General features: G+C 61.4%; 53 protein-coding genes, 5 pseudogenes and 1 riboswitch. Of the genes and pseudogenes, 26 read left to right on the forward strand and 32 right to left on the reverse strand.

Annotation, left to right across the window (positions count from 1 at the left end; translation table 11 throughout):
* Positions 1 to 222, reverse strand: a pseudogene (locus tag ACXJKO_RS08290) (hypothetical protein); the annotation flags it as partial.
* Positions 223 to 787: 565 nt separating this feature from the next.
* Between ACXJKO_RS08290 and ACXJKO_RS08295 the strand changes: the two are divergent.
* A complete protein-coding gene (locus ACXJKO_RS08295; protein ID WP_457090615.1) occupies positions 788 to 997 on the forward strand; it encodes a cold-shock protein in 210 nt (69 codons plus the stop codon).
* Here ACXJKO_RS08295 and ACXJKO_RS08300 read toward each other — a convergent pair whose 3' ends face one another.
* From ACXJKO_RS08300 to ACXJKO_RS08310, 3 genes and pseudogenes are all read right to left on the reverse strand, one after another.
* Positions 998 to 1,540, reverse strand: a complete 543-nt coding sequence (locus ACXJKO_RS08300; RefSeq protein ID WP_457090616.1) for a hypothetical protein — start codon at positions 1,538 to 1,540, stop codon at positions 998 to 1,000.
* A 112-nt stretch (positions 1,541 to 1,652) separates the two neighbouring features.
* Positions 1,653 to 1,850: a hypothetical protein gene (locus ACXJKO_RS08305; RefSeq protein ID WP_457090617.1), complete on the reverse strand. Its 198-nt coding sequence runs from the start codon at positions 1,848 to 1,850 to the stop codon at positions 1,653 to 1,655.
* A 142-nt stretch (positions 1,851 to 1,992) separates the two neighbouring features.
* A pseudogene (locus tag ACXJKO_RS08310) lies at positions 1,993 to 2,701 on the reverse strand (IS6 family transposase).
* Between the two features lie 255 nt (positions 2,702 to 2,956).
* Here ACXJKO_RS08310 and ACXJKO_RS08315 point away from each other — a divergent pair.
* From ACXJKO_RS08315 to ACXJKO_RS08325, 3 genes are all read left to right on the forward strand, one after another.
* The gene (locus tag ACXJKO_RS08315; protein WP_457090618.1) at positions 2,957 to 3,115 is read left to right on the forward strand and encodes a DUF1127 domain-containing protein; all 159 of its coding nucleotides are present in this window, start codon (positions 2,957 to 2,959) and stop codon (positions 3,113 to 3,115) included.
* A gap of 262 nt (positions 3,116 to 3,377) precedes the next feature.
* Positions 3,378 to 4,712 (forward strand): replication-associated recombination protein A, encoded by a 1,335-nt coding sequence (locus ACXJKO_RS08320; RefSeq protein ID WP_457090619.1) that lies wholly within the window; start codon positions 3,378 to 3,380, stop codon positions 4,710 to 4,712.
* Positions 4,713 to 4,781: 69 nt separating this feature from the next.
* On the forward strand, positions 4,782 to 5,246 hold the full coding sequence (locus ACXJKO_RS08325; protein WP_457090620.1) for a hypothetical protein: 465 nt from the start codon (positions 4,782 to 4,784) through the stop codon (positions 5,244 to 5,246).
* On the opposite strand, the gene ACXJKO_RS08330 is transcribed toward ACXJKO_RS08325, so the two are convergent.
* Positions 5,243 to 5,578: a hypothetical protein gene (locus ACXJKO_RS08330; RefSeq protein WP_457090621.1), complete on the reverse strand. Its 336-nt coding sequence runs from the start codon at positions 5,576 to 5,578 to the stop codon at positions 5,243 to 5,245. The two genes, ACXJKO_RS08325 and ACXJKO_RS08330, sit on opposite strands and share 4 nt — an antisense overlap.
* 265 nt (positions 5,579 to 5,843) lie before the next feature.
* Here ACXJKO_RS08330 and ACXJKO_RS08335 point away from each other — a divergent pair, with 265 nt between their 5' ends.
* Positions 5,844 to 6,545, forward strand: a complete 702-nt coding sequence (locus ACXJKO_RS08335; protein WP_457090622.1) for an IS6 family transposase — start codon at positions 5,844 to 5,846, stop codon at positions 6,543 to 6,545.
* Between the two features lie 181 nt (positions 6,546 to 6,726).
* Here the strand turns inward: ACXJKO_RS08335 and ACXJKO_RS08340 are convergent, their stop codons facing one another.
* The 7 genes from ACXJKO_RS08340 to ACXJKO_RS08370 form a co-directional block, all read right to left on the reverse strand.
* The gene (locus ACXJKO_RS08340; protein WP_457090623.1) at positions 6,727 to 6,966 is read right to left on the reverse strand and encodes a DUF551 domain-containing protein; all 240 of its coding nucleotides are present in this window, start codon (positions 6,964 to 6,966) and stop codon (positions 6,727 to 6,729) included.
* Positions 6,967 to 7,669: 703 nt separating this feature from the next.
* Positions 7,670 to 7,993 (reverse strand): EthD family reductase, encoded by a 324-nt coding sequence (locus ACXJKO_RS08345; RefSeq protein WP_457090624.1) that lies wholly within the window; start codon positions 7,991 to 7,993, stop codon positions 7,670 to 7,672.
* A gap of 14 nt (positions 7,994 to 8,007) precedes the next feature.
* Positions 8,008 to 8,943: a 2-hydroxyacid dehydrogenase gene (locus ACXJKO_RS08350; RefSeq protein ID WP_457090625.1), complete on the reverse strand. Its 936-nt coding sequence runs from the start codon at positions 8,941 to 8,943 to the stop codon at positions 8,008 to 8,010.
* 19 nt (positions 8,944 to 8,962) lie between these two features.
* Positions 8,963 to 9,676 (reverse strand): amino acid ABC transporter ATP-binding protein, encoded by a 714-nt coding sequence (locus ACXJKO_RS08355; RefSeq protein ID WP_457090663.1) that lies wholly within the window; start codon positions 9,674 to 9,676, stop codon positions 8,963 to 8,965.
* Positions 9,677 to 9,774: 98 nt separating this feature from the next.
* Positions 9,775 to 10,578: a transporter substrate-binding domain-containing protein gene (locus ACXJKO_RS08360; RefSeq protein ID WP_457090626.1), complete on the reverse strand. Its 804-nt coding sequence runs from the start codon at positions 10,576 to 10,578 to the stop codon at positions 9,775 to 9,777.
* A 51-nt stretch (positions 10,579 to 10,629) separates the two neighbouring features.
* Positions 10,630 to 11,286, reverse strand: a complete 657-nt coding sequence (locus ACXJKO_RS08365) for an amino acid ABC transporter permease (RefSeq protein WP_457090664.1) — start codon at positions 11,284 to 11,286, stop codon at positions 10,630 to 10,632.
* 17 nt (positions 11,287 to 11,303) lie between these two features.
* Positions 11,304 to 11,972 carry an amino acid ABC transporter permease gene (locus tag ACXJKO_RS08370; RefSeq protein ID WP_457090627.1) on the reverse strand — a complete coding sequence of 223 codons (669 nt, stop codon included), beginning with the start codon at positions 11,970 to 11,972 and terminating at the stop codon, positions 11,304 to 11,306.
* Positions 11,973 to 12,481: 509 nt separating this feature from the next.
* Here ACXJKO_RS08370 and ACXJKO_RS08375 point away from each other — a divergent pair.
* The 7 genes and pseudogenes from ACXJKO_RS08375 (at position 12,482) to ACXJKO_RS08405 (ending at position 20,890) form a co-directional block, all read left to right on the forward strand.
* Complete coding sequence (locus tag ACXJKO_RS08375) at positions 12,482 to 13,516, forward strand: LacI family DNA-binding transcriptional regulator (protein WP_457090628.1); 1,035 nt, start codon at positions 12,482 to 12,484, stop codon at positions 13,514 to 13,516.
* 113 nt (positions 13,517 to 13,629) lie between these two features.
* Positions 13,630 to 15,240 (forward strand): acyl CoA:acetate/3-ketoacid CoA transferase, encoded by a 1,611-nt coding sequence (locus ACXJKO_RS08380; protein ID WP_457090629.1) that lies wholly within the window; start codon positions 13,630 to 13,632, stop codon positions 15,238 to 15,240.
* Positions 15,237 to 16,016 (forward strand): enoyl-CoA hydratase/isomerase family protein, encoded by a 780-nt coding sequence (locus ACXJKO_RS08385; protein ID WP_457090630.1) that lies wholly within the window; start codon positions 15,237 to 15,239, stop codon positions 16,014 to 16,016. The genes ACXJKO_RS08380 and ACXJKO_RS08385 overlap by 4 nt, the downstream gene beginning before the upstream one ends.
* 75 nt (positions 16,017 to 16,091) lie before the next feature.
* On the forward strand, positions 16,092 to 18,179 hold the full coding sequence (locus tag ACXJKO_RS08390) for an FAD-binding protein (RefSeq protein ID WP_457090631.1): 2,088 nt from the start codon (positions 16,092 to 16,094) through the stop codon (positions 18,177 to 18,179).
* Positions 18,180 to 18,444: 265 nt separating this feature from the next.
* Positions 18,445 to 19,581, forward strand: coding sequence for an acyl-CoA dehydrogenase family protein (locus tag ACXJKO_RS08395; protein WP_457090665.1), 1,137 nt, complete (start codon positions 18,445 to 18,447; stop codon positions 19,579 to 19,581).
* Between the two features lie 489 nt (positions 19,582 to 20,070).
* A pseudogene (locus ACXJKO_RS08400) lies at positions 20,071 to 20,358 on the forward strand (ATP-dependent helicase); the annotation flags it as partial.
* Between the two features lie 181 nt (positions 20,359 to 20,539).
* Positions 20,540 to 20,890, forward strand: a complete 351-nt coding sequence (locus ACXJKO_RS08405; protein ID WP_457090632.1) for a hypothetical protein — start codon at positions 20,540 to 20,542, stop codon at positions 20,888 to 20,890.
* A 675-nt stretch (positions 20,891 to 21,565) separates the two neighbouring features.
* On the opposite strand, the gene ACXJKO_RS08410 is transcribed toward ACXJKO_RS08405, so the two are convergent.
* Entirely contained in the window at positions 21,566 to 22,495 is a 930-nt protein-coding gene (locus ACXJKO_RS08410; protein ID WP_457090633.1) for a LysR family transcriptional regulator, read from the reverse strand.
* 112 nt (positions 22,496 to 22,607) lie between these two features.
* On the opposite strand from ACXJKO_RS08410, the gene ACXJKO_RS08415 reads away from it, so the two are divergent.
* Positions 22,608 to 23,768, forward strand: coding sequence for a mandelate racemase/muconate lactonizing enzyme family protein (locus tag ACXJKO_RS08415; RefSeq protein WP_457090634.1), 1,161 nt, complete (start codon positions 22,608 to 22,610; stop codon positions 23,766 to 23,768).
* Between the two features lie 151 nt (positions 23,769 to 23,919).
* Positions 23,920 to 24,876: pseudogene (locus tag ACXJKO_RS08420) on the forward strand (tripartite tricarboxylate transporter substrate-binding protein); the annotation flags it as partial.
* A gap of 820 nt (positions 24,877 to 25,696) precedes the next feature.
* On the opposite strand, the gene ACXJKO_RS08425 reads toward ACXJKO_RS08420, so the two are convergent.
* From ACXJKO_RS08425 to ACXJKO_RS08445, 5 genes and pseudogenes are all read right to left on the reverse strand, one after another.
* Positions 25,697 to 26,230: a hypothetical protein gene (locus tag ACXJKO_RS08425; protein WP_457090635.1), complete on the reverse strand. Its 534-nt coding sequence runs from the start codon at positions 26,228 to 26,230 to the stop codon at positions 25,697 to 25,699.
* Positions 26,194 to 26,580 carry a hypothetical protein gene (locus tag ACXJKO_RS08430; RefSeq protein WP_457090666.1) on the reverse strand — a complete coding sequence of 129 codons (387 nt, stop codon included), beginning with the start codon at positions 26,578 to 26,580 and terminating at the stop codon, positions 26,194 to 26,196. The genes ACXJKO_RS08425 and ACXJKO_RS08430 overlap by 37 nt, the downstream gene beginning before the upstream one ends.
* A 4-nt stretch (positions 26,581 to 26,584) precedes the next feature.
* A pseudogene (locus ACXJKO_RS08435) lies at positions 26,585 to 26,737 on the reverse strand (GIY-YIG nuclease family protein); the annotation flags it as partial.
* 50 nt (positions 26,738 to 26,787) lie between these two features.
* Positions 26,788 to 27,726 (reverse strand): hypothetical protein, encoded by a 939-nt coding sequence (locus ACXJKO_RS08440; RefSeq protein ID WP_457090636.1) that lies wholly within the window; start codon positions 27,724 to 27,726, stop codon positions 26,788 to 26,790.
* A complete protein-coding gene (locus ACXJKO_RS08445; RefSeq protein WP_457090637.1) occupies positions 27,719 to 28,384 on the reverse strand; it encodes a TauD/TfdA family dioxygenase in 666 nt (221 codons plus the stop codon). The genes ACXJKO_RS08440 and ACXJKO_RS08445 overlap by 8 nt, the downstream gene beginning before the upstream one ends.
* On the opposite strand from ACXJKO_RS08445, the gene ACXJKO_RS08450 reads away from it, so the two are divergent.
* Positions 28,356 to 28,589: an ankyrin repeat domain-containing protein gene (locus ACXJKO_RS08450; protein WP_457090638.1), complete on the forward strand. Its 234-nt coding sequence runs from the start codon at positions 28,356 to 28,358 to the stop codon at positions 28,587 to 28,589. The two genes, ACXJKO_RS08445 and ACXJKO_RS08450, sit on opposite strands and share 29 nt — an antisense overlap.
* 329 nt (positions 28,590 to 28,918) lie before the next feature.
* Here ACXJKO_RS08450 and ctaD read toward each other — a convergent pair whose 3' ends face one another.
* Together ctaD and coxB are read right to left on the reverse strand one after the other, a co-directional pair.
* Positions 28,919 to 30,538 (reverse strand): cytochrome c oxidase subunit I, encoded by a 1,620-nt coding sequence (gene ctaD / locus ACXJKO_RS08455; RefSeq protein ID WP_457090639.1) that lies wholly within the window; start codon positions 30,536 to 30,538, stop codon positions 28,919 to 28,921.
* A 30-nt stretch (positions 30,539 to 30,568) separates the two neighbouring features.
* Positions 30,569 to 31,423, reverse strand: a complete 855-nt coding sequence (coxB, locus tag ACXJKO_RS08460) for a cytochrome c oxidase subunit II (protein ID WP_457090640.1) — start codon at positions 31,421 to 31,423, stop codon at positions 30,569 to 30,571.
* Positions 31,424 to 31,733: 310 nt separating this feature from the next.
* Between coxB and ACXJKO_RS08465 the strand changes: the two genes are divergently transcribed.
* Together ACXJKO_RS08465 and ACXJKO_RS08470 are read left to right on the forward strand one after the other, a co-directional pair.
* A complete protein-coding gene (locus ACXJKO_RS08465) occupies positions 31,734 to 32,264 on the forward strand; it encodes an invasion associated locus B family protein (protein WP_457090641.1) in 531 nt (176 codons plus the stop codon).
* 37 nt (positions 32,265 to 32,301) lie between these two features.
* Complete coding sequence (locus ACXJKO_RS08470; RefSeq protein ID WP_457090642.1) at positions 32,302 to 32,886, forward strand: hypothetical protein; 585 nt, start codon at positions 32,302 to 32,304, stop codon at positions 32,884 to 32,886.
* Between the two features lie 20 nt (positions 32,887 to 32,906).
* Here the strand turns inward: ACXJKO_RS08470 and ACXJKO_RS08475 are convergent, their stop codons facing one another.
* The gene (locus tag ACXJKO_RS08475) at positions 32,907 to 34,211 is read right to left on the reverse strand and encodes a hemolysin family protein (protein WP_457090643.1); all 1,305 of its coding nucleotides are present in this window, start codon (positions 34,209 to 34,211) and stop codon (positions 32,907 to 32,909) included.
* 169 nt (positions 34,212 to 34,380) lie between these two features.
* Positions 34,381 to 34,471: riboswitch (glycine riboswitch) on the forward strand.
* Positions 34,472 to 34,630: 159 nt separating this feature from the next.
* Between ACXJKO_RS08475 and gcvT the strand changes: the two genes are divergently transcribed.
* The 5 genes from gcvT to gcvPB are packed head-to-tail and all read left to right on the forward strand — an operon-like array spanning position 34,631 to position 39,594.
* On the forward strand, positions 34,631 to 35,779 hold the full coding sequence (gene gcvT, locus ACXJKO_RS08480) for a glycine cleavage system aminomethyltransferase GcvT (RefSeq protein WP_457090644.1): 1,149 nt from the start codon (positions 34,631 to 34,633) through the stop codon (positions 35,777 to 35,779).
* Positions 35,780 to 35,797: 18 nt separating this feature from the next.
* A complete protein-coding gene (gene gcvH / locus ACXJKO_RS08485) occupies positions 35,798 to 36,172 on the forward strand; it encodes a glycine cleavage system protein GcvH (RefSeq protein ID WP_457090645.1) in 375 nt (124 codons plus the stop codon).
* Positions 36,173 to 36,187: 15 nt separating this feature from the next.
* A complete protein-coding gene (locus tag ACXJKO_RS08490; protein ID WP_457090646.1) occupies positions 36,188 to 36,664 on the forward strand; it encodes an OsmC family protein in 477 nt (158 codons plus the stop codon).
* Positions 36,665 to 36,685: 21 nt separating this feature from the next.
* Complete coding sequence (gene gcvPA, locus ACXJKO_RS08495) at positions 36,686 to 38,026, forward strand: aminomethyl-transferring glycine dehydrogenase subunit GcvPA (protein ID WP_457090647.1); 1,341 nt, start codon at positions 36,686 to 36,688, stop codon at positions 38,024 to 38,026.
* The gene (gcvPB, locus tag ACXJKO_RS08500; protein ID WP_457090648.1) at positions 38,026 to 39,594 is read left to right on the forward strand and encodes an aminomethyl-transferring glycine dehydrogenase subunit GcvPB; all 1,569 of its coding nucleotides are present in this window, start codon (positions 38,026 to 38,028) and stop codon (positions 39,592 to 39,594) included. The genes gcvPA and gcvPB overlap by 1 nt, the downstream gene beginning before the upstream one ends.
* Positions 39,595 to 39,810: 216 nt before the next feature.
* On the opposite strand, the gene ACXJKO_RS08505 is transcribed toward gcvPB, so the two are convergent.
* The 9 genes from ACXJKO_RS08505 to ACXJKO_RS08545 all read right to left on the reverse strand — a co-directional run bounded on the left by ACXJKO_RS08505 (position 39,811) and on the right by ACXJKO_RS08545 (position 48,070).
* Entirely contained in the window at positions 39,811 to 40,464 is a 654-nt protein-coding gene (locus ACXJKO_RS08505) for an HAD family hydrolase (protein ID WP_457090649.1), read from the reverse strand.
* Between the two features lie 65 nt (positions 40,465 to 40,529).
* Entirely contained in the window at positions 40,530 to 41,015 is a 486-nt protein-coding gene (locus ACXJKO_RS08510) for a F0F1 ATP synthase subunit B family protein (RefSeq protein ID WP_457090650.1), read from the reverse strand.
* A gap of 13 nt (positions 41,016 to 41,028) precedes the next feature.
* Positions 41,029 to 41,577 carry a F0F1 ATP synthase subunit B family protein gene (locus tag ACXJKO_RS08515; protein ID WP_457090651.1) on the reverse strand — a complete coding sequence of 183 codons (549 nt, stop codon included), beginning with the start codon at positions 41,575 to 41,577 and terminating at the stop codon, positions 41,029 to 41,031.
* A 119-nt stretch (positions 41,578 to 41,696) separates the two neighbouring features.
* A complete protein-coding gene (locus ACXJKO_RS08520) occupies positions 41,697 to 41,921 on the reverse strand; it encodes a F0F1 ATP synthase subunit C (RefSeq protein WP_099508815.1) in 225 nt (74 codons plus the stop codon).
* Positions 41,922 to 41,977: 56 nt separating this feature from the next.
* Positions 41,978 to 42,706, reverse strand: a complete 729-nt coding sequence (locus ACXJKO_RS08525; RefSeq protein WP_457090652.1) for a F0F1 ATP synthase subunit A — start codon at positions 42,704 to 42,706, stop codon at positions 41,978 to 41,980.
* Between the two features lie 59 nt (positions 42,707 to 42,765).
* Complete coding sequence (locus ACXJKO_RS08530; RefSeq protein WP_457090653.1) at positions 42,766 to 43,137, reverse strand: AtpZ/AtpI family protein; 372 nt, start codon at positions 43,135 to 43,137, stop codon at positions 42,766 to 42,768.
* A 205-nt stretch (positions 43,138 to 43,342) separates the two neighbouring features.
* On the reverse strand, positions 43,343 to 46,804 hold the full coding sequence (locus ACXJKO_RS08535) for a chromosome segregation SMC family protein (protein WP_457090654.1): 3,462 nt from the start codon (positions 46,802 to 46,804) through the stop codon (positions 43,343 to 43,345).
* Between the two features lie 45 nt (positions 46,805 to 46,849).
* A complete protein-coding gene (locus ACXJKO_RS08540; RefSeq protein WP_457090655.1) occupies positions 46,850 to 47,488 on the reverse strand; it encodes a DsbA family protein in 639 nt (212 codons plus the stop codon).
* Positions 47,489 to 47,560: 72 nt separating this feature from the next.
* A complete protein-coding gene (locus tag ACXJKO_RS08545; protein WP_457090656.1) occupies positions 47,561 to 48,070 on the reverse strand; it encodes a DUF721 domain-containing protein in 510 nt (169 codons plus the stop codon).
* A 57-nt stretch (positions 48,071 to 48,127) separates the two neighbouring features.
* Between ACXJKO_RS08545 and mutY the strand changes: the two genes are divergently transcribed.
* From mutY to ACXJKO_RS08565, 4 genes are all read left to right on the forward strand, one after another.
* Positions 48,128 to 49,255, forward strand: a complete 1,128-nt coding sequence (gene mutY / locus ACXJKO_RS08550; RefSeq protein ID WP_457090657.1) for an A/G-specific adenine glycosylase — start codon at positions 48,128 to 48,130, stop codon at positions 49,253 to 49,255.
* 90 nt (positions 49,256 to 49,345) lie between these two features.
* On the forward strand, positions 49,346 to 50,005 hold the full coding sequence (locus ACXJKO_RS08555; RefSeq protein WP_457090658.1) for a CDP-alcohol phosphatidyltransferase family protein: 660 nt from the start codon (positions 49,346 to 49,348) through the stop codon (positions 50,003 to 50,005).
* Positions 50,002 to 50,622 carry a lysophospholipid acyltransferase family protein gene (locus tag ACXJKO_RS08560; protein ID WP_457090659.1) on the forward strand — a complete coding sequence of 207 codons (621 nt, stop codon included), beginning with the start codon at positions 50,002 to 50,004 and terminating at the stop codon, positions 50,620 to 50,622. Before ACXJKO_RS08555 ends, ACXJKO_RS08560 begins: the two co-directional genes overlap by 4 nt.
* Entirely contained in the window at positions 50,623 to 51,567 is a 945-nt protein-coding gene (locus ACXJKO_RS08565; RefSeq protein ID WP_457090660.1) for a phosphatidate cytidylyltransferase, read from the forward strand.
* A 4-nt stretch (positions 51,568 to 51,571) separates the two neighbouring features.
* Here the strand turns inward: ACXJKO_RS08565 and ACXJKO_RS08570 are convergent, their stop codons facing one another.
* Positions 51,572 to 52,477: a LysR family transcriptional regulator gene (locus tag ACXJKO_RS08570; RefSeq protein ID WP_457090661.1), complete on the reverse strand. Its 906-nt coding sequence runs from the start codon at positions 52,475 to 52,477 to the stop codon at positions 51,572 to 51,574.
* 157 nt (positions 52,478 to 52,634) lie between these two features.
* Positions 52,635 to 53,974 (reverse strand): ABC transporter permease (locus ACXJKO_RS08575; protein WP_457090662.1); only part of this gene is annotated, 1,340 nt, incomplete at its 5' end.

The following is a 53,974-nucleotide window of genomic DNA, read 5'->3' on the forward strand; positions in this document are numbered from 1 at the left end:
CCAGTACGAACTCACCCCAGTGCTGTAGTTCATGTTCACCAGAAGGTTCTTGCAGCCCTCGATCACAAGTCCTGCATGAACCAGCTTGGTACACTCGCCGGCGACAGTGACCATCTGGACGTTCTTGTTGGGTTCGGCTTTCTTCTTCGACTTCGCCTGAGGAGCGGCTTCCACGCTGATCGTGGCTGCAAAGAAGAGTGCAATCGCGAGAGACAGCTTCATAGCATGCCTCCATCATAGCTCGGGTTTGACTATAAACCTGCCGCCCCAGCGTTGTCGATCGAACTCGCGCTATACTCGCCTTCAGGTCAGATTTTGAGACTCTCCTCCCCTTGAAGAACGCCTGCATTGCCCGCGTAAGCGGACATCGGAGCTTCTTCCGTGATGTGCCCGTAAATCGCGGCGTGAGATTGCAAACCCGCCAAATTTCGCCGAACAAACATTTTGACAAGAAGTCTGTGAAAGGCAGGCTGAGTACGGCCGCATGCTGTACTTGGTGGCGGCATTGCCTCGGCAGTACAACATGAAGCATCGCCCCTCGGTCGGCGATCAGGTCAGATACCCCCTTCCCAAGATCCCACCACGACGGCTCCAGTGGGATCGGCTCAATTCCACCATGAAGCTCTTTATACGGCGAAATGCCTTCGGAATAACTTGAGGAATATCGTGTCGACGATGCTTGCCAACTCTTGGTACCGCAACTAGCCTTCCTCCGCTGGGGACAGGGCGACAACGGCAGAATGGCAAAACGATACCATTCGCCAATGGAGAGGGAGTCCAGACGACAATGGCAACGGGTACTGTGAAATGGTTCAACGAGACCAAAGGTTACGGCTTCATCCAGCCGGACACCGGCGGCAAAGACGTTTTCGTGCACATCAGCGCGGTTGAACGAGCAGGTCTGCGTGGCCTTGCTGAAGGTCAGAAGGTCTCCTATGAGGTTGAGGCGGACCGCCGCTCCGGTAAAGAATCGGCCGTGGATCTGAAGACGGCCTAATCAGAGCCGCATACCCTCAATCAGGCCGCTCCGTGGAGGGCCGACTGCCCCACAGCAGAGTTGAGCGCTCGTCGGGCCCTCCGGTGCTGACGGTAGCTCGGCCAGTGCCATGGAGCGGCTTTGAAAAGCAGGGTCTGCCGTGACCTCCGGGCCAAACCAGGCCAGCGGCTGAAACGTTCGCGCTGTCGTGTCGTGCTGGAACGCAATGCTGATCAGATCAAGCGGCGCCGGGGCGATGAAGCGCTGGAGGGTCGTGGTGTGAGCGCCAATATTCACGCTGATGCTCAGATGCTCAGTCCGCCCGATGGTCAGTTCCAGCAGAGCCTCGGCCTGAGAGCGGGGGATGGGCGTGGCCTGCTCGACAGGGCCATTCGGGTGGTGAGTGACCAGAATAAGCTGACCTGTCTCACCCTCCACCTGCACACGGGCGCCCCGCTCCGGGCGGTCCGGGAAGTAGCCCTGCCGGACAAGGTGACCTCCCCTCTCCCTCTCGATCAACCGAGCCAGGACGGGGGCAAGCAGAAAGACACGGGTGGTGCTCATCGCGTGTTGGCCTTCCACAATAGGTGATGCTGGTGTGAGCCAGCCCCTCTCAAGCTAGGGTGTAAGGACGAGCCAGGGAAGAGAGTTCGGCACCATTCCTGCAAACATTGGCTCATTGGCTCTGATCGAGTGGACAGATCCTGACGGTTAGGCCGCCATTGCCGGCGCAAGAAGCCATTTTACTTGGGCGCCAGGGTTCTCCATCCGGCCCCACGAGCCCCTCCGCCTGTAGCTTCAGCAGATGCGCAACCACGTTCCGTTCGGCCGCACGCCTGAGCCAGGGACGCGTCTTCGAGTAGAGCCGATCCACCAGGGATGCGTCGCAAATTTGGAGCTGGGACGCGAAGACGGCTGAGGTCTCGTCTAAGTTCAGCCAACGAGCAGAGCGAACTGTTCTGCAGACACCGTCAATTTAACGAGCTGAAGGCAAAGCGCCTCACTCGGGCGGCAGTTCAGAAGCCCACTGCAATGCACGTCACCTCGGCCCAAGCCGTGAAGGCTCGGGCGCGGGACTGGCGCTGATCAGTGGCGGTGGTGTTGGCAGGACGGCGGAAGTGATTGGCAACTTGGTCATGAACCGAAAGAAAACGTTGAGCCTGCCCGGCTGACTTAAACTTTTTCATGATGCGCTCACGTCGTCGGGTCGGCTGATGAGAGTTCTCCGCTCGATTGTTGAGCCCTTTATGTTGCCAGTGCTCGACGCTGGGCATCACGGCCCTCTTCGCGGCAGCATAGCTGGCCAGTTTGTCCGTGATCATCACCCGAGGTGGACGGCACTGACGTTTCAGAAGCTTTCTAAGCAGACGCTTGGCGGCTTTCGCATTGCGGCGGCTCTGAACCAAGATGTCGAGCACGTTCCCATGTTGATCCACGGCGCGCCAGAGCCAATGTTTCCGGCCCGCAGCTCATGACAACCTCATCGAGGTGCCACTTGTCTCCCGGTGCCGGAAGACGCCTGCGGATCTGGTTCGCAAAGCCCTGGCCGAACTTCATCGCCCATTGCCGCACGATCTCATGACTGACCTCGATGCCGCGGGCTGCCAGCATCTCCTCCACCATGCGCAGGCTCAAAGGGAAACGGAAGTACAGCCACACGGCATAGCTGATCACCTCAGCCGGAAAGCGATGGCGGGCATAGCGAGGATCACGTGTCGGTTTCATCCCTCACGTATGGCTCCATGTGGTCACCGCCGCGCTAACCAGACGATGCCCTCTGTGTGCCACTTGAAAGGGGGCCGGAGCGAGGTCAGTTGGTCGCTGCCCATGGCGATACGGCTACGGTCGGCATGCGCACAAAGCATAACTCCCTTACATTAGAACCACTCCCGAATAAGGGGCTGAATATCCATATAAGTTCCATCACAGACAACCAGAAATTCCTCGATAGTCGAGGCAGTTAGCACCTAAAGGCATGGCATGTTCGTAACTTACATCCTCTCCCAAATCCGCGCGTATCTGCGTTATCGCGAGACGGTTCGTGAGCTGTCGCAGCTCAATGATCGTGAGCTCAGCGATCTTGGCATTGTGCGGTCCGACATTCACACCGTCGCGCGCGCTTCTGCTGCTGCAGCCTAACTCGCTTCAGCTTCGCAGAAGATGCTCAGCCCGCCCTTCGGCGGGCTTTCGCATGTCTTGGACTCGCGAAAAAGAACAGAACGCTGAAGCTTTGTTCCGGCAAATTCATGTGTGTGCAATTCGCTACCCTAAACCCGTTCGACTCTCGTGTGCCCTCCGCTGGTCTTCACGTGCTAAAGAAGCCCAGAAACGCTCATTCGGGCTTCTCTGAACCCTTCTCCGCTCAAGTACCCAAGTCCCTGATCATTCAAAGCCTCGATCCATGATGAAAGCCGACCTCTTCTCCAAGGCCCAGGAGCAGCGTCCCAAGCCGCTCGCCGCCGAGATCCGCCCGCAAACGCTCGACGAGCTCATTGGGCAGCAGCACATCCTGGGGCCGAACGGGCCCTTGCGGCGGCGCGTCCGGGCCGGTCGTCTCGGCACAGTCATTCTCTTCGGGCCTCCAGGTGTTGGTAAAACCACGATTGCCCGCGCTATCGGCCTGGAGATGAAGAAGGAGTTTCGATCGCTTCACCCGGCCAACAGCAACGTCTCTGACATCAAGGCTGTGGCTCAGGAGGCTCAGGCCAAGGACATTCTGGTATTCATTGACGAGATCCACCGCTTCAGCAGTGCGCAACAGGACTATCTCCTCGATCTCACCGAAACCGGCACCTTCGATCTGATTGCTGCAACAACCGGAAATCCCTATCACGTTCTCACCCCGGCTCTTGTCTCCCGCGCATCCATTTTCCAGCTGGAGCCGCACTCACTAGACGACTTGCGGCAGGTCGTGGAGCGCGCGGTCGCCTTTCTCATGAGCCACAAGGATTTGAACGTCAGCCTTGATGACGATGCCATGAAGCAGCTCATCGGACGGGCAGGAGGTGACGCCCGCCGTGTCTTGAACGCCCTTGAGACACTGGTGCTCGGCTCCGAACCCAGTTCAGCTATCTCGATCACGGGAGCCCTGGTGGATGAGGTCTACCAAGCCTCGCCCCTGCCGTTTGATCGTAAAGGCGACTATCACTACGACACGATCTCCGCCTTCATCAAATCGATGCGCGGCTCGGATCCGGACGCCACCCTCTATTGGCTGGCCCGCCTGATCCATTCCGGTGAGGATCCTCGCTTCATCGCCCGTCGCATTCTCATCCATGCTTCCGAGGATGTGGGCCTTGCTGACAACACAGCCCTTCAGACCGCAGCCGCGGCTCTTACAGCCGTGCAGCATGTCGGCTACCCGGAAGCCCAGATCGTTCTGGCGCATGCAGCCTTGCACATCGCCCGGGCACCGAAATCCAACTCGGTCTGCCGCGGCATCGGTGCGGCAATGGCTTATGTCAAATCGCAGCCCATGATCCCGGTGCCCCCGCACCTGCGGGACGGGCATTATGCCGGAGCGGCCAAACTGGGACACGTCGGCTACCGGTTTCCCCATGATGATCCGCGTGGCTGGGTTGAGCAGACCTACGCACCCGGGATCCAGCCCGGCCAGTTCTACCAGAGCGATGGCCGCGGCAGTCAATCGTTCGAGGCACGAGCTGATGCCTGGTGGGAGCGCGTTACCGGTCAGCTGCAGCCACAGCAATGGCAGGAAGTGCCCGGCAGCAGTTGAGGGGAAAGTCGGAATGGAGCCACTTCCGCCCCTGCATGGGAGGAGGATACGATCCACAGGCGGAAAGTAATGAACACTGCACCGTTTGAAATCATTCCGGCCTGGCGGATCGCACGGTTGAGGACGGCCTTGCGCGATGCGGAACAGCGTGGCGCAAACCCGGATGATGAAGGTCACGATCTCCCCCACCGCGCCCTGCAGCGTCGCTTTGCTCTGGCCCGGGGACGCACGAAACGTCAGCCGGAACGGGCCTCCAAGCCAAAGACCACGCGAAAAGGCCGCAGCTTTCCGCACCTGAAACTGGTCATCATCTGGCGCGCTATCCTGAGCTGTCGCTCCTCGGCTTGGAGGCAGGGCGATGCGGCGCCGTTTGGCAGCATTCGCAAGGCGCACGATCAGGCTGTTGCTGCGTGCCGCGCCGCCGGCCTTGCACCACCGCGCTATCGCACCGTCTATGTCCTGTGGCATCGCGGCGTACCATCGGCGGACGTCGTTGCCGCGTTGCGAGGCGAACGTCAAAATTCGACGGGTTAACAAACGGGCGGCTTGTGCCGGTCCCGAGACCGCTCGCCGTGCACCACTCGTTCGATCTCCTCACCGCCAGCGCCGACTGCTCCCGCAGGATCGATCGGTGTTTCCAGTTTCTCCGGAGCGACCGCGAACAGTGGGCTGTTGCGCTTTGATGGGAGAGCAAAGTGCGCCAGCAGCGCGAGTGGGGCCATGCTGGGCATCACCGTTGCAAGCGCCGTCAAGGGATCGCGGAGGAGCAGAGCTGCAACGGCGGTTCCAGAGAGTCCAACGCCCATCTGCAGAAAGCCGGCCAGAGCCGAGGCCGCCCTCCCCGCGAGTTCATGAGTGGCGAACACGCACTGGCACGAACCGGTTCCCGTGACAGAAATCGTAGCAACCCGAGCGCTCAATTCGAATGAGGTCAACTGATTGCTCGGCTGTCAGTCCTTCAACGGCTGGAACCTAAAGCCAAGCCTCACGTTCAGATCCTTATCTGACACTACCGGACGCGGGGATCCCAACCGATGCAACGCTGGCCTGAGCGCCTCTGGATCGTCCGCCATGGCGAGGGTGTTGTCACATTAACCCGAGTGTGAGAGCGAGGCATGTAGATGGACCGGCATGATCAAGTCCGTCAGCTACAAACGCCACCGCTTTCCACCCGAGATTATTGCCCATGCGGTCTGGCTCTACTTCAGGTTCCCATTGAGCCTGCGGCTGGTCGAGGAGATGTTGCTCGAGCGCGGCGTCGTTGTCTCCTACGAGACCGTCCGCCGATGGGCGCTGAAGTTCGGGCCGGCGTACGCTCGCCGCCTCAGGCGCAAGACGCCAAGCCGTCGCGACGTGTGGCACTTGGATGAGGTCGTGGTCACGATCTCTGGCCAGAAGCACTGGTTGTGGCGGGCGCTGGATCAGGACGGCTATGTGCTCGATGAGATTGTCCAGGGCCGCCGCAACACCAAGGCGGCCAAGCGCTTGCTGAAGCGTCTCTTGCGCAAGCAGGGCTGCCCACCCCGGCGGATGATCACCGACAAGCTCGGCTCTTATGCTGCCGCCCGGCGTCAGGTCATGCCGTCGGTCGAACACCGCTCACACAAGGGGCTTAACAACCGAGCGGAAAATTCGCATCTGCCGTTCCGCCGACGAGAGCGGGTGATGCAAGGCTTTCGATCGCCCAGGTACCTGCAGCGGTTCGTCAATGCATTCTCGGCCGTCCGCAATCTTTTCGTTCCACCCCGCTCCCACCGCTCCGCCCCTGCCACCCATCTCCACCGCCTCAACGCCATGGCGGAATGGAAGTCTGCGGCCAGCGTCGCCGCTTGAAGCTGCCATGCGGCCGAAATTGTCTCAATGCGCCCGATGCTGGTTAACGTGACAACACCGATCGCGCTCGATCATCAGCGAGTAGAAGCGCCGGATCCCCTGCTCCGGGGTGATCCGGTGCAGGACGAGGTGGTGCTTGATCGGGGAGCGCAGTTCGTCAGGCACCAGCGATTCCGTTCCCTCACTGGGAGACGAGCGTCAGCGGAGGTGGAGGCAATGGCATCCAGTGCGTCGCCTCACAGGGAACTCCGCCAGCAGTCCGCCATCCGGTGTCATCCCAGTAGCCCTCAAAGACATCGCTGGAGGCGATCGGAGGCTCTTCAGGGACGCTGGCAGAGGGGTGCGGAGCCTTGGGCTGATCGTCCGTGGATCTCTCATCTTCTGCGGTGATCCCTAGCTCATCTCTGTCTGGCGAACTCATCGCCTCTGGTTCTCCCGCGACGTTGATGCCATCTCGGCAAACTGATCGATCACGTTCTTGATCAACTGCTGGGCGAACACCTCGGGGGGCATAAGCCCAATCAGCACATCATACATGACCTAGCCCCGCCTCTTCGCGAGCTTGATCATCCGTCCGACGGCGCGATCGTTCAAATCCAGGAGGAGCCGGCCTGTTTCGCATGGCGCGGTGGCAATGTCCTGCCAGCCTGTCATTGAACCCTCTGGATCGTCCAATCACTGCGTCGTGTTGGGCAATTAGGGCATCGTCACCGCCGGGCGATGACGACCTCACGACTTCCGGCGTAATGTGGCCTTCACTGCCCGGTATTGCGCAGGATCCGAGCCGCACCTGGCGAGCGGCTTGCTGCAGCACCAGGACAAGGAGCTAGTGGACGAGAATTACAATCTCGCCAGCAGCCTGGAAGTTGCTGACGTGTTTGGTGGCTGGATCGACACTATCGCAGGGGTCTGAGGCAGGAAACGCAAGGGAGTTCCACTGCCTGTTCAAAATGTCCGCAATGCCCCCGTAAACCCGACCAAGGCCTCAGGTCCGGAAAGTGCCATTTTCTGACCTTTGGGAGTTAGTGGCGTTGACGCCTCAAATACTTGTCCGGTCTTGATAATGCTACTGGATCGGCAATCTTCGGATCGATGTCGGAGTGTTGCCAGTGACTGTAAGGAGGTCAGCTAGGCGCGAGCTCAAGGACGTGGTGATGGATACGGCCATCGAACATCGCGAGTAGACCTTTGGTAACTTCACGGCTTTCATAACGCACTGGTGACTCAAGTGCGGTGGCCAGGGCCTCGCGGCTTTCGTACATCGTGGAGAGCACCATGGCATATGGCGGCGCGCCAGCGTCGCGTTCGAGGGCGTATAGCACCCGCACTTCCTTAACGCCGGGAAACTGGCGCCACATTGGCATCAGTTTTTCGGCGACATAATGCCTGAAGGCTTCTTCTCTTCCGGTATGGATTGTTCCCTCGAAGAGAGCTTGCCGGATAATCATGGCTCACGCCTTTCTCAGTTCACTGTGGTCGGCGGCTTGGTGCCGGCGAAATGTGCAGCCACATTGGTGAGTACAAGCTCGCCCATGGCGATGCGGGTCTCCATCGTGGCACTCGCCTGATGCGGCATCAGCACTGTGTTTGGTGCGGTGAAGAACTCTCGACGAATGTGCGGTTCGTTGACGAACACGTCGAGCCCGGCGCCAGCGATCGTGCCATCTTTCAACGCCGCGAGCAGCGAATCCTCATCGACCACCGAGCCGCGGGCGACGTTAATTAGATAGCCGGTCTTGCCGAGCGCCTTCAGCACGTCCGCGTTGACGATGTTCTGGGTGGCAGCACTCGCCGCAACGGTCAGCACCAATATGTCGCTGTCTTCTGCGAGTGCCACCGGCGACGCACAGCATTTCCAGCTTACGTCGGTGATCGGCGAGCGGTTCCAGTAGCGAGGGATCATACCCAAGGCCTCGGCTCGCCGGCCAAACGCCTTTCCGATCTGGCCGAGCCCAAGAATGCCGACCCGTTTACCCTTGGGGCTGGTCCCGAGAGGGAATGGCTCCCTGCCCCACCTGTCCTCGCGCACGAAGGTATTCCCCTTAGCGACGTGTCGCAGTAGGGCAAGTGTCAGGGCGATCCCGAGGTCCGCGACGTCGTCAGTTAGGACTCCCGGGGTCGTCGTGACGTCGATACCATGGCTGCGGGCGAAACTAAGATCGACCTTGTCCGTACCGACTCCGTTGATGGCGATGACGCCGAGCGACGGTAACTTTTCCATCCATTCGTTGGAAAGCCCCGTTCCGCCGCCGGTTATGACCGCACGGATGTTCGGCAACGCTGCCTCCAGTTCAGCCTTACCGGCGGGATCGTACAGCCGGTGCACCGTGTAGGCGGCATCCAGCCGATCCTCGATCAGTTTTATCAGGGGCTCGACGAGAAGGACTTGAGCTTGCACAATGGACCTCCATAGATTTTTAAGAGATCTGCCCGAGGAACGTCTTCAGGCGATCGTTGCGAGGATTTCCGAAGAATTCGGTCGGGGTGCCCGTTTCCAAGATTTCACCGCGGTCCATGAAGATCACCCGGTCGGCAACCTGGCGTGCAAAGCCCATTTCGTGCGTCACGCAGAGCATGGTCATGCCTTCCTTGGCGAGATCGATCATCGTGTCGAGGACTTCCTTCACCATTTCCGGATCGAGAGCCGAAGTCGGCTCATCAAACAACATGATCTTCGGGTTCATGCAGAGCGCCCGGGCGATGGCAACACGCTGCTGCTGACCACCGGAAAGCTGGGCCGGATACTTGCCTGCCTGTTCGGGGATATGGACCCGCTCGAGATACCTGCGTGCAGTCTTCTCGGCCTCTGCTTTAGCGATGCCCCGCACCTTCATCGGTGCGAGTGTGCAGTTCTCAAGCACAGTCATATGGGGAAACAGGTTAAACTGCTGGAAGACCATCCCCGTCTCCTGCCGGATTAGTTCGACATTCTTGCCGCCGGCGGTGAGATCATGGCCATCGACGACGATCTTACCTTTCTGGATGGTCTCGAGTTGGTTGATGCACCGGATCATCGTGGATTTTCCTGATCCGGACGGGCCACAAATCACGATCCGCTCGCCACGGGTGACTGAGAGGTTGATATCTTTGAGAGCATGGAAGGAGCTGTACCATTTGTTGACGTCTTCCATTCTGACTATCAGGTCAGAAGCTCCCCGCACTCCTGTTGCAGATGCGCTTGCGTTGGTCCCATTCATGCGGAGAACTCCCTTTTCTGCATCTTCTGACGTTAATTCTTGGCTTCTTTCACGAACTGCGGAAGCGGCGAACCAAGCCACTTCTGGTGAATCGCCTCAAGCTGGCCGTCGGCCATGTGCTTGGTGATGAAGGCGTTGAGGGCTGCTTGAAGCTCGGGCGTGTTTTTGCGGATCGCGATGCCCTGCAGTTGCTGATTGAAGATGAACTTCTGGTCGTACCGTCCCGGCGCTGCCTTCTCGATCTGTGAAAAGACGACGTTGGACACACCCATCAGCTCGACCTGTCCTGACAGGAGAGCCTGAACAGCACTGGCGTCGTCATCGAAGCGCTGGATCGCCGTGTTGGGCGGCGCAATCTTCGTCATGGCAGTATCCTGGGTGCTGGCGCGTGCGACAGCGACCCTCTTGCCAGCAAGGTCTTCAGCCTTCGTGACATTGACTCCCTTCGCGCCGAACACGCCAATCGCAATGCCAGCATAGGGCTGGGAATAGTCGACGGTCTTCTTCCGTTCTTCCGTGATACCGAGGCCAGCAATGAGGATGTCGACTTGGCCGCTTTGGAGATACGGGATGCGGTTCGGGCCACTGACCGGAACGATCTGCACCTTCACGCCCCACTCCTTGCCGAGAAGCTTGGCAACGTCGGCGTCATAGCCGTCCGGCTCGTTGTTGGCATTCATGAGACCGAAGGGCGGGAAATCGACCAGCATGCCGACCTTAATCGTCCCAGCTTTCTTGATATCGTCGACTGTTTGCGCTGCAGCCGATGAGGCCATCGCGCCAACCATCAGTCCTGCCCCAATCGCGGCCATCATCATGCGTCTCGAGATATTCATGTTCCTACCCTTTCAGTTATGCCGGGTTATCTCCCTCCGGCGCGGGTCCGATCAACGTGCTGTTGCTCGGGAGAATTGCCGTTCCAAGCGTCCCGCGAGCAGAGAGAGCGGCCAGCAGAGAACGAAGTAGACCGCAGCCACCGTGGTGAAGACCAGGAATGGGCTGAAGGTTGCGTTATTGATGATCTGCCCCTGGCGGGTCAGCTCGGTAAATCCAATGATTGCAGCAAGTGAAGTGCCCTTTATCAACTGTACGAAGAAACCGACCGTCGGCGCGACAGCGATCTTCGAGGCTTGCGGCAGGATCACATAGCGCATGCGGTTATAATATCGCAGCCCAAGCGCTGTTGCGGCCTCGCGCTGTCCGGACGGTACAGCTTCGATACAGCCGCGCCAGATTTCACCGAGAAACGCACTAGCGTGGAGGGTGAAGGCGATTGCGGCGGCGAACCATGGATTGATGCCGAAGCCAAGGATGTTCAGACCGAAGAAGACCAGAAAGAGCTGCATCAGGAGAGGGGTTCCTTGAAACAGACGAATGAAGCCTTTCGCGATCATTCGCGGGATCTTCGTGTCCGAAACCCGGACGAGGGCGATGAGAAGGCCGCCTACCCCGCCGCAAGCCAAGGCGATCGCAGACAGCGCGATCGTCCACTGCGCCGCGAGCACGATAGTCCAGAATTCGGGGAAGCCGAAGGGTCTGATCATGGGCATGGTCGGTTTCCTTATCGGCTAAGCGGGTATTTGAACGCGGCCTTCTCGATCACCGAGAAGATTGCAGAGAAACCTATCGACATCGCGAGATAGATGAGGGTCACGATGGTATAGGTTTCGAAGCTTGCGAACGTCGACGACTGCAGGTCGTTGCCCGCTGCGGCGAGGTCGTCGGCCGAGATGGCCGAGACCACGCTCGAAGTCAGCATCAGGTAGATAAACTGGCTGGTCAGGGCCGGGTACACGGTCCGCAATGCGGGCTTCATAATGATATATCTGAAGACCTGAAGCTTGGAGAGACCCAGCGCCGTTCCTGCTTCAACCTGCCCCTTGTGGATAGCTTCAATGCCGGCACGTATGATTTCCGTGCCGTAGGCGCCGAAATTCACAACCAACGCAAGGAGCGCCGCGCCATTCGGCGTTAGTCGAAGCCCCAGGGAAGGCAGGCCAAAGAAGATAAAGAAGATCTGAACGAGAAACGGCGTGTTTCTTATTATCTCGATGTAGGCGTTTATTGCCCATCGAAGCGGGACGACATTAGAGGTCTTCGCGGCTGCGCAAATGATGGAAACGATGAGACCGAGAAGCATCGCCGCGCACGAAAGCTGGATGGTCAGCCAGGCTCCGTAGAGCAGCTTCTCGAGGCCCGCAAACACAGGCTCGAAGTTCAATACGTACAATGTACCCTCCCGGCCTTATTCGCCAGCGTCGTGCTCGCTCAAAATAAGCCAGGCCCGCGCCAGACGTTACAGTTTCGCTTCTACTAGAGTAAAAGCTGCGATCAATCCTCGGGCGGCACTTCCCCACCGGCGCTGGAACCGAGCGGATCCCGAGTATCGGGATGTCAACTAGCGGCGCTATTCGCCTGCTAAAACGGCATGCCTCCAGTAAAGACCCTTGCAACTTCCTCCAAATCGCCACCGAATTAATAATTTGGAACGTTCTAAATGACAAGCGGGAATTTTGGGAGGCTCTCTTTTTCTCAGAAGATTGCTCGACGAGTTGATCCAGGATCCAACCCATTGTTTAATAAGGCGAATATTTAAAAAAAGGGTGAAGGTTTTTGACTTCAATACCGTAAGATCAGTACCGTAAGATCAGTACCGTAAGAGTGATCCGCCTTATGAACTCTCTTGACAAAATTGGATCGTTCCAACAATTTCAGCGTGAGGTTGGGAAGGAGGACACAATGACAAGGTCACGAGTGACCGTCGTGGACATCGCGAAAGCTGCGGGCGTGTCCAAATCGACGGTATCACTGGTACTGCAGGGATCCCCTCTCGTTAAAACAGCCACTCGTGCCAAGGTTACCGAGGCGATGAACGAGCTTGGGTATGTCTATAACCGCGGGGCGGCAAACCTCCGTCAGACGACAACCCGATCCGGCATCATCGGCGTAGTCGTCAACGATCTTACAAACAGTTTCTACGCAGAACTTGCCGTAGGCGTAGATATGGTGATTCAGTCTGCGGGTTTTGTGCAATTCCTTTCAAATACAAGCGAGAGTATTGACCGCCAACGTGAAGTCGTGGCCTCGATGCGCGAGCATGGAATATCGGGTTTACTCGTCTCCCCCGCCCGAGCGACGGACCCAGCAGACTTCAAGCCATTGATCGCTGCTGGAATACCCGTCGTCGTCGTTGTGCGGAGTTTGCCTGGCGCGAAAGTCTCATCAATCGTTGCCGATAACTCGAACGGCGTCGCGGAAGCCGTCCGCCATTTAATATCACTCGGGCATAGCCGTATCGCGTTCCTCGGCGGCTTTCCGGATACCGCTGTGTTCTATGAGCGACTAACGGGATACAAGGCGGCGGTCACATCCAAGGGGCTCCCTTATGATGAGGAACTTATCTTTCCCGGGGCACCCTCGCGAGCAGGCGGTTTCGAGGCGATAGGCCGGGCTCTATCGGTCAGCAATCGCCCAACGGCTGCGGTATGCTTCAACGACGCCGTGGCATTTGGCGTGTGTGATGGACTACGGGTACGGCGCCTTGAACCGGGGCAGGATTTCGCAGTCGTTGGCTTCGATGATGTTATCGAGGCCCGAACAGCAGTTCCCGCACTCACAACGATCTCAGTTGATCCACAAGCCATGGGACGACGGGCTGCGCAACTGCTGCTGAAGCAGATCAGCGCGGGGAAGCCCGAAGCCGAGAATGTTGTGACTTCAGTCCGGCTCGTAGTTCGCGAGAGCTGCGGAGCAAAGCAAATAGTCTGGGCATAGACCCACCAGATTTCCCCCGCGCGACAGATCGGGATCCCGTCCCACCGGCTGGTCCCGAATGATCCGCGCTGGATATCCAACCAACCTGAATTTTATGACAGGACGTTACGGAAATGAGCAAGCACATTACGCCGGCGGAAGCCGCCAAACTGATCCCGGATGGAGCGATTGTTTCGGTGTCCTCATCGAGTGGCCTCGGTTGCCCCGATCTCATGCTCAAAGCGATTGGCGATAGGTTCGACGCTACCGGGCATCCGCAGAACATCACCACCCTGCATCCTATCGCAGCTGGCGACATGAGTGGGATCAAAGGGGTCGACTACATCGCCAAAAAGGGCTTGCTGAGCAAGATCATGGGTGGATCCTACCCGTCTGGCCCGTCCAGCGCGGAACCTCCCCTAATCTGGCAAATGATCACTGCCAACGAAATCCCGGCCTACAACATACCCTCAGGGATTCTTTTCGACATGCATCGCGAGGCCGCAGCGAAGCGGCCGGGCGTCATCACGAAGGTAGGCATCGACACGTTTGCCGACCCGACGCGGCAGGGCTGCGCGATGAATGAAGCGGCTTCTGCGGAGCCTGTGGTCAAGAGGATCTCGTTCGAGGGCGAAAACTACCTCTATTTCCCTGCGATTGCCCCTCAGGTGGCCATCGTCCGCGCCACCACGGCGGACGAGCGCGGCAACCTGACCTATGAGCACGAAGGGGCCTATTTGGGCGGATTGGATCAAGCCCTGGCCGCGAGGAACAATGGTGGGATCGTTATCGCGCAGGTAAAACGCATCACTAAGCAAGGCAGCCTCAAACCCCATGACGTGCGTATTCCCGGTATGCTGGTCGACTACATCATCGTCGATCCCGACCAGAAGCAGACCACGCAGACCCTGTACGATCCAGCCATCTCCGGCGAGATCTTCCGGCCGATCGATACTTTCCGAGTCCCGGAATTCAACATCCAGAAGGTCATTGCCCGCCGCGTCGCCCAGGAGCTTCAGGCCGGAAGCTGTGTGAATCTCGGCTTCGGCATCTCCGCCAACGTGCCTCGCATTCTCCTCGAAGAGGGCTTGCACGGCGCCGTGACATGGGTAATTGAGCAAGGTGCCGTTGGTGGGGTGCCGCTCCTCGATTTCGCGTTCGGCTGCGCCTCCAATGCGGACGCCTTCATGCCGTCTCCATATCAGTTCACCTACTTCCAGGGCGCTGGCTTCGACGCCTCCCTGCTGTCTTTCCTCGAAATTGGAAGAGACGGCTCAGTCAACGTCTCCAAATTGTCGTTCCGTCCTCACGTGACAGCTGGCGCCGGCGGTTTCGTCGATATCACAGCCCACGCCAGGAAAATCGTCTTCTCGGGCATGTTCAATGCCGGAGCTAAGCTGGGTATCGCCGACGGCAAGCTCGTCATCGAGATGGAAGGCAAGCTCAAGAAGCTGGTCAACGAAGTCGAGCACGTAACGTTCTCGGGCAAGCGCGCTGTGGAGCAGGGGCAGGATATCACCTATGTCACTGAGCGATGCGTCATGAATCTGACTCCGAAAGGCATCGTGCTCACAGAGATTGCCCCTGGCGTGGATCTCAAGACGCACATCCTGGATCAATCCGAGTTCCCTCTCATCGTCGCGGATGATCTGAAGGAAATGGACGCAAAGCTCTTCAAGGAGCCGAACATTGGCCTGTCACTGCCCGAGAGAGGCATCCGAATTCTGAAGGGAGCGAACCAATGACCAGCGGAACTGTAAAGATCGATGTCGACCGGCACGTCGCCACGATGACTGTGGCGCGACCAGAGAAATTGAACGCTCTCGATCTTGGCATGCTCAAGGCTCTCGAAGATGCAGCCGATGCCGTTGAGGCCAATCCTGATGTGCGGGTCGCGATACTAACCGGAGAAGGAAAGGGCTTCTCCGCGGGTGGCGACATCAAGGCTTGGGCTGGCATGCAGCCGCAGGAGTTCGGTCACGCCTGGGTGCGGCACGGCCATCGCGTCTTCGAGAGATTGGCAACTCTCCGCGTTCCCCTGATCGCCGCTCTTAACGGGCATGCGCTCGGCGGGGGGCTCGAACTGGCGGGAGTCGCCGACCTTCGGATTGCCGAACAGCACATCAAGATCGGATTGCCGGAAACTGGCCTTGGCATGGTTCCCGGGTGGTCGGGCACCCAGCGGCTCGTTAAGCGCTTCGGTGCACAGGCGGTCCGCAGGATGGCGCTCGGAGGCGAGATCTTCAGCGCCGAGGAAGCCATGCGGCTCGGGATCATCGATGCGGTAACTCCAACCGGCAATTCCGTCGCTGCAGCGAAGGAGTACGCAGCTCGGGTAGCAACGAGAGGCCCTGCGGCGATCGAGATTGTGAAGCTGATGATAGCGTCGGCGAGTGGCGAGGACAACGGGACAGCCGTCGAAGCACTTGGGTCGATCCTCGCCGCGAAGACGGGTGACCTCAAGGAAGGGGTAAACTCGTTCATAGAGAAACGACCCGCTAAGTTCGAAGGTACTTGGTAAGCGCCGTTTCATCATATCGCCGGGGCGGCGATGACCAATCGCACGGTACCGCCTTCTCATAGGATTTGAGATCTCATGACTATCGATGTTCCGCAACACATTCTGGACGCTCTGACGGATGTGGACATGCCCAAGCTGTCTCCTGAAGTCGTGTCGTCGGAAATAGTCCGGCTAGCAGGTATTGATGTGCCGCTCTACAGAGCTGGTTGCATAGTCGTAGGCTCCGGAGCTGCTGGCCTGCGAGCCGCCGTGGAGATGAAGCGCCGAGGCGATGACGTCGTCATCATGAGCCAGAGTGCGTGGGGTGGAACATCCGCCTGCTCGGGTTCGGACAAGCAGACACTGCATACGGCAAACACCGCCGACCAGGGCGACAATTTCAAGGCGATGGCTAGGGCGATCCGGGCAGGCGGCGCTATGGATGAGGACACGGCCTACGTCGAGGCCGTGGGATCCGCGCGCATGATGGCCTCACTGCAGTTCCTTGGTTTGCCGCTTCCCCAGGATTCGCTTGGGGGCACGCTGAGATACCAGACCGACCATGACGAGGTCGGACGCGCTACGAGTTGCGGTCCGCGCACGTCGCGCCTGATGGTCAAGGTGTTGGCCGAAGAAGCGATCCGTCTCGACATCCCATTCTACAACCAGACGACCGCTGTGAAGATCCTGACAGATGGCGAAGGTGATGGCCGTCGCGTTGTCGGCGTCATTGCGATGCGCGCGAACGACCGGACCGACGCAAACTCCCTGGGGATCGTCCTGTTCGCTTGTTCGGTGATCGTACTCGCGGCGGGCGGACCCGGTGAACTTTACCGCGACAGCGTGTATCCATATGGCTGCTTTGGATCCCTAGGCTTGGCCCTTGAGGCGGGGGTCGAACTGGTAAATCTCACCGAAAGCCAGTTCGGCATCGGGACACGCCGCGAGGGCTTCCCGTGGAATTTGTCCGGCACCTACGTTCAGGCCATCCCACATCTCTATTCCATCGACGCAGACGGGACCGAGCACCACTTCCTCGCCCAGTATTACAGGACGACGCAGGAGGTGGCCTCGAACATCTTCCGTAAAGGCTACCAGTGGCCCTTCCACTCCACACGAATGCTGAATTTCGGTTCAAGCCTCGTCGACCTCGCGATCTATCGTGAGAATGCCCAAGGTCGTCGCGTATACATGGACTTCAACCGCAATCCGCTGCCCGTGCCTGGTGACCAGCCCTTCAGCCTTGCGCGCTTAGATGATGACGTGAAGCGATACCTGAGAAACGCCGGCGCAGGTCAAGAAATGCCGATCCAGCGTCTTCGGCACATGAACCCGCTCGCGATCGAGCTCTACCGTCGATACAAGATCGATATTGCAGCGGAGCCGCTGGAGTTCGCCGTAAACAACCAACATATGAATGGCGGCATTAGGGTCGACACCTGGGGACGTAGCAATCTCGCGGGATGCTACGCGATCGGGGAAGCTGCGGGGACCCATGGCGTGACGCGGCCAGGGGGAGCAGCCCTCAATGCTGGCCAAGTATTCGGGACGCGCGTTGGAGAGCATATTGCAGCAAGCGGGAGGGCTAAAACCGTTCCGGCTGGCGCCATTAAGACCGAAGCCGAGCGTGCTGTCATCGAATTGCTTAGAGTATTGAGGCCTGATAGCCCCCTAACTGTGAAGTCGGTTCGGTCTGATGTCCAGGCTCGGATGAGCGACAAGGCGGGTCTGATCTGCGATGGCAAGAGTGTGACCGAAGCGCTTTCCGAGGCGCGTCGACTAAATGATCAGATAAGGCAGACAGGGATCGCCTATGAACGTGCCGCGGAGGCAGGGCGTGCAATCCAGTGGCAACAAATGGCACTGGCATCCGAAGCGGTGCTTTCCGCGCTGGACTACTTCATTCAGAATGGTGGGGGAAGTCGCGGCGCGCGCGCCATATGTGATCCTGCTGGAGAATCGTTGCCCGTGACGAGAACTGGTCCGCTTGAAGAATATCGCTTCCGGAAGGAGCGAGATGACCATAGAAACGAGCAGATTGTCGTCAAATTGGAGAGTACCGCGATGAGGATCTCAACCTGCCCAAATCGGAAGTTTGACGAGAGCGCCAAGTCATTTTTCGAGCGGGACTGGCCTGCGTGGCTTACCGGAAGCATCTTTGACTTTCCTGCTTCCAGGTCTTGAGCAAACATTATGAAGATCACCGCAGAAGGATTTTGCAATTGGCGAAGCGATGCTGGAGTTGGCGCCAATTGGTGACCACCTTTATCGTCAAGGCTTTGCAGGTGATACGTTCAATACGGTACGGTCGCCGATCCGTTCTACCTTAGCGCCCGATCGGAAGCAGATCTTGCGTTCAACCCAATGGAGCGCGGTTTCAAGCTTACATCGAGACACATGGCATCACAGGCCATAAAGGGACACTCATGCTTMCAATACCCAAAACGATCTGGAAACGTACCAGCAAATCCAAACCATGGCGCGAAAATTCGCTGATGACGTCATCCGTCCGGTTGCTGAAAAGCTTGACTACGATGAAAGCTTTCCCAGCGACATCTACCAACAGATGGGCGAGCTTGGTCTTTTCGGTATCACCGTCCCTGATTCTCTTGGGGGAGTAGGTTTAGACAGCTACGCCTACGCCATCGTTATGGAAGAGCTCTCGCGAGGCTACGCATCGATTGCAGATCAATGCGGATTGGTAGAGTTAATCGGGACGCTCCTGACGCGGTATGGCACTCCGGAACAGCAAAAATCCTGGATCCCTGATGTCGTCTCGGCTCGTAAGAAAGTGGCCTATTGCATTACTGAGGCTGAGGCTGGCTCGGACGTCTCCGGTATCAAGACAACGGCTATCCGGCACGGCCAGGGTTGGAAACTCAATGGTGGAAAGATTTGGATCCACAATGCCCCAGTGGCCGACGTAGGCTTTGTTCTTGCTCGAACAGATCCTGGTGCGGGAAAGCGTGGTATGTCGATATTCATCGTTCCGCTCGACGCACCGGGGATTAGTCGAGGTCCGAAGGAACACAAGATGGGCCAGCGCGCGAGTCAGGTTGGTGCGTTACAATTCGATGACGTTGACTTGCCCCAAGATTCTCTCCTGGGCCAGGAGGGCCGCGGCTTTCACATGATGATGAGCGTACTCGAAAAGGGCCGAGTTGGTATAGGTGCCCTCGCTGTCGGCATTGCACAAGCTGGGCTTGAAGCTGCCCTTGAGTATGCGCAGACTCGCAAGCAGTTCGGTCAGGAGATCGCTGCCAATCAAGGTGTCCAGTGGATGCTGGCCGATATGGCCAAAGAGATTACGGCAGCCCGTGGACTTGTTCATCGCGCTGCTATCATGATTGATAATGGAGAGCCAGCGAATGCTGCCTGCTCAATGGCGAAGTGTTTTGCGGGTGACATGGCGGTTACGCAGACCGCGAACGCTGTGCAAATATTCGGGGGAAGCGGCTACATCCGAGGCTTCGAGGTAGAACGCCTCTATCGCGATGCCAAAATCTGCCAAATCTATGAGGGAACACAGCAGATCCAGCGCACTGTTATTGCGCGTGAACTCTTGAAGCATGGGGCCCGCATATGAATGGGTTTTCGGCAGTAGACCGGGGTTCCAGCTCTCGTTGTCAGGACTGCGGGCGGTGACCACTTGGTTCATGGAATCGCGCTGTATGGCAGGCGCGAGGCCGAGCTCTCAGCCATCAAGGCGGTGGCGGCTGCCTGAGGAGGGATGTCAGGCAGGGACGGATATGACCTTGACGGCCGCCGCTTGGGAGCCGCTGGCATCATCCCCGCGATCGGGATTGTGCTGTTCACGAACCATCCGACCTAGATCGGCGAGAGTCTGCACCGGGTCAAATTATAACGTAGAGTGACCTCAATGAAGGTCTGCTGATGCCGCTGATGCGGAAATCCCGATAAGGTCCGCCTCGTGCCGATACTGTTGAAAAAGTCCTCGTGATTGGCGGCGGATCGTGATTCCCTGATGAGGCATTCTCAGCGGAGGATCGCGGCATGATGGGCGAGCGTCTCGTGATGCAGGAGAGCCTGTTCTACGAGTTCCGGCTTGAGGATCACGTTCCCTCCGATCACCTGGGAGCGCCGGCTGCTGTACGTGGCCATGACCCGGGCCAAGGACCACCTTCATCTCATCGTGCCGCAGCGGTTCTTCACGCATCAGCAATCCGCCACGGGCGATCGCCATGTTTATGCCGCCCGCACCCGCTTCATCCCCAGTGCGCTCCTGAAGCTGTTCGAGCGGGTGTCATGGCCCGTGGCTGTGTCGGATCCGGCAAGTTCACCTGCCACGACAAAAGGCGTTCGCGTTGATGTCGGCGCGAAGATGCGCGGTATGTGGCGATAGCCAGGGCTGCCGAGGTGTATCCTCGCATAGCCGCCCGGGCACTCATGAGACAAACGGCAACGCCCGTGGACAGGCGACAGTCATCACCGTCCAAGATAGCAGATCGATTTTCTGCTTCAGATCGCGATCCACTCTGCTATCTTTGGCGCGGAGGCTAACGCTGACCGAGCGGAGGAATTTGATGCAAGTGCCGGCAATCGTGCTGATGGGCATTGTCCTGTCAGGCTGCGTTTCGTCACGCGAGCCGCCGTCCCAGCCCGTTCCGCCAGCCAATCTCGGGGCAACACAGCCAGCACCCCCCGTGTCCCCGGCCCCTCTCCCGGCCGGCCTTCCGCCAGGATACACCCGGCATATCACCTACAGGGATGGCAGGTTCACCCTGCCGGATGGCTCGACCGTGCCTGCCGCTTTTAATGGCGGATTCACGATCTCGACCGGGGCCTATATCCCACCCGACGGAGCAGGCGGGATCATCCTCCCCAATGGAGCGCGATGCATTTCGGACAGTGCACGGGGCTACTTCTGCCCCTGAGGCACTCCTCTTCGGTCGGTTGTTGCCTCCAAACCAGATGCCTAGATGAGCGCGTGCAGGAGCCCGTTCATCCACCGTCGATACTCCTTGGAACGGGGGAGGCTTCGCCGACGCCATTTGGCGTCAGAGTTGGTTCAGCAGTTCACCCTTCGATTAGCCGCTGGCTAGCCCGCATGGTTCTTCCGCCTTGAAGCGGGCCAGCCATTTTGCTCCCGATGCGCTCTCTGACACCAAAGCCGCCCCCCGCCTCTCGAACAGATTGGCCTTCTTCCAAGATGGGGTCGATCATTTCTGCCCGACCACCGGAATGTCGCCTCAGGGTCAAAGAGTAACGAACGGCAAAATGGAATGAAGGTCCGCTTACCGCCTCGAGCCTGTGTGAAAACGCTGACGGGCAGCTCCATGACGCAATTTTGTGTCCCGCAAGCTGCAGGAGGCCGTGAAATCCCCGGCTTTCAAGGGCGAACTTGTACAAATAGTTCGCCATGAGCCGCGCGGTTTGAGTTTTCACACAGGCTCCGCCTCAAAAGCTGACCAACGCGTTTCTTCCGAGATGTGTTGTTTGAAGACAGTCCGGGTACATGGGACCGCCGCCAGCCATCAAAGTCCGTTGTCTACGGCGACGGTCCCGAGGTGCGCCTCTGGCCTGTGCCAGCGTCCACCGATGGCATGGCCTCAGGTGGGAGAGGATTTCTCCAAAACGTTGACACCGCCCGTGATGGATTTCCAGAAGGCTTCCGCTGTCGGGCCCTGCCGGCGCAAGGGTCGGATCAATCGGATCTCGACTTCAATCGCGTAATTGCCTTGGCCCGGATCAACGAGACGGCTGGCTGCGATGTCGTCGTGGGCGAGGGTTTGGGGAAGCCATGCAATCCCATCTCCCTGACGCGCCATGGTCAGCAGCGTCGCCGCCAACTGGGCCGTGAGCATCCTCTGGAGTGAAAGCATCGGCCAGTTCCTTTCCAGGACGGCGGTCACGATCCGCCCGAGACCGGACTGCGGCCTGTACGATAGCTGGCGCGACGGAGACGAAGGATCCCCGGGCAGCGGCCATTGCGGCATGCCGTCTTCGAGGGGAGCACAGAGCGGCAGCAGCACATCGCGGCCAACCACGACGCTCGTGAACTGGCTGGCCTCGAGGCGAGGCATAGCATCACGATGGTAGTGGCACAGCATGAAGTTGGCATCGCCCCTCGCCATGATCTGTTCGCACGCCTCCATGGTGTCCGAGATCAGGTTGAGGGGGCCGAGGGTGGCGAACTGGGGATGGCTCCTGATCCAGTCGGGGAAGAAGACAAACGAAAGCGCATGCGTGGCGGCGATGGAGATGACGGAGGCCTCCCGGCCCGCAATTTCAAGCGTCTCTTGGCGCAACCGGTAGATGTTGCGGGTCAGGTCTTCGGCATGGGCCCGCAGGAAGACGCCGGCGGGCGTCAACGTAGTCCCTTGTGGTGATCGCATGAACAGGCGCGTTCCCATCCAATCCTCCAGGGACTGGATGCGACGGCTGAAGGCCGGCTGCGTCACATGCCGGGTCTCGGCGGCCCGGGCAAAGGTCTTGTGCTCGGCAAGCGCCAGAAAATCTTCCAGCCAGTTCAGATCCATGGGCGATGCCGATCGTGCATGTCGATCCTCGGTCTTGGCATTGGGCGGCTGCTGATGGGATGTCTATACGACGTACCCAACCTGGCTCAATCCAGCAACAGGAGACCAAGTCATGAAAATCGTCGAGATCCGTGAAGTCACCGCTCCGATCGCCTCATCGATCGCCAACGCCTACATCGACTTCTCCAAGATGACGCTGTCGCTCGTCGCCGTCGTCACCGACGTGGTCCGGGACGGACGTCGGATTGTGGGTTACGGGTTCAACTCGAATGGCCGCTACGGCCAGGGTGGCCTGATCCGCGAGCGCTTCGCGCCTCGTATCCTCGAGGCGGCGCCCGAGTCCCTCCTCGACGATACGGGAGAGAACCTCGATCCGGACCGCATCTGGGCGACCATGATGAAGAACGAGAAGCCCGGTGGTCATGGCGAGCGCTCGGTCGCGGTCGGCACCATCGACATGGCGGTCTGGGACGCGGTGGCCAAGATCGCCGGCGAGCCCCTGTTCCGGCTGCTGGCCAAACGATACGGCCGCGAGGCCAATCCGCGGGTCTTCGTTTATGCCGCGGGCGGCTACTACTACCCGGGCAAGGGCCTCGACGAGCTGCGAGCCGAGATGCGGAGCTACCTCGATCGCGGATACAATGTCGTCAAGATGAAGATCGGCAACAGCATCGCCGAGGACCAGCCCCGGATCGAGGCCGTGCTGAAGGAGCTGGATGGCAAGGCCCAACTCGCTGTCGATGCGAACGGGCGGCTGACGCTCGAGCAGGGCATCGCCTACGCCAAGATGCTGCGCGAGTATCCGCTGTTCTGGTACGAGGAGGTCGGCGATCCCCTGGACTTCGCGCTGCAAGCGGCGTTGGCCGAGTTCTATCCGGGACCGATGGCGACAGGCGAGAACCTGTTCAGCCACCAGGACGCCCGCAACCTGCTGCGGTATGGCGGCATGCGCCCGGACCGCGACTGGCTCCAGTTCGACTGCGCCCTCTCATACGGTCTCTGCGAGTACCTTCGGACGCTGGAGGTGCTGAAGGTCGCCGGGTGGTCGCCCAGCCGCTGCATCCCGCATGGCGGCCATCAGATGTCGTTGAACATCGCAGCCGGTCTCGGACTGGGCGGCAATGAAAGCTACCCGGACCTGTTCCAGCCCTACGGCGGCTTCCCCGACGGCGTTCGGGTCGAGGACGGCCACATCGTCATGCCGGACCTGCCCGGCATCGGGTTCGAGGGCAAGTCGGACCTGATCAAGGTGATGCGGGAGCTGGCCGAGTAATCGGGCCCGACACAAGGCTCCCGCCCCGGCGGGATGCCTGCATCCAGGAAATGCAGACATCCCGCGAGACCAACAACAACGACGGGATCCGGAACAAGAGGCGCTGCCTCTCGGGAATGCAACCAGACTAACGGTTCACAGGAGGAAACTGATGAAGAAGGTAACGCTTGTTCTTGCCGCGCTCGCAGGTGTCATCACCACAACTGCCCAGGCCCAGACCTATCCCACCCGCCCGATCACCATGATCGTGCCCTTTGCGGCCGGCGGCCCGACTGACGTGATCGCCCGCATCGTAGGCGAGCACATGTCCCGCACGCTGGGTCAGCAGATCGTGGTCGAGAACGTGGCGGGAGCCGGAGGCACCACCGGCATCACCCGCGGCGCCCAGTCTACGCCGGACGGCTACACCATCATGATGGGCCACATGGGCACCCACGGAGCCGCCCCAGCCCTTTACCCGAAACTCAAGTACGATCCGACCAAGGATTTCGCCCCCATTGGTATGGCCGGTGGAACCCCGATCGTGATCGTGGCCAAGAAGGATTTCCCGGCCAATGACCTGAAGGCACTGGTGGACCACGTGAAGGCCAGCGGCGAGAAGGTGAACATGGCCCATGCGGGCGTGGGCTCCGTCTCGCACGCGAGCGGGACCTTCTTCAGCTCGGTGATCAAGGCGAAGCCCACCATGGTGGCCTACCGCGGCACGGGTCCGGCCCTGAACGATCTCATGGCTGGTACTGTCGACTTCATGACGGACCAGATCATCAACGTGGCGCCGCAGATCCAGGGCGGCAACATCAAGGCCTTTGCCATCGCGACGCCCGAGCGCTCGCCCGCCCTGCCGGACGTGCCCACCACCAAGGAGGCCGGGCTTGAGGGTTATCAGGTCAGCCCCTGGAATGCGATCTTCGCCCCCAAGGGCACCCCGCCCGAGATCGTCAAGAAGCTCAACGATGCCCTCCTGAAGGCGCTCGATGACGAGAACACCAAGAAGCGCCTCCTCGACCTGGGCGGCGTGCTGCCGACCTCTTCCGAGCGCACCCCGGAAGGATTGCAGAAGCTCGTCGAGAGTGAGGTGGCCCGCTGGACCCCGGTTCTTAAGGCGGCTGGTGTCACGGCCGAGYAGTCTTGGCCCTCGCAATTGGAATGGCGGGCTCATGCCCGCCATTCCGTTACACCTCAGGCACGCAGAGGGTTCATTCTCGCGTTAGCGATAAGTTGTCGCCAACAGGACACTGGAGCATCGTTTGAAGATGGCGTGAGGCCGTCTCGGAAAGATGTCGTAGACTTACTGAAGGGCCGCTTAGGGTCAAGCAGTGAAGTCCGTTCACTTTTCGGAATGTCTGGTCTTGAGAGGATTACTGCCCTCGGACTAGCGTCCCAGGTGTGCCAGAAGCGGCTGTTCTGGAATAACCGCAATGGGCCGGAAAGAGACCGTCCGGTTTCGGTCCGAATTTGGCGGTAAGCTGCCATTCCCCTAGAGGCTCGATTACGGCGTGGTCGAGGCTACACCTCGGAGGATTGGAAGTACCATCGCGATGAGGCGATGCTACCGCAGCCGACGAAAATGACGTGCTTGATGGTCTCGTACGAAGCATCTGGTCTTGCAGATGAGCGAACCGTATCGACATCGTCACGGACGTTTGTCTGGCAGGGACGGTAGACGGCAACAATGCCATGCAGAAATCGATCATAAGTCTTGAGAGCGGATTTCTATTTCCGGGTCGGGGATTGGCTCTGTCGTCGCCGGCTCCGCTACTGCTTGCAGCATCTTCCTCCATTGTCCCGGTATTCGAGGGAAGCCATTGTCTCGCCTTCCTCGACGCCTGTTCCATGCCGCGTGTCGATCGCTGGAAAAGCTGGGTAAGTCGAGGTGACAGGTGCCGCATAGTTGCTATTGATAGCTGCGGTCCTGAAATTTGATGATACTACGCGGCCAATTGCCCGTGTCGTTCGAGGAGCCGCATCAAGACCGCGTTTGCATGCGTGAAATTGGCGAGCTGGTCCTTGAGATGGTATGCCCATTTCTCGCCGTGAAAGAGGTTGTTGCGGAAGCGCCAGACGATCATCAGAACGGTGAGCAGCCGATCACGCGGATCGTTGTTGCTACCATCGAGAACCGACTGGACAACAGCGGGTTGGTCTGCAGGCCGCAGGTTCAGGTGCGGAAAATGGTCGGTGAAGGCGCCGTTGGCAAAATAGCGCTGCCGGAAATAGGCCAGTTCCGGGGCGTACTCGTCAGCATCGAGCGTTCCGGCGTTACGCCACTCGTCGACCTTCGAGCAGATCAGGTCGGCGCGCGCGAAGTTGCCCATGACCTGAGCCTCGAACAGGCTCCATAGGAAGGTGAAGTTGAAGATCGCTGCGCGATCCGCTTCGGGTAATGCCTGAAATCCTGGCGCTTTCGCCAATAGCCATTGCATGCTCATCTTGTTGCCACCGCTTCTTGCTGGTTGTTGCACCGATCACTCGTCAGGCCGGTCGAGGTCATCCGGGACAAGTCCGAGAAGTCGGTGAGCGTGTCGCACTGGATGCAGTAGTACATCTGCGATGTCTCCTGAAAATGCATGCCGCATAGGCATCCGCAGAAGGGGCAGCATTCGTCAATTTCGAGATCAGCCCATTCACAAACGCCCAGACATTCGGGAACCGCATCGCCGTCGTAGCCGATGATCTGGAAGGCGTCGGCGTTTTTGGCGACGAATCCCTGCTGGCTGGCACGAGCCAGGTGAGGCAACACATCGGCGGTTCGATCTCGAACCCTCGCCGCAGGTACGAAGATGGGAGAACCGCTGATGGAGGTCCCGTTCAAGCTGCAAGTCGTCTTCTGACACGATCCAGCTGAGAAGCCGAAGCTCAACGGGATTGCCGGTCTGCAAGGCGCGCTTGCGGCGCGCGATATCCGTCGCGACACTGATCTTTATTGGCGAGCAGCCATTTTCATCCTCGCCCAGGAAATAGACTGGCAATCCATCACCTGATGTCGTTCAAACCGGACGCCTGAGTTTCATGCTTCGATTCAGTCATTGCCATAGTCAGGCTCGTACTCCATCTCGCGTTCCTGCTGGTCCTCATGGATGTAGTTCAGGCCAGACGCCTCGATCTCGTCGCTTCCCATAAGCGTCAAATCGCAGATCGGGCACCGAAACTCTTCGCCAACGAATTCGCGATCAACGATTTCCCAGATCGCATCCTCGTCACGCTCTTCGCTGATATCCTCGCCTGTCTGCTGGCCGGTCATAAAGGAGCGGCACTTGCAGGCGGGACATGTCTCTATCCAGATTTCGTCATACGTGCCCTTGAATATCCCACCCTGATGCAGCGGCTCCCGAGTCTCGGCCTCGGCTGCTAGTCGCTCTCGTTCCGCCTTCTTCAGTGCCGCGAACTGGTCGTGGGCCGCTTGAACGCGAAGCTTCACTGCCGCCTCGAGGGCGTTCGCGGCCTCGTCGAGCAATTGGCGGGGAGCCGCCGCATCGGCCGCGCCCAGCCAGTTTTCGAGCGACGATCCCATCTGGTGGAGGATCGTGTCGCAGGCATGCCAGTAGCGCGCTTCCCACGCCTCGAGCTTCATCGCCTTGAACGGCAGGTCGTCCGAGTGTAGCTCGGCGTTCCGACGTTCCGCGATTTCCTGGCAAAACTTCTGAACGGTCTTGTCGAAGCGTGGAATCAAGTGCGCCAATCGCTCGAACAACGTCTTTGCGGCGATCGTCTTTACGTCGGTGGTGACGTTGATCCCGGCAGCGACGAACATTGATTGCCAATGGGTTGGATCGACCACGAGGCTCGGGTGCTTGCGCGCAAGGGCCGCCTTGCCGAGCAGTTCAAGCGCCAACGATGACCAGAGTTGGTACTCGTCGAGATCCCCGTCCGCCTTCCTGGCCAGAGCGCGGCCGATGTACACCTTCGACTTCGCATGAAGGGCATCGCCGCTGATCGCGATGAATACGTTTTCAGGCATCTATGAGTATCCTCGCGAGACGGCGTCCGGAGCCTCGGTCCGAAGGCGCACGCCCATGAAGGACGCGCCAGTTGTCGATGACTACGATATCGCCGCGGCGCCATTGGTGAACTTCCGGTTGGCCTGCAGCTAGGCGCCGATGGACAACGTCCAGGGCGGCGCGGCCGCGTTCGTCGACGGCCTCAAGGCAGCCCGGATCGTAACGGAGGAAGGCAGGGTTGGGCGGCAGGAGCGTTAAGTAGAATGATCGTCGACCGCTGCGAACGAGGGCTGGCGCGCTTTCTAGGAGATTAATTTCATCTGACAAAAGGCCAAGTGTTCGCCAATCGATCAGCATCGTGGCGGCGCTGGGCGAGCCCGGGTCGAGACATCCCAGCAGAAGATAGCGGCATGGGCGCGGTCGATGGCTGAGCTCGACGTGAAAGGGCAAAGCGCCAAGGCCGAACTGGGCGCTCAGCGATCGTGGATGTGCCTCGCCGGTCGCTTGTGGCTCAATCACTTCCTCTAAAGCGGTGCCGCGGCCTGCTACGGGCGTGCCAAGCATGCACCCAAGCCTTTTGAGTTCACATGCGACCGGCTCCGCGTCGCCACCGAGTTCGGTGTGCACCGCCCATCCGCGGTGGGCGAGCGTGGTCATCAATGTCGACGAGGAAGCCATCAACAACCTGGGTTGGACCGCCCTGATTGAGGCGGTGATCCTCGGGGATGGCGCGTCCCGTCACACGCAAACCGTGCGGGCCCTCGTCGAAGCCGGCGCCGATCCCCGGATCGTTGACCGGAACGGCATGACGTCCCTGCAGCATGCAGAGGCGCGAGGCTATGACAGTATCGCATCGATCCTGCGCCAGGTGGCGGGGCGCTAGGAGCGTTCGGACACTGCAGCTTTCCTGCAGTCAAATCCCAAGCTCATACGTTTGTACGCGGCTGCGACACCCACCAGAATTCTTCCTCAACCGAGGCGAGCCTTCCCTGGCATGTGGTCTCAGGGAAAGAACGTCCACCGTCACCTCTCGGCTCTGTGGCTGGAGAAGCCGATGCCGGACGCAAGGGTTCCGAGATTTCCGAACACTGGAGGCGCGGCGCCCTCATCGACGAGCTAGCCCACAAGGCGGAATATGACCGCACGATCCGAAACCCGCAGGCGTTCTGGAGTGAGAATGCCAGGATGCTCCAGTGGTTTGCCGCAACCCGCTTAGTGTCCGGTATCCACGATGCGCGGCAGGGTCTCGAACTGGTGGAACGGAGGCGGGGAGGACAGGGTCCATTCCAGCGTCGTCGCACCTTCCCCCCACGGATTGCCGGCTGCCTTTTCCTTGCGGATGAAGGCGTAGATCACGCCGCCGATGAAGATGAAGATACCGGCGAAGAAGATGTAAGAACCGATCGAGGAGACCAGGTTCCAGCCAGCAAACGCATCCGGATAATCCGCATAGCGGCGCGGCATGCCGGAGAGGCCGAGGAAGTGCATCGGGAAGAACAGCACGTTGGCGCCGATGAACGCGACCCAGAAGTGCAGTTTTCCGATCCAGTCGGGCATCACGTAGCCGGTCATCTTCGGGAACCAGTAGTACATGGCGGCGAAAATCACGAACACGGCGCCCAGCGACAGCACGTAGTGGAAGTGCGCCACGACGTAATAGGTGTCGTGCATGTAGCGGTCGATGGGAGCGTTCGCGAGCACGACGCCGGTGACGCCGCCGACCGTGAACAGGAATACGAAGCCCATAGCCCACTGCATCGCTGCCGTGAAGCGGATGGAGCCGCCCCACATGGTGGCGATCCACGAGAAGATCTTCACGCCGGTGGGAACCGCGATCACCATGGTGGCGAACACGAAGTAAGCCTGCGTCTGCAGCGAGAGGCCGACCGTGTACATGTGGTGAGCCCACACGACGAAGCCGACGACGCCGATCGCCACCATGGCGTAGGCCATGCCGAGATAGCCGAAGATCGGCTTCTTCGAGAAGGTGGAGATGATGTGCGAGACGATGCCGAAGGCCGGCAGGATCATGATGTACACTTCGGGGTGGCCGAAGAACCAGAACAGGTGCTGGTACAGGACCGGATCACCACCGCCCGACGGATCGAAGAAGGTGGTGCCGAAGTTACGGTCCGTGAGCAGCATCGTGATCGCGCCCGCGAGAACCGGCAGCGACAGGAGCAGCAGGAACGCGGTGACCAGCATGGACCAGGCAAACAGCGGCATCTTGTGCAGCGTCATGCCCGGAGCGCGCATGTTCAGGATCGTGGTGATGAAGTTGATCGCACCGAGGATCGAGGCCGCACCGGCAAGGTGCAGGGCCAGGATGCCGAAGTCGAGCGCGGGACCGGGGTGGCCCGTGACYGAAAGCGGAGGATAGACCGTCCAGCCGCCGCCGAAGCCGTGCGAGCCCGGAGCGCCTTCGACGAAGAGCGAGCAGAGCATCAGGGCGAAGGCGGAAACGGTGAGCCAGTACGAGATGTTGTTCATCCGCGGGAAGGCCATGTCCGGCGCGCCGATCATGATCGGGATGAACCAGTTGCCGAAGCCGCCRATSAGSGTGGGCATCACCATGAAGAACACCATGATGAGGCCGTGGCCCGTCACGAAGACGTTGAACGCCTGCGGGTTGGAGAAGAACTGCAGGCCGGGCTCCTGAAGCTCCATGCGCATTGCGATGGACAGAAGGCCGCCGACGATGCCGGCCGTGAAGCCGAAGATGAGGTAGAGCGTGCCGATATCCTTGTGGTTCGTGGAATAGAACCACCGGCGCCAGAAACCTGGAAGGTGATCGTGGTGATCCGCGTGAGCGGCATCAGCTGCGTGTGCCATAATGAGACCTCTATGGTCCTTCGATTACAATTACTGAGCGGTCGCGAACTTGAGCGGAGCCTGGGTTTCGGTCGAAGCATACTTCTGCTTCGCCTCGGCCAGCCATGCGGCATAATCCTGCTCGCTCACGACGCGGATTTCGATCGGCATATAAGGATGGCCGTTGCCGCAGAGTTCCGAGCACTGGCCGTAATAGACGCCAACCTTGTCGGCCTTGAACCAGGTCTCGTTCAGGCGGCCGGGAACGGCATCGACCTTGATGTAGAAGGACGGCAGGGCGAAGGCGTGGATCACGTCGGCCGAAGTTACCTGAACGTGCACGACCTTGCCGACGGGAACCACCATGGCGTTGTCGGCGCCGAGCAGACGCGGCTGGTCGGACTTCCGGGCCGCATCCTCGGGGATCATGTTCGAGTCGAACTTGAAGCCGGCCTGCTCGCCTGCGTACTCGTAGCCCCAGTACCAGGAATAGCCCGTCGCCTTCACGACCACATCCGCCTGAGGTGGAATCAGCTGCTGGCGCAGCAGGCGGAAGGAAGGGATGGCAATCGCCACGAGGATCAGCACTGGAACGATGGTCCAGGCGACCTCAAGCAGGGTGTGGTGAGTGGTCTTGGAGGGAACCGGATTCTTCCGCTCGTTGAAGCGAGCGACGATAATAAGAAGAAGCGCCAGCACGAAAAGGCAGATCACGGTGATCAGCCAAACAAGGTAAGTGTGGAAGTTGGACACGCTCTGTCCCAACTCGGTCACCATCTCCTGCATGCCGACTTCCCATGGGGAAGGTCGGCCTGCGGCAGCGAATGCCTCACTTATGCCCAACACAAGTGCGACCGCTGCCGTGGAGAGGGCGGTCACCGATCGACGTCCAGTCTCGATCCGCATCGGCGTTCCAAAGCTCCTAAAGATGTGGCGGCCCGGAGGCCACGAAAGCATAAAGTGACGACGTAGGCGTGCGAGTATCGGCGCCCAGTTTGCGCCATCACTTTAGATTTGTGCCAAAGACCACAGGACGCGCTGAAGCGCAACGGTTCAGTGGACGCAATTTATGCGTCATAACCGCCAAAAAGCGCCTTAGTGCCACAATTGGCTTCCCTCGCTTGACATCGCGGCCCCTGCCATGGTCCGAACGGGCAACATTGATCCGAGCGGCCGGGCCGCTGCCCCATGTGGGGTTCGAGAGAAGGAGAGGCCTATGGGCGCGTCACGCTGGGTTCGCTTTGGGGCGAAGGCGTTTATGGGGGCAGGGGCTTTCATGGGCCTCATGGCCTTGTCGTCCGTCGACGGGGCCATGGCCCAGGGCATGGTCAAGAACACCTTCGGCGACTGGCAGATGCGCTGCGAGAAACCGGCGGGCGCCACCGCCGAGCAATGCGCTCTGGTGCAGAACGTGGTGGCCGAGGATCGGCCGAATGTGACCCTTGTCATTATTGTGTTGAAAACCGCGGATGCCAAAAGCCGGCTTCTCCGCGTGGTCGCGCCCCTCGGTATCCTCCTGCCGTCGGGCCTGGGGCTGAAGATCGACCAGACCGATATCGGCCGGGCGGGATTCGTGCGCTGCCTCGCTACGGGTTGCGTTGCCGAGGTGGTCATGGAAGATAATCTCATCAACCAGATGAAGACCGGCCAGGCCGCAACCTTCATCGTCTTCCAGACGCCCGAGGAGGGCATCGGCATTCCCGTGTCGCTGAACGGCTTCGCGCAAGGATACGATACTCTGCCATAAGGCGGGCGGGACTTTAAGAACGTTGGGGGTGACTTCCATGAATAACGGATCTGGCAGGAAGGCCGGTTTTGCTCTTGTCGTGCTCGGCCTCGCAGGCTTGGCCGGCTGCTCCTCTTCGGGAGAGGGCTCCATCGGCGTCGGCGAAATGCTGCTGACGGGCGGCGCGACGCGGCCGCCTCCGCAGAGGGTCGCCATCGAGGACGTCTACTGCCCGACCGTGAGCATCATTGACGGCGGCTCCGCCATCCAGGTCTATGCCGGCGGCCGGGCTGGCGACGCCAGTGCCCTGCGTAGCCAGGTTTCCATCAACAATTTGGCCCGCGAATGCGTGGGCCAGCCCGACGGCTCGACTCTTGTGAAGGTCGGCGTCGAAGGCCGGGCGCTTCTGGGCGTCGGCGGCGGCGCAGGCCGCTTCAATGTCCCCGTACAAATCGTCGTGAAGGGCGGACAGGGCGTGATCGCGAACCGCTCGCGCCAGACGTCCGTGGCGATCCCGGCCGGTGACACCCAGGCGAGCTTCACCGTGATCGAGAACGGCATCGTGGTCCCGGCGGCCTATGCCAACAGCTTCGAGATCGATGTGGGGCTGGGCAGCCGCCCGGCCGCTGGCCGTCGCGGTTAAGTTTATGAAAGCCAGCCCCCTTAAGGCAGGGCGGCGGCTCCGGCTCTTTGGGTCAGGGGAATCGCCAGCACCTTGTCGATGCGGCGCTCGTCCAGATCGATCACCTCGAAGCGCCAGCCGAGCGTATCCACATGCTCGCCAGTGCTGGGGAGGTGCTGGAGCTCGCTGATCACGAGGCCACCCACCGTGTGGTAGCTGCGCCCGTCGGGCAGTGGAACACCCAGGGTCTCGGCCATTTCATCGACCGGCATGGAGCCTGCGAGCAGCCACGATCCGTCGTCGCGCCGAACGGCATCGGGCTCGGGCTCCACGGTGTCTGAGCGGAAGGCGCCGACGATCGCTTCCAGTGCGTCGGCCGGCGTCACCACGCCTTCGAAATGCCCGTACTCGTCATGGACGAGGGCCATCGGCACCTCCGAATCGCGCAAGGTCGCCAGCGCGTCGAGGGCGTAGAGCGTATCCGGAATTACGGGCGCGGATTGCACATAGGCGCGGATGTCGAGCGTCTCTCCTGCCAGCAGGGACGCCAGAAGCTCACGCGACTGCACCACGCCGATCATGTTGTCCGGCTTGCCGTCGCTCACGGGCAGGCGGGAATGGGGCGTCTCGATCAGGAGTTCGCGGATCGTTTCGGGTGTATCCGACAGGTCGATCCAGTCCACATCCGTGCGGGGGGTCATGAGGCCCCGGACCGTGCGGTCGCCGAGGCGCAGGACGCCCGAGATCATGCGACGCTCCTCCTCCTCGATCACGCCCGCGCTCTCGGCCTCGCCGACGAGCATTTTGATCTCTTCTTCGGTCACGGTCGAGTTGTCGTCGGAGGAGGATCCGAAGAGGCCGAAGATGAAGCGGGTGGAGGCATTGAGCAGCCACACGGCCGGGGCCGCGGCCTTGGAGAGCACCAGCATCATCGGGGCGACCGCGCAGGCGATGCCCTCCGGGTTGCGCAGGGCCAATTGCTTGGGCACCAGCTCGCCGATAACGATGGACAGATAGGTGATGATGCTGATGACGATGCCGAAGCCGAGCGGCTCGGCCGCGCCTTCGGGCATGCCATGGCCCAAGAAGAAATGCGTGAGCCTGTCGCCCAGAGCCGCGCCGGAGAAGGCGCCCGCCAGGATGCCGACGAGGGTGATGCCGATCTGGACCGTGGACAGGRAGCGGCCCGAATCCTCCATGAGGGCGAGGGCGACATTGGCCCCGGTGCGGCCTTGCTCGGCCATGGCCTTCAGGCGCGGGCGGCGGGCGGAAACGATGGCAAGTTCAGAGAGAGCGAAGACGCCGTTCAAGGCGACGAGAACGATAACGATGACCAGTTCGAACAACGGTGCCAGGAGCAGCCGACCGGTTCAGGCCGCGTTCTCCCCTTCTGTGGATGATGGCCCTAACATGGAGTGTCCGGGGCCTGCCGTCAATTAAAGCGGGGAGATGACGAATGCGGCAGCCTGCTTTGTTGACAGGATAGGTTTTCCTCTTCAGAGCTAAGGGCAGCCGATGATCCCCGCGGAAGAGACCGGGCCAAGAGCCCGGCGCCGAAGGCGCAACCGCCCCGGAAACGCTCAGGCCAAAGGACCGCGCGGGAGCTGGCACTCTGGAAAGCGGCGACGTTTAATCAACGTCGCCCACCGACGGGCGTAACCCGAGCGTTCAGGCGCAAGGGGAAATCTCTCAGGTCTCGTGACAGAGGGGGCGCACAGCAACGGGCCGTGAGGCCCGATGAAACGCGCACCTTTGAGGGATCACGATGGCCGAGCCTGCGAATAGCGACCAGCCGCTTCTGCAAACCCCGCTTCACGCCCAGCACGTCGCGCTTGGCGCCCGCATGGTGCCCTTCGCCGGCTACGACATGCCGGTGCAGTACCCCACCGGCATCATGACCGAGCACAACTGGACCCGCGAGCATGCGGGCCTGTTCGATGTGTCCCATATGGGCCAGGCCTTCCTCGTCGCCGAGGACAAGAGCCACGAGACCGTGGCGAAGGCCATTGAGGCACTGATTCCCGCCGATGTGCTGAACCTGAAGCCCAACCAGCAGCGCTATTCGCAGCTGCTTAGCGACGATGGCGGCATTCTCGACGACCTCATGGTCACGCGAGTCGGCGCGCCCGGCCACGAGGGCTGGCTCTATCTCGTCGTGAACGCCTCCATGAAGGAGCAGGATTACGCGCATATCCAGGCGCGCCTCCCTGAAGGCGTCAGCCTGAATCGCAAGGACGGCCTTGGCCTCATGGCCTTGCAGGGCCCTTCCGCCGAAGCCGTGCTCGCCAAGCTCTCTCCCGAGGCAGCAAGCCTTGCCTTCATGATGTCCGCCGACGTGCAGATCGACGGCATCTGGTGCCACGTGTCCCGCTCCGGCTACACGGGCGAGGACGGTTATGAAATTTCCTGCCACTCCGAAGATGCGGCGAAGCTTTGGGACAAGCTGCTCGAAAACCCGGAAGTGAAGGCCATCGGCCTCGGCGCGCGTGATTCGCTGCGGCTCGAAGCGGGGCTTTGCCTTTACGGCCATGACATCGACACCAACACATCGCCCATTGAGGCCGGCCTGATCTGGTCGATCCAGAAGCGCCGTCGCGAGGAGGGAGGCTTTCCCGGTGCCGCGCGCGTGCAGCGCGAGATCAAGGACGGCCCCGCCCGCGTTCGCGTCGGCATTAAGCCCGAGGGCCGCGCGCCGGCCCGCGAGGGCGCCGTCATCACTACTCCCGACGGGCGCGAAGTGGGCATCGTGACCTCCGGCGGCTTCGGCCCCACCGTCAACGGCCCCGTTGCCATGGGCTATGTGTCGAAGGACGTGTCCGTTGCGGGCACGGACCTTCATCTCGTCGTTCGCGGCAAGCCGCTGCCGGCCAAGGTCGCGGCCATGCCTTTCGCTCCGCATCGCTACAAGCGCTAAAACTAAGAGGGAACCACCATGACCACGCGCTACACCAAGGATCACGAATACATCCGCATCGAAGGCGATACCGGCACCGTCGGCATTTCCGATTATGCGCAGGCCCAGCTCGGCGACGTCGTGTTCGTCGAACTGCCGAGCGTCGGCAAGACGCTCGCGAAGGGTTCCGAAGCCGCCGTCGTCGAGAGCGTGAAGGCCGCGAGCGAAGTCTATGCTCCGGTGTCCGGCGAAGTGCTCGAGGTCAACAGCGATCTCGAAGCCACTCCTGGAACGGTGAACGAAGACCCCGCCGGCCGCGGCTGGTTCCTGAAGCTGCGGGTCACGAATCCGAGCGAGCTCGATGGCCTTCTGACCGAAGAGCAGTACCAGGAATTCGTGAAGTCGATTTCTTAAAAGAACGACCCGGCAATGGCACACGAATACACGGCCACTGTGGTTTGGAAGCGCGGGGAGGGCGAGGCCTTCTCCGACAACAAATACAGCCGTGGCCACCAATGGTCGTTCGACGGCGGCATCACGGTGCCGGGATCGTCGTCGCCTTCTGTCGTGCCGTTGCCGCTTTCGCGTGAGGATGCCGTCGATCCCGAAGAGGCTTTTGTGGCGGCAATCTCCAGCTGCCACATGCTCACCTTTCTCGGCATCGCCGCGAAGAAGCGCTTCGTCGTCGATCTTTATGAAGACATGGCGCTCGGCGTCATGACGCCAAACGACAAAGGCAAGCTCTTCGTTTCGAAGGTCACGCTCGATCCGGTCATCGAATTCTCCGGCGAGAAGCGTCCGACACCGGAGCAGATCGCCGACATGCATCACCTCGCTCACAAGGAATGCTTCATCGCCAATTCCGTGCTCACGGAGATTGTCGTGAAGGGCATCCCCTCGCACTAACGAAACCAAGGTTTTTAGCCGATGCGTTATTTGCCTCTTTCCGACACCGACCGCGGCGAAATGCTCGCGCGCATCGGCGTCAAAACGGTGGACGAGCTGTTCGCCGATGTGCCGAAAAATCTTCTTCTGAAAGATCCGGTGGATCTGCCGCGCCGCAAGGGCGAATTGGAGGTGGAGCGCATCCTCTCCCGCATGTCCGCGAAGAACGTGTCGGCGTCCTCCGTGCCGTTCTTCGTGGGCGCGGGCGCCTACAAGCACCATGTGCCGGCAACCGTCGATCACCTGATCCAGCGCTCCGAATTCCTCACGAGCTACACGCCGTATCAGCCCGAGATAGCGCAGGGCACGCTGCAATATCTGTTCGAGTTCCAGACGCAGGTGGCCGCGCTCACCGGCATGGAAGTGGCGAACGCCTCCATGTATGACGGCTCCACCGGCACGGGCGAAGCGGTGCTCATGGCGCACCGCGTCACCAAGCGCCGCAAGGCCGTGCTCTCCGGCGGCCTGCACCCGCATTATGCAGATGTGGTGCGCACGCTCTCCGATATGGCGAGCGACCAAGTCGTCACCATGAAGCCGGATGTGGCAGGCTCCGAGGACATTCTTTCACAGATCGACGATACGACGTCCTGCATCGTCGTGCAGTCGCCGGACGTGTTCGGCAATTTGCGCGACCTGAAGCCGATTGCCGAGAAGGCGCACAAGCACGGCGCGCTTTTGATCGCGGTGTTCACCGAAGTCGTGTCGCTCGGCCTTGTCGCTTCTCCCGGCAGCCAGGGCGCCGACATCGTGGTGGGCGAGGGCCAGTCGATCGGCAATGCGCTGAACTTCGGCGGGCCTTATGTGGGCCTCTTCGCGACGCAGTCGAAATTCATGCGCCAGATGCCGGGCCGTCTCTGCGGCGAGACCGTGGATGCCGACGGCAGCCGCGGCTTCGTGCTCACGCTCTCCACCCGCGAGCAGCATATCCGCCGCGACAAGGCGACCTCGAATATCTGCACCAATTCGGGGCTTTGCGCGCTGGCCTTCACCATTCACATGACGCTGCTCGGCGAGACGGGCCTCAAGCGCCTCGCCCGCGTCAATCATGCGAATGCGATCAAGCTTGCCGATCAGCTGGCTGGTGTGAAGGGCGTCGAGGTTCTCAACAAGACCTTCTTCAACGAGTTCACCGTGAAGCTGTCGAAGCCTGCAGCGGAAGTGGTTGAGGCACTCGCAAAGAAGGGCGTGCTCGCGGGCGTTCCCGCCTCGCGCCTGTTGCCGGGAGCCGGCCTCGACAACCTGCTGCTCGTGGCCTCCACCGAAGTGAACACCGATGATGATCGCGCGGCCTTATGTGCCGCCTTGAAGGAGGTTCTGTGATGTTGAACCGCCAGGGACGTCCCACCACCGCCGGTGAAGCCGGCAGCAATCCGCATCCGACCTTCACCGGCAACAAGGCGCTGGCGCAGGTCGAGCCGCTCCTGTTCGAGATCGGGCGCTACGACACGACCGGCGTCGATATCGACGAGCCAGAGAATTTCCAGCCGCGCCTCGGCGGTCTGGAGCGCAAGGAGGCCATCGGCCTTCCCGGCCTCTCCGAGCCCGAGACCATGCGCCATTACGTGCGCCTGTCTCAGATGAACTACGGCATCGATACGGGCCTGTTCCCGCTCGGCTCCTGCACCATGAAGCACAATGCGCGTCTCAACGAGCGCGTGGCGCGTCTGCCGGGCTTCTCCGATGTGCATCCGCTGCAGCCGGTTTCTACCGTGCAGGGCGCACTCGAACTCATGAACGAGCTCGGTCGCTATCTCGTGACGCTTACGAACATGACCTCCGTCGCGCTCTCACCGAAGGCCGGCGCGCATGGCGAACTCTGCGGCATGATGGCGATCAAGGCCGCCATTGAAGCCAAGGGCGAGGGCAAGACCCGCAACGTCGTGCTGGTGCCCGATTCAGCGCACGGTACGAACCCAGCGACTGCAGCTCTCATCGGCTTCATCGTGAAGCCGGTTCCGGCCCGCGAGGACGGTTGGGTGCATGTGGAGGACGTGAAGGAACGTCTCGGTCCGGATGTCGCCGCGATTATGCTCACGAACCCCAACACATGCGGTCTCTTCGAGCCGCAGGTCGTTGAGATCGCCAAGGCGATCCACGATGCAGGTGCCTACTTCTACTGCGACGGCGCCAACTTCAACGCCATCGTGGGCAAGGCGAAGCCGGGCGACCTCGGCGTGGATGCCATGCACATCAACCTGCACAAGACCTTCTCGACGCCTCACGGCGGCGGCGGCCCGGGCTCCGGCCCAGTGGTGCTCTCCGAGCGTCTCGCGCCTTTCGCGCCGGTTCCGTTCGTGCGCGTGGGCAAGGATGGCTTCGAGCTGGTGGAGCAGGAGGCCGATGCAGCCGAGAGGCCCTTTGGCCGCATGACCGCCTTCCATGGCCAGATGGGCATGTATGTGCGCGCCCTGTCCTACATGCTCTCGCATGGCTCGGACGGCATGAAGCAGGCATCCGAAGACGCCGTGCTGAACGCCAACTACATCCGCGCCGGTCTCTCGGACCTCATGTCGCTGCCCTTCGGCGACAAGCCGTGCATGCATGAGGTGCTGTTCGACGATGCCTGGCTCAAGGACACGGGCGTGACCACCCTCGATGTGGCGAAAGCCATGATCGACGAGGGCTACCACCCGATGACCATGTACTTCCCGCTGGTGGTGCATGGCGCGATGCTGATCGAGCCGACCGAATCCGAATCGAAGTCGTCCCTCGACCTCTTCGTCGCGACGCTCCGCGACCTCGCCATGGCAGCCAAGAACGGCGACAAGGAGCGCTTCACCGGCGCTCCCTATCACGCTCCGCGCCGCCGCCTCGACGAAACCCGCGCCGCCCGCAACCCGGTGCTAAAGTGGACACCACCTTCGCCAGTGGCCGAAGCGGCTGAGTAAGGTTTTTGGAAACGCAAATGCCCGGCAATTCGCGGGGCATTTTTCTTTGGTGGCTTACACGGCCATCCCGGACGGCGCAGCCGATCCGGGGTGGTTGGACAAGTAGAGTGCTGGAACCTCCCACTGTCATTCCCGCGAAGGGGGAACCCAGAATGACACCGCTCTATCCTGCGTATGACCCCGGATCTTCGCTGCGTTTCGTCTGGGACGACGGTGTCATGACTCCGACGCGTGCACGGCTGTTGGTAGCTCCGTCATCTTCGCAATGATCACTGCTGCTCCCGCCTGCCGCAGCCGATCCACATGGTCTGGCCCGCAATGTCCTCCACCGGTGAAACCGATCACGCGCATGCCGGCCGCGATCGCAGCTTGAACTCCGGCCGGCGAGTCTTCAATGACGAGGCAGTCTTCCGGACGTGCTCCCATCTGTTGCGCTGCATGAAGAAACAGATCCGGCGCAGGCTTCCCGCGCGCGACCTGCGTCGCGCTGAAGATGTTATCGAAGATATCGGCGAGACCGGTCACGCGCAGCGACAAGGCGATTCGCTCTGGCACGGAGGAGGAGGCGACGCAGCGCGGATAGGATAAGGAGAGAATGGCGTCACGCACGCCTGCAATCGGCTGCAGATCCGTCTCGAAGCGTGCAAACAGTGCGCGGTTGACCCGCTCGGCGAAATCGCTGGGCAGTGCCCGCCCATGATCGACTTCGATCCGCGCGATCATATCCTTCATGCTCTTGCCGACGAATTGTCGCGCGATCTCGTCAGCCGTGTAGGGCAAGCCGAGATCATTCAGAACATCGGCATCGACTTGGCAGGCAAGCGGCTCTGAATCGACCAATACGCCGTCGCAATCGAAGATCAGCAGCATGACATCTCCAGCAAAAAGGCCGCCTCAAGGGCGGCCTTTGAAGTCGTTGGCTTGAACCGCAGTCCTTATTGCAGCTTCGTGCGCACGTCGTTGAGGCTCGACGTCAGGAGCGAAGCGGCCGTCGGGCCGGTGATCTGGTCGCGCAGGACACGCTCGGAGGCCTTGATGGCGGCATCGATCGCGGCGGTTCGCACTTCGGCGGAAGCCTGAGCCTCGGCCTGGGCGATCTTGGCCTCGGCGGTCGCCGTGCGGCGTTTCACGAAGTCGGCCATCTTCTCCTGAGCCTCGCGGGCCAGACGCTCGGCCTCGTCGCGGGCGCTGGAGACGATCTCGGCAGCTTCGCGCTCGGCGGTGGTACGCTTGGCCTCGTATTCCTTGAGTAGCCATTCGGCGTCCTGGCGCAGGCGCTTGGCCTCGGCCAGTTCGCTGGCAATCCGCTTGCCGCGGGAATCGAGCTGGCCCACCACTTTGCCGGGCACGCCATAGTAGAACAGGATGCCCCAGAAGATGACGAAGGCAACCGCGACCCAGAATTCAGCGCTTTGAAACATGCGGACCTCCCGATCAGGCCTTGATCTGGTTGAGAGCGGCCTCGACCGCCTGCGGCGCCGGAGCTTTGCCGGTCAGGCGCTCGATGATGGCGGAAGCGGTGTCGCGGGCGATGGCGTCCACGTGGCTCATGGCCTCTGTCTTCTTGACAGTGATCGTGGTTTCGGCATCGGCGAGACGCTGGTTCAGGTCGGACTCGAGTGCCTTGCGCTTGGCGTCGCTCTCGGCGGACAGCTTGGCGCGGGTCTCCCGTGCCAGAGCCTGAGCGCGGCCCTTGGCTTCGGCGAGCGCGGTCTCATAGGCGGCGCCGGCTTCTTCCGCGCTGGATTTCATGGCAGCCGCGTCGCCGAGATCGCTGGCGATCATCGTGCGGCGGTTCTCGATGATTCCGCCCAGACGCGGGAGGACCAGCCGTGAGAGCAGGGTGTAGAGGCCCACGAAGGTGATCGCCAACCAGAGGAGCTGACCGGCATAGGTTTCCGTCTCGAAGGGCGGGAAACCTATATCCTCGTGAGCGCCGCCAGGGGCCTCTGTTGTGGCGTGGTTCGTCTGAGCCTGAGCCATGGAGCAGATCCTAAAGGATGAGTAATCCTACAAACGTGAATGACGGCGGTTCAATCCGCCGTCACCCCTGTCGAGGCGAAGCGTTCGCACGCCTCGACCTCCCGATCACCGTCTTGAGATTAGGTGAAGAGCAGAACGAGAGCGACGACGAGACAGAAGATGCCGAGACCTTCTGCGAGTGCCGCGCCGATGAAGGCGCGGGCGAACTGACCGTCGGCTGCCGACGGGTTACGCAGGGCGCCCGAGAGGAAGTTGCCGAAGATGTTGCCGACGCCCATAGCGGCGAGACCCATGCCAATGCAGGCGAGGCCCGCGCCGAGGTACTTGAAAGCGATCGGATCCATTGTGATCTCCTTGGGAAGAATGTGATCGGGAGGGAAGAGACTAACTCGGCGCAGACCTAGTGGCCCGGGTGCAGCGCGTCGTTGAGGTAGATGCAGGTCAACACCGTGAAGACGTAGGCCTGCAGAGCGGCGACGAGGAACTCGAGCGCCATGAGAGCAACCGCCATGAGAAGCGGCAGCGGAGCGAGGATCGACAGGGCGCCGCCGGCGCCCAGCAGCGCCACGACGAAGCCTGCGAAAACCTTCAGCGCGATGTGTCCCGCGAGCATGTTCGCGAAAAGACGCAGGGACAGCGAAATCGGGCGGGAGAGGAACGAAATGATCTCGATGACCACGATGAAAGGCAGGAGCCAAACCGGCACGCCCGACGGCACGAAGAGGCCCAGGAAATGGGTGCCGTGCTTCATGAAGCCGTAGACCACCACCGTTCCGATCACCAGCAGGGCGAGCGCGAAGGTGACGATGACGTGACTGGTGACCGTGAAGAAGCCCGGAATCATGCCGAGCAGGTTCGCCGTCAGCACGAACATGAAGAGCGAGAAGACGAGGGGGAAGAACTTCATCCCCTCCTTGCCGGTGGCATCAACCAGCGTGTTGGCGACGAAGTCGTGCAGGACCTCGGCCACCGACTGGGCGCGGCCCGGAACGACGGCGCGCTTACGCGTGGCGTAGAGGAGGCCGCCCACGATCACAGCGGCTGCGCCGATCATGAACAGGGACGAATTGGTGAAGCTAATGGCGGGAATGATGGGCTTGATCTGGAATTGTTCGATCGGGCTCGCCATAATCCGCTCTCAAAGTTCGCTGTTGTTCAATGCCGTTCGGCGTTCGAAAGCCGGGTCCTTCACCGCTTGTCTTCATGCCGGGCGGATTTGACCATCCCGGCTGCTCGCATCAGGTTGAGCATCCCGGCACAGAAGCCGAGTATCAGACAAACGATCAGGCCCCAAGGGGATATTCCGAACAGACGATCGACAAGCCAACCCAAAATCCCGCCGGCGGCGACCCCTGCAACGAATTCGGCCGAGAGCCTGAAGGCTTGGCCGAGGGCGCTGGAATCTGACGTCGGGCGGGCGCGAGGTTCAGATTCGGCTCGATGTGCGGATGCTTGGGAGATCCGCGCGTCGAGCGATTTCAACCTCGCTGACAGATCGGCATCGTCGGCGCTGCCCGGTTTCCGCTCATTTCCACCGTTCCGCTCGTGAGGGTCCGCCATTGCGATCTCCTTTCAAGCGTTGCGAGAAAATGCTCGGAAGCCAGCCCCGAAAGCCGGGCGCACCATATGAGCGGGGGTCCCCCCTGTCAAGGACCGTATGAAAAGAACTAAGTCTTTGTAATTGCTTCGATAAGGTCGTTTCTGCGCTGCCGGGAGTGCAAAGCGCACATGTTTTTGCGGCTGAAGCAAGGCGGGGCTGAAAGCCTTAGGCCACTTCAAGAATGTGCTCGGCGCTCTGCAGATCGACCGAGACCAGCTGGGAGACGCCGCGTTCGGCCATGGTGACGCCGAACAAACGGTTCATGCGGGCCATGGTGATCGGGTTGTGGGTAATCACCACGAAGCGGGTCTCGGTGTTCTTCGCCATCTCCTCCAGGAGGGCGCAATAGCGCTCCACGTTGGCGTCGTCGAGGGGGGCGTCCACCTCGTCGAGCACGCAGATCGGAGAGGGATTCGTGAGGAACACCGCGAAGATGAGCGCGGTCGCCGTCAGGGCCTGCTCGCCGCCGGAGAGCAGCGTCATGCTCTGGGGCTTCTTGCCTGGCGGCCGGGCCAGGATTTCGAGACCCGCTTCCAGCGGATCGTCCGAATCGACCAGGGTCAGTTCCGCCGTGCCGCCGCCGAAAAGCGTGGTGAAGAGGCGCTTGAAGTGATCGTTGACCACGTCGAAGGCGGCCAGCAGCCGCTCGCGGCCCTCGCGATTGAGGCTGCCGATGGCATGGCGCAGGCGCTTGATGGCCTCGACGAGGTCGTCCCGCTCACCCGCGATGTTACCGTGTTTGGTCTCGAGCTCCGTCAGCTCCTCGTCGGCGCGCAGGTTCACGGCGCCGAGGCGCTCGCGGTCCGACTTGAGGGAGTGAAGCTTTGATTCGATTTCCGAATGCGGAGGCAGCTCGGTCGTTTCTCTTAAGCCCGCCATCTCGATGAGTCCGGCAGGGGTCGTTTCGAGATTCTCCGCGATGGCGCGGGTGATCTCGGCCAGGCGCTGCACGGCGGCTTCATGGCGGGCCTGGGAGCCGGCGCGGGCCTCGCGGGCGGCGGCCAGGGCTTCCAGGGAGGCGCGGGCCGCGCGGTCGGTCTCGGCAAGGCCGGTTTCCGCGTCTGCCAGCCGGTCGGCGGCTTCCTTGCGCTTGGCCTCGGCCTCCTCGACCTCGGCGATGATGGCGCGGCGGCGCAGGAGATAGGTGTCGGGCGCCTCCAGCAGGCGCTCGTGCTCTTCCTGGGCGCGCTCCAGGCGCTCACCCAGATCCTCGAAGGCCTTGGCGGCGCGTACGACGCGCTCACCCCAGAGACGGATATCGCCGGCCAGCGATTCCTGACGGCGGCGGCGAAGCTCTGCTTCGTGGGTCAGGGATTGGACAGCCGCGCGGGCCTCGGAGGCTGCGGCGCGGCGCTCGGCCACGCGGGTGCGCTCTTCGAGAAGGCGGCTTTCGAGATCGGGGGCGGGCGCAAGCTCTTGCAGGGCGCCTTCCGCATCCTGCACGCGTTCCAGGGCTTCCGCCTCGCTCTCGGACAGGCGGGTGAGGCCTTCCTGAAGGGCGGAGCGGCGCTGGCCGAGTTCGGCTTCCTTGCGCTCGGCAACGGAAAGGCGCGTGCGGGCGGCGTCGAGAGCCTGCCGGGCTTGGCGAGCGGTCTCGATGGCCTGCATTTCGCGGGAGGCGGCCTGACGCACAGCCTCAAGGGCGGCCTCGGCCTCCTGGCGCAGCTCCTCCGCCTGCTCGCGGGCTGCCGCGGCCTCAAGCTCCAGGTCACCCAGGCGATTCTTTTCGGCGAGACGGCGGGCGGCGGGCGAGGGGGCTTCCGCGGCGGTGGTGAAACCATCCCAGCGCCATAGGTCGCCTTCCTGTGAGACGAGGCGCTGGCCGGGCTTTAGGAGCCCGCGAAGGCGCAAACCGTCGGCCTTGGTGACGACACCGATCTGGCGCAGACGGCGCTGCATCTCGGCGGGAGCCCGGGCGAGATCGGCGAGCGAGCGGACGCCTTCCGGAAGTGTAGGATCGCCATCGCCGGAGCCGCTTAGGGCCCAATGGTGCGGGGCGGAAGGATTCGTCGAGGCTTCGAGGTCGTCGCCCAGGGCCGCACCGAGGGCCGTCTCATAGCCCTTCTCGACCGTGATCTGGTCCAGCGCCGGCGGCCAGAGATCGCCGGTGGCGGAGGTCACGAGCTTGGCAAGCGTCCGCGCCTCGGTCTCGAGCCGCTGCGCCTTGCGCTCGGCCTCGCTCACGGGCTGGCGCAGGCGGCTTTCCGCGTCGCGGGCTTGGGCGAGGGTCTCGCGGACTTCGATCACCGCTTCTTCCGCACCCTCCGCGGCGTCCTCGGCAATCGCCATTTCCTCGCGCAGATCGTCGATGGGCGGGCCGTCGCTATCGGTGGCGGAGGACAGGGCCTCGATCTCGCGCTCAAGACGCTCCTTCTCGGCGCGGAAACGGGAGGCACGCTCCATTTCCTCACGCACCGCGCGCTCCAGGGCGGCGCGGCGGGCATTGAGGTCGGAGGTCTGGGCCTGAAGTGCGCTCAAGGCAGCCTCTGCCTCGGCCAGCTCGGCTTCGGCCTGCTGCAGGCGCTCTTCGCTCTCGGCGCGGGTATCGTCGGCGCCGTCATTGGTCTGGGCGAGTTCGGCGGCCTCGGCCTGGAGGCGCTCGATGGTGGCCTCGGCATCCGTGCGCTGCGCCGCCTCGCGGGCGATATCGCGGTTCAGGTCGCCGATATGCCGCTCCAGCTCGACCACGCGCTCCTTGGAGCGGCGCTCCTCGGATTCGAGCTCGTTGCGGGCATGGGTCAGGCGCTGCAAGGCAGCGGCCGCCTCGGCCTCGGCCTGCCGCAGGGCCGGGAGGCCATGGGCGGCGACGGCCTGGGCGGTGGCGGTCTTGGTCTGATCTTCGGTCAGGTCCGCAACGGCCTTGAGATTCTCGGAAACCTGCCGCTCGGCGGTGGCGGCCTGATCCCGCGCATCGGCGAAGCTGATGGCGTACATCAGGGCTTCGAGGCGGCGGATTTCGGCGGAGAGGTTCTTGTAGCGGGAGGCCTGACGGCCCTGGCGCTTCAGGCTCTCGATCTGATTCTCGAGCTCGCGGATCACGTCCTCGACGCGAACGAGATTGTCCTCGGCGGCTTTCAGGCGCAGCTCCGCCTCGTGGCGGCGGGCGTGGAGGCCCGCGATGCCGGCGGCGTCTTCAAGGATGCGGCGGCGGGCCTGGGGCTTGGCCGAGATGATTTCGCTGATCTGGCCCTGGCGGACGAGGGCGGGGGAGCGGGCGCCGGTGGCGGCATCCGCAAACAGGATCTGCACGTCGCGGGCGCGGACTTCCTTGCCGTTGACGCGGTAGGTGGAGCCTTCCTCGCGCTCGATCTTGCGCGAGATCTCCAGGAGATCGCTGTCATTGAACGCGGCGGGCGCCGTGCGCTCCGTATTGTCGATGGTGAGCATCACCTCGGCCCAGTTACGGGCCGGGCGGCCGCCTGAGCCTGAGAAAATGACGTCGTCCATGCCCGTGGCGCGCATGTTCTTGTGGGAGTTCTCTCCCATCACCCAGCGCAGGGCTTCCACGAGATTGGACTTGCCGCAGCCGTTCGGCCCGACGACCCCGGTCAGACCGGGCTCGATCAGGAAGTCGGAAGGCTCGACGAATGTCTTGAACCCTGCAATGCGAAGGCGCGTCAGCTTCATGGACGCGCCTTTCCGGCCCGGCCCGAAAGGGCAGGCTGAAGGGGCTTACTCGCCCAGCAGAGGCTTGATGACCTTTTCAATCTCATCGATCGACAGGCTTCCCGGATGACGCTGACCATTGATGAAGAAAGTCGGCGTGGAGTCTACGTTGAATTGCTCCATACCCCGGTTCTTCACCGCGTTCACAGCGTCATAAAGTTTCTGGTCCTTGAGGCAAGCATCAAATTTTTCCTGTGAAAAACCAGCCTGCCGCATGAGCTGACGGAGCGAATCCAGGGGTTTGTCCACAAAGGCCCAGTTCTTCTGCTGCTCGAAAAGCAGGTCCGTGACCGGGTAATACTTATCGTTGCCGTCGCAGCGAGAGAGCATGAAGCCCGCCGTCGCCAGGGGATCGAGCGGGAATTCGCGCAGGATGAAGCGGACCTTGCCCGTGTCGATGTAGCGCTTCTTCAGCTCCGGCCACGTATTCTTGTGGAAAGCGGCGCAGTGGGAGCAGGTGAGCGAGGCGTACTCGACGATGGTCACCTTGGCGTTCTCCGGGCCAAGAGCCACGTCCCCAAGGGGGCCGGGCGTCGCGAGGTCCTGCACGGCGACGTTCTGGGCGAAGGCCGGAAGGCTCGTGGCGAGATAGGCGGTGACAGCTGCGGTCCCGAGAAGCTGAAGCGTCTGACGCCGGGTGATCATGGTGGGTAGGCTCCTAAAGAGATGCTGCTTTGCGGTAGAATGAGACACGCGCCGTGGCAAGCGCCCGATATGTCACGCTTTCGTGCGTGAACCGGAGCTGACTATCGCCTGTCCCAGCCGGTCGAGGGCGGCCTTCAGGCCTTCCTCCTCAATGGGGCCGATGGCGGCGCTCACCTTCTCCTGGTCCTCAGGGGTGAGGGTGGGAGCGGGCGGACGCTTCTTCTCGACCCGCCGCACCGGCCCTTGTTTCAGCACGAGCTTTCCTATGCAGCGCCAGCCGTAATAGGTGTTCACCCGGTCGATGATGATGGGGGCCTGGTGCTGGAGTTCCAGGGCGAAGGCGCTTTCCACGCGGATCACGAGGGTGGACGGCTCGGGCCGCGATTCCGGATCGGCATGGGGCGCCTTCTTCTTCCATTCGATCTTGAGCGGCTGGGTGAAGGCGGCAAGCCGCTCGCCCACGATATCGGCCCAGGCCATGATGACGTCGGACGTGGCAAAGCCTTGCGCCGCCATGCTCGGGGAGAGGCAGACATCCAGGAATTCCGCAAGGGGGCGGGCCAAAGGCCTCGGTCGTCTCATGTTGAATGTCCAAAAGCCGCGTTGGAATATGATCGCAGGACCGTTATTCCACGTCACATGTTAACGCCCGCTTTGAGCGCGACCAAGCCCGACCCTCAGGATCTGCTCGACTGGTACGATCGTCACCGGCGCGATCTGCCATGGCGCGCGAAGCCCAGCGAGACCGCAAACCCTTACCGCGTCTGGCTTTCGGAGATCATGCTGCAGCAGACGACGGTAGCTGCGGTCAAACCTTACTATCTGAACTTTCTCCAGAGGTTTCCCACAGTGGAGGCCCTGGCCGAGGCTCCCACGGATTCGGTCATGCAGGCCTGGGCGGGGCTCGGCTATTATTCCCGCGCCCGCAATCTCCATGCCTGCGCCAAGGCGGTTGTGGAAAAGCACGGCGGGGTTTTTCCGGGGACGGAGGCCGAGCTCCTGAAGCTCAAGGGCGTCGGCGCCTATACGGCAGCGGCGGTGGCGGCCATCGCCTTCAACCAGAAGGCTGCGGCGGTGGACGGCAATGTGGAGCGGGTCATGTCCCGCCTTTTCATGGTCGAGGAGCCGCTGCCCAAGGCAAAGCCTCTCATTCGCGCTTTGACCGAAGAACTGGTGCCCGAGGACAGGCCCGGTGATTTCGCACAGGCCGTCATGGATCTCGGCGCCACCATCTGCACGCCCAAGCGTCCGGCCTGTGCCTTGTGCCCATGGATGAAGCCGTGTCAGGCCCGTGCCACCGGCTTGCAAGAGACGTTTCCGAAAAAGCAGAAGAAGGAAACCGGGCAGCTGCGCAAGGGCGCGGCTTTCGTGGTGCTTCGCGCCGACGACACCATCCTGCTTCGCACCCGCCCACCCACGGGTCTCCTCGGTGGCATGGCCGAGCCGCCGACGAGCGAATGGGAGCCGGCCTACGAGCCCTCCCGCGCCGTGCTCGACGCGCCCATCGATGCGCGCTGGCAGCGCCTGCCCGGCACCGTGCGCCACGTCTTCACGCACTTCCCGCTCGAACTGACGGTGCTCTTCGCCAAAGTCCCGAAGGGAACGCCCGCGCCCCACGACATGCGTTGGACCCCACGTCTTCAGCTGCATGAGGAGGCCCTGCCGGGTGCGATGAAGAAGGTGCTCGCGCATGCACTGGGCGACATGCCGGGCGCGAGTGCGAAGGCGGCTTCCAAGCCGGCCAAGGTCCCCAACTCATCGGGATAAGGCCACGGTTTCCTTTTGACGCTTCGAAGGACGTAGTGATATTGGGACGTAATTCAGTTTCGAATCTTCCAACATCGCCGAGACCCAACGATGGCCACGCAACCGGATGAGTCCACGGGCAACGATAAGTCCGATGCGCGACGGCCCATTGCCGCCCGCAGCAGCGGGTTTGCGCAAAAGCTTACGCAGGCTCTGCTCAAGACCTCCGTGACGCCCAACCAGATTTCGGTCGCGAGCATTCTCTTCGCGGCTATTGGCGCTGCGGCTCTCGTCTATGCGCCGGCGCATCCGCTGTTCTACCTAGTTGCAGTTGCCAGCATTCAGCTGCGCCTGTTGTGCAACCTCCTGGACGGCATGGTGGCGGTGGAGGGTGGACGCGGCTCGCCGGTCGGCGTGCTCTACAACGAAATTCCTGACCGCGTTGCGGATACCATGCTGCTCGTCGCGTTGGGTTATGGCGCCGGCTCTCCATGGATCGGATGGGCCTGCGCGCTCGCTGCGGCTTTGACAGCATATATTCGCGTGTTCGGCGGCGCGCTCGGTCAGGCGCAGGATTTTCGCGGGCCGATGGCGAAGCAGCATCGCATGGCGCTGCTGACCGGGGCTTGCGCGCTTGCTCTTGTCGAGGGCCTCATCTGGCAGGAGCGCTATGTACTTCGCATTGCTGCGTGGATTATCCTGATCGGGTCGCTCGCCACGTGCGTGACGCGTCTCAAAGCGGTTGCGGGCCGTATCGAGGAGCGGCCATGATCGATCTCGTTCTCATCGGCCTCACGCGTTTCCTTGTGGGTGGGCATTCACGCTGGATCGGGTCGCAACCGCATGAGCGGCAGCGCATCTATTTTGCCAATCACGGCAGCCATATCGATACGCTGCTGCTGTGGTCCGCCTTGCCGAAACATCTTCGTGCAACGACCCATGCAGCGGCTGCTGCGGATTATTGGGGGCAGGGCGCTGTCAAGCGCTTCATCGCGCAGAACGGCCTTAATGCGGTGCTCATCGACAGGTCGGGCTCGTCCGCGCCCGGCGATGCGCTGGAGCCGTTGCGCAAGGTGCTGTCTGAGGGCCATTCGCTGATCCTGTTTCCGGAAGGCACGCGCAGCACCAACAGGCTGCCCGGTCCCTTCAAGAGCGGGCTTTATCGGCTGGCGAAGGAGTTTCCCAGCGCCGAGCTGATCCCGGTCTATCTCGACAACCCCGCGCGTGCGATGCCGAAGGGTGCCTTCCTGCCGCTTCCCATCATCTGCAGCGCGCATTTCGGTGCCGCGCTGGAGCGAGTCGAGAACGAAGAGAAGGAGCCGTTTCTCGCGCGCGCTCAGGCCGCCGTTTCCGCTCTTGCTCCACCTTTGCCCGAGGCCATGGCTTAAATGACGCTTCTCCAGAAATCTCTGATCCTGTTCGGCATCACCGGCACGATCCTTGGCGTCTCCTCCCTGGTCGGCGCCGTTCTTACGCGCCGCGTAACATCCGAGAGCGGAACCGCGACGGTCGAGAACCTGAATGCGCGGATCAAGGCTTGGTGGGTGATGATCGCGATCTTCGCGGCCTGCTATGCGCTGGGTTTCACCGCGACGGTGCTACTGTTCGCGCTCACATCCTTCTACACCCTGCGCGAGTTCATCTCGCTCACGCCGACGCAGCGTGCTGATCATGTGCCGCTGGCCTTCGCATTCTATGTGCTGCTGCCGCTGCAATATTGGCTGGTCTGGAGCGATTGGTACGGGTTGTTCGCGATCCTGATCCCCGTCTATGGCTTCCTTCTTCTGCCGAGCCTCTCATCGCTCCAGGGCGACCCTGTGAATTTCCTGCTGCGAGTCAGCTGCATTCAATGGGCCGTGATGCTCACCGTCTATTGCATCAGCCACGCGCCCGCGCTGGTTCTGCTTCCCGTCCCCGGATACGAGGGCCAGGGCTTCCTGCTGCTCTTCTTCCTCACTGCCGTCGTGCAGTTCAGCGATGTGATGCAGTACGTCTTCGGCAAGCTGATGGGAAAGAGGAAGCTCGCGCCCGTCATCAGTCCGTCCAAGACCGTCGAGGGGCTTATCGGCGGTGGGTTGTCGGCCATGATCCTCGGCGCCGCTCTGTGGTGGATCACGCCATTCTCAGCCCCGGTCGCGGCGGCCATGGCGGGCATGATCGTGATCGCAGGATTCCTCGGCGGGCTCTCGCTCTCGGCCATAAAGCGCTCCATGGGTGCGAAGGATTGGGGAACCATGGTGCAGGGTCACGGCGGCGTGCTGGACCGCATGGATTCGGTGAGCTTCGCCGCCCCGGTCTTCTTCCACCTGACGCGCTATTTCTACACGGTTTGAACCTTCACCCGCCGGTGAGCACTTTCTGATTGCGCTTGAACAGCGTCGCCAGGGCATTCGCGACCCGCGTTACGCTGGCCCGGCTGCGGCTGCGGCGGTGCATGACGAGGAAAACGTCCTCGATCAGCTCGCCCTCGGGCTTCACCACCTGCACGAGATCGGGATCGGAATCACCGAGCCAGCAGGGTAGGAAGGCCGCGCCGAGGCCCGTCTTCGCGGCCTGATAGCGGATCGGCATATCACCGATGCGCGCCGCGATGGTGCGGCCTTGCGCGAAGCCGGCAACGTATGCGGCCTGCTTGGAAAGAGTTGGGTCTTCAGGTGGGGCGATGACGGTCTCAGGGTTCGCCGTCGTGGCATAGATGGCGAAGGCGATCTGCCCGATGCGGCGCACGACGAGATCGTCGCTCCCTTCGGGCAGGTTGCGCATGCGCAGACCTATATCGGCCTCGCCCGATGCGAGATCGAGCCTTTGCCGCGTGGGGATATAGGCGATCTCCACCGGGGCCGCGGCTTCGTGCAGTTCTGCCGAATGCAGCGAGAGGAACATGGCGACGGAGGATGTCGCCGTGATCCGCACCGGCGCATTCGGGTCCGGCCGATAAGCAGCAGCCGTGCGCGAGACGATGCCCGCCGCTTCGCCCATCGGGGACGCGGCCTCGAAGACCGCTTGGCCTGCTTCCGTCAATTCGAGATTGTTGGGACCGCGCTGGAACAGATCGAGCCCCAGGGCTTCCTCCAGCGCCTTGATGCGTCGGGCGATTGTCGGCTGGCTTTGGCCGAGGGCCTTGGCCGCGCCGTTCATCGATCCATGAGCCACCACGGCCAGGAAGATCCTGAGATCGTCCCACGACGCTTCGGTGTGGAAGGGGCCGAGGGGAGAAGACATGCGGACAGAAGCAGGAACCATGAGTCGATGTTAAAACGCTTGGGCAGGGATGGCATAGGGAAATGTTCGCTTTCAGGACACCTCAGGGACGAGCCCACCTTCGCCTGAAGCCCGAAAGGCCACAGCCCCGCAACTTCGTGAGAGCGTTCTACATTTTTGATGGCAGGAGGAGCCTTCGTCAGGAGGGTGAAGACGCGAGGGGAAGCCTCTGCTTGAAATCGTTGAAAGACATGGCACGGCTCGTTGAGAAACGGGGCCTCTGCAACCCGGTGTCGTCGGCTGGTTCACAATGCCAGGGCAGGGCATCCGCCGGCAGGTATTTGCCCAAAGCATCGAGGATGAGCATGGCGACAGTCACGACCGCGACGATGACGATTGCGATGGCCGAGGCCTGGCTCGCGAGGCCTGCCTCTTCGAGATTGTAGAGCGCCACGCCGATGGTCTCCGTGCCTGCCGACCAGAGCAGGGCCGAGACCGTCAATTCACTGAACGCGAGCAGGAACGCCATGAGCCCGCCTGCAACGACTGCCGGAAGCAGCGAAGGCAGGATGATGTCGATGAACCGTTGTGCAAGGCCCGCGCCATCGAGAGCGGCGGCCTCCTCGGGGGCGAGGTCGATTTGCGTCATGGCCGCAAGCACCGGCTTGATGGCGACGGCAAGGAAGCGGGCGAGATAGGCGAAGACGATGATCCAGGGCGTGGCATAAAGCGAGACGCCGATGAGGGGCAGCGGCTTCAGGAAGAGCAGGATGCAGGCGATGGCCAGCACGATGCCGGGCAGCACGTAAGGAATTTCGAGAAGCGCGATCACGGGTATTCGCGACGTTCCCATCCGCCGCACCAATGCATAGGCGGTCGGGATCGCGAGACATGCGAGCAGGAACGCGGCTCCGCCCGAATAGATCAGCGAATTCATGAAGGCACGCATCGTCACATCCTGACGCGCCATTACTTCCGTGAAATTGTCGAGGGTCAGGTTCGAGAGAGTGAGCGGCATTCCAAAAGATGGCACCAGGGCCGAAGCCATGAGGGATATGAGCGGCAGGATCAATGTGAAGGCGATCATGAGCCCCACGAAGATCTCGACGGACTTTCGCGCCTTGCCGAGATGCCAGAAGGGTTTTAGCGGCGCGTCTTCCTCCAGGCGCACATCGGAGCGGCGGGTAAGCAATTGACTTGCCACGACGCAGACCATGGCGACAGCAGCAACGAGAAGGCCGAGCGCCGCTACGTCGGGCAGCATGCCGGTGCCGAAGCTCGACAAGCGGCGATAGATGAGAACCGGCAGCGTCACGTAATTCACCGGCGCGCCGAGGAGGGCCGGAATGCCGAAATTGCCGATACCTGCGACGAAAGCCAGCAATGATGCGCTTAAAATATGCGGGCGCAGGAGCGGGAGCAGATGGTCGATGATGATGCGTGAGGGCTGCGCGCCGTCGATGCGGGCGGCTTCGACGATCGAGAGCGGAATGCGCTTCAGACCGGCGCTGATCACGATGGTGACGAGCGGCGCATGAT

The organism is Microvirga sp. P5_D2, from assembly GCF_054049475.1.

Excerpts from the sequence above, each read along its gene's own strand:
- ACXJKO_RS08295 (WP_457090615.1), top strand. The coding sequence starts at position 788 with ATGGCAACGGGTACTGTGAAATGGTTCAACGAGACCAAAGGTTACGGC.
- ACXJKO_RS08300 (WP_457090616.1), bottom strand. The coding sequence starts at position 1,540 with ATGAGCACCACCCGTGTCTTTCTGCTTGCCCCCGTCCTGGCTCGGTTG.
- ACXJKO_RS08315 (WP_457090618.1), top strand. The coding sequence starts at position 2,957 with ATGTTCGTAACTTACATCCTCTCCCAAATCCGCGCGTATCTGCGTTAT.
- ACXJKO_RS08320 (WP_457090619.1), top strand. The coding sequence starts at position 3,378 with ATGATGAAAGCCGACCTCTTCTCCAAGGCCCAGGAGCAGCGTCCCAAG.
- ACXJKO_RS08325 (WP_457090620.1), top strand. The coding sequence starts at position 4,782 with ATGAACACTGCACCGTTTGAAATCATTCCGGCCTGGCGGATCGCACGG.
- ACXJKO_RS08335 (WP_457090622.1), top strand. The coding sequence starts at position 5,844 with ATGATCAAGTCCGTCAGCTACAAACGCCACCGCTTTCCACCCGAGATT.
- ACXJKO_RS08340 (WP_457090623.1), bottom strand. The coding sequence starts at position 6,966 with ATGAGTTCGCCAGACAGAGATGAGCTAGGGATCACCGCAGAAGATGAG.
- ACXJKO_RS08345 (WP_457090624.1), bottom strand. The coding sequence starts at position 7,993 with ATGATTATCCGGCAAGCTCTCTTCGAGGGAACAATCCATACCGGAAGA.
- ACXJKO_RS08355 (WP_457090663.1), bottom strand. The coding sequence starts at position 9,676 with ATGGAAGACGTCAACAAATGGTACAGCTCCTTCCATGCTCTCAAAGAT.
- ACXJKO_RS08360 (WP_457090626.1), bottom strand. The coding sequence starts at position 10,578 with ATGAATATCTCGAGACGCATGATGATGGCCGCGATTGGGGCAGGACTG.
- ACXJKO_RS08365 (WP_457090664.1), bottom strand. The coding sequence starts at position 11,286 with ATGATCAGACCCTTCGGCTTCCCCGAATTCTGGACTATCGTGCTCGCG.
- ACXJKO_RS08375 (WP_457090628.1), top strand. The coding sequence starts at position 12,482 with ATGACAAGGTCACGAGTGACCGTCGTGGACATCGCGAAAGCTGCGGGC.
- ACXJKO_RS08380 (WP_457090629.1), top strand. The coding sequence starts at position 13,630 with ATGAGCAAGCACATTACGCCGGCGGAAGCCGCCAAACTGATCCCGGAT.
- ACXJKO_RS08385 (WP_457090630.1), top strand. The coding sequence starts at position 15,237 with ATGACCAGCGGAACTGTAAAGATCGATGTCGACCGGCACGTCGCCACG.
- ACXJKO_RS08390 (WP_457090631.1), top strand. The coding sequence starts at position 16,092 with ATGACTATCGATGTTCCGCAACACATTCTGGACGCTCTGACGGATGTG.
- ACXJKO_RS08405 (WP_457090632.1), top strand. The coding sequence starts at position 20,540 with ATGCAAGTGCCGGCAATCGTGCTGATGGGCATTGTCCTGTCAGGCTGC.
- ACXJKO_RS08410 (WP_457090633.1), bottom strand. The coding sequence starts at position 22,495 with ATGGATCTGAACTGGCTGGAAGATTTTCTGGCGCTTGCCGAGCACAAG.
- ACXJKO_RS08415 (WP_457090634.1), top strand. The coding sequence starts at position 22,608 with ATGAAAATCGTCGAGATCCGTGAAGTCACCGCTCCGATCGCCTCATCG.
- ACXJKO_RS08440 (WP_457090636.1), bottom strand. The coding sequence starts at position 27,726 with ATGCCTGAAAACGTATTCATCGCGATCAGCGGCGATGCCCTTCATGCG.
- ACXJKO_RS08445 (WP_457090637.1), bottom strand. The coding sequence starts at position 28,384 with ATGGCTTCCTCGTCGACATTGATGACCACGCTCGCCCACCGCGGATGG.
- coxB (WP_457090640.1), bottom strand. The coding sequence starts at position 31,423 with ATGCGGATCGAGACTGGACGTCGATCGGTGACCGCCCTCTCCACGGCA.
- ACXJKO_RS08465 (WP_457090641.1), top strand. The coding sequence starts at position 31,734 with ATGGGCGCGTCACGCTGGGTTCGCTTTGGGGCGAAGGCGTTTATGGGG.
- ACXJKO_RS08470 (WP_457090642.1), top strand. The coding sequence starts at position 32,302 with ATGAATAACGGATCTGGCAGGAAGGCCGGTTTTGCTCTTGTCGTGCTC.
- gcvT (WP_457090644.1), top strand. The coding sequence starts at position 34,631 with ATGGCCGAGCCTGCGAATAGCGACCAGCCGCTTCTGCAAACCCCGCTT.
- gcvH (WP_457090645.1), top strand. The coding sequence starts at position 35,798 with ATGACCACGCGCTACACCAAGGATCACGAATACATCCGCATCGAAGGC.
- ACXJKO_RS08490 (WP_457090646.1), top strand. The coding sequence starts at position 36,188 with ATGGCACACGAATACACGGCCACTGTGGTTTGGAAGCGCGGGGAGGGC.
- gcvPA (WP_457090647.1), top strand. The coding sequence starts at position 36,686 with ATGCGTTATTTGCCTCTTTCCGACACCGACCGCGGCGAAATGCTCGCG.
- gcvPB (WP_457090648.1), top strand. The coding sequence starts at position 38,026 with ATGTTGAACCGCCAGGGACGTCCCACCACCGCCGGTGAAGCCGGCAGC.
- ACXJKO_RS08505 (WP_457090649.1), bottom strand. The coding sequence starts at position 40,464 with ATGCTGCTGATCTTCGATTGCGACGGCGTATTGGTCGATTCAGAGCCG.
- ACXJKO_RS08510 (WP_457090650.1), bottom strand. The coding sequence starts at position 41,015 with ATGTTTCAAAGCGCTGAATTCTGGGTCGCGGTTGCCTTCGTCATCTTC.
- ACXJKO_RS08515 (WP_457090651.1), bottom strand. The coding sequence starts at position 41,577 with ATGGCTCAGGCTCAGACGAACCACGCCACAACAGAGGCCCCTGGCGGC.
- ACXJKO_RS08520 (WP_099508815.1), bottom strand. The coding sequence starts at position 41,921 with ATGGATCCGATCGCTTTCAAGTACCTCGGCGCGGGCCTCGCCTGCATT.
- ACXJKO_RS08525 (WP_457090652.1), bottom strand. The coding sequence starts at position 42,706 with ATGGCGAGCCCGATCGAACAATTCCAGATCAAGCCCATCATTCCCGCC.
- ACXJKO_RS08530 (WP_457090653.1), bottom strand. The coding sequence starts at position 43,137 with ATGGCGGACCCTCACGAGCGGAACGGTGGAAATGAGCGGAAACCGGGC.
- ACXJKO_RS08535 (WP_457090654.1), bottom strand. The coding sequence starts at position 46,804 with ATGAAGCTGACGCGCCTTCGCATTGCAGGGTTCAAGACATTCGTCGAG.
- ACXJKO_RS08540 (WP_457090655.1), bottom strand. The coding sequence starts at position 47,488 with ATGATCACCCGGCGTCAGACGCTTCAGCTTCTCGGGACCGCAGCTGTC.
- ACXJKO_RS08545 (WP_457090656.1), bottom strand. The coding sequence starts at position 48,070 with ATGAGACGACCGAGGCCTTTGGCCCGCCCCCTTGCGGAATTCCTGGAT.
- mutY (WP_457090657.1), top strand. The coding sequence starts at position 48,128 with ATGTTAACGCCCGCTTTGAGCGCGACCAAGCCCGACCCTCAGGATCTG.
- ACXJKO_RS08555 (WP_457090658.1), top strand. The coding sequence starts at position 49,346 with ATGGCCACGCAACCGGATGAGTCCACGGGCAACGATAAGTCCGATGCG.
- ACXJKO_RS08560 (WP_457090659.1), top strand. The coding sequence starts at position 50,002 with ATGATCGATCTCGTTCTCATCGGCCTCACGCGTTTCCTTGTGGGTGGG.
- ACXJKO_RS08565 (WP_457090660.1), top strand. The coding sequence starts at position 50,623 with ATGACGCTTCTCCAGAAATCTCTGATCCTGTTCGGCATCACCGGCACG.
- ACXJKO_RS08570 (WP_457090661.1), bottom strand. The coding sequence starts at position 52,477 with ATGGTTCCTGCTTCTGTCCGCATGTCTTCTCCCCTCGGCCCCTTCCAC.